The sequence below is a fragment of the Thermoanaerobacter sp. RKWS2 genome, assembly GCF_026240795.1.
In the GTDB taxonomy this organism is placed as follows: Bacteria; Bacillota; Thermoanaerobacteria; order Thermoanaerobacterales; family Thermoanaerobacteraceae; genus Thermoanaerobacter; species Thermoanaerobacter ethanolicus.
Genome location: NZ_CP110888.1, coordinates 1,805,515 through 1,863,185 on the forward strand (window position 1 = coordinate 1,805,515; position 57,671 = coordinate 1,863,185).

49 protein-coding genes, 10 tRNA genes, 1 other RNA gene, 4 pseudogenes and 1 other annotated feature (1 of these 65 running past the window's edge) are annotated in these 57,671 nt (G+C 33.7%); of the genes and pseudogenes, 2 read left to right on the plus strand and 62 right to left on the minus strand.

The features are described 5' to 3' along the window. From OEI98_RS09570 to OEI98_RS09685, 23 genes and pseudogenes are all read right to left on the minus strand, one after another. Positions 1 to 751, minus strand: the 5' portion of a protein-coding gene (locus OEI98_RS09570; protein WP_266037491.1) for a chorismate synthase. Its footprint begins 302 nt before the window's first position; only the first 751 of its 1,053 coding nucleotides appear in the window; its start codon is at positions 749 to 751; the stop codon falls past the left edge of the window. Beyond that, complete coding sequence (locus tag OEI98_RS09575) at positions 748 to 2,004, minus strand: MFS transporter (protein WP_266037493.1); 1,257 nt, start codon at positions 2,002 to 2,004, stop codon at positions 748 to 750. The genes OEI98_RS09570 and OEI98_RS09575 overlap by 4 nt, the downstream gene beginning before the upstream one ends. 97 nt (positions 2,005 to 2,101) lie before the next feature. Next, positions 2,102 to 4,006: a threonine--tRNA ligase gene (gene thrS / locus OEI98_RS09580; protein ID WP_014063079.1), complete on the minus strand. Its 1,905-nt coding sequence runs from the start codon at positions 4,004 to 4,006 to the stop codon at positions 2,102 to 2,104. Between the two features lie 53 nt (positions 4,007 to 4,059). Then, positions 4,060 to 4,251, minus strand: a binding site (T-box leader). A 52-nt stretch (positions 4,252 to 4,303) separates the two neighbouring features. Beyond that, entirely contained in the window at positions 4,304 to 4,903 is a 600-nt protein-coding gene (locus OEI98_RS09585) for a DUF445 domain-containing protein (protein ID WP_003871462.1), read from the minus strand. 82 nt (positions 4,904 to 4,985) lie between these two features. Continuing rightward, a complete protein-coding gene (ytxC, locus tag OEI98_RS09590; protein ID WP_003870174.1) occupies positions 4,986 to 5,864 on the minus strand; it encodes a putative sporulation protein YtxC in 879 nt (292 codons plus the stop codon). Positions 5,865 to 5,919: 55 nt separating this feature from the next. After that, complete coding sequence (locus OEI98_RS09595) at positions 5,920 to 6,654, minus strand: DUF6873 family GME fold protein (protein ID WP_003867232.1); 735 nt, start codon at positions 6,652 to 6,654, stop codon at positions 5,920 to 5,922. Positions 6,655 to 6,736: 82 nt separating this feature from the next. Then, positions 6,737 to 7,693 carry a response regulator gene (locus OEI98_RS09600; RefSeq protein WP_416237337.1) on the minus strand — a complete coding sequence of 319 codons (957 nt, stop codon included), beginning with the start codon at positions 7,691 to 7,693 and terminating at the stop codon, positions 6,737 to 6,739. Positions 7,694 to 7,791: 98 nt separating this feature from the next. Beyond that, the gene (locus OEI98_RS09605; RefSeq protein WP_003870175.1) at positions 7,792 to 8,127 is read right to left on the minus strand and encodes a thioredoxin family protein; all 336 of its coding nucleotides are present in this window, start codon (positions 8,125 to 8,127) and stop codon (positions 7,792 to 7,794) included. A 110-nt stretch (positions 8,128 to 8,237) separates the two neighbouring features. Continuing rightward, positions 8,238 to 8,312: transfer RNA gene (locus OEI98_RS09610), tRNA-Cys, on the minus strand. A 4-nt stretch (positions 8,313 to 8,316) separates the two neighbouring features. Next, a tRNA-Gly gene (locus tag OEI98_RS09615) sits at positions 8,317 to 8,392 on the minus strand. Positions 8,393 to 8,396: 4 nt separating this feature from the next. Beyond that, positions 8,397 to 8,472: transfer RNA gene (locus tag OEI98_RS09620), tRNA-Phe, on the minus strand. Positions 8,473 to 8,477: 5 nt separating this feature from the next. Beyond that, positions 8,478 to 8,554, minus strand: a tRNA-Asp gene (locus OEI98_RS09625). A 1-nt stretch (position 8,555) separates the two neighbouring features. Then, positions 8,556 to 8,631, minus strand: a tRNA-Val gene (locus OEI98_RS09630). 125 nt (positions 8,632 to 8,756) lie between these two features. After that, positions 8,757 to 9,641 carry an Hsp33 family molecular chaperone HslO gene (gene hslO, locus OEI98_RS09635; protein ID WP_266037509.1) on the minus strand — a complete coding sequence of 295 codons (885 nt, stop codon included), beginning with the start codon at positions 9,639 to 9,641 and terminating at the stop codon, positions 8,757 to 8,759. A gap of 60 nt (positions 9,642 to 9,701) precedes the next feature. Next, positions 9,702 to 9,905 carry a cold-shock protein gene (locus OEI98_RS09640; RefSeq protein ID WP_003867228.1) on the minus strand — a complete coding sequence of 68 codons (204 nt, stop codon included), beginning with the start codon at positions 9,903 to 9,905 and terminating at the stop codon, positions 9,702 to 9,704. Positions 9,906 to 9,979: 74 nt separating this feature from the next. Beyond that, on the minus strand, positions 9,980 to 10,726 hold the full coding sequence (locus tag OEI98_RS09645; RefSeq protein WP_003870177.1) for an NAD-dependent protein deacylase: 747 nt from the start codon (positions 10,724 to 10,726) through the stop codon (positions 9,980 to 9,982). Between the two features lie 6 nt (positions 10,727 to 10,732). Next, entirely contained in the window at positions 10,733 to 10,921 is a 189-nt protein-coding gene (locus tag OEI98_RS09650) for a small, acid-soluble spore protein, alpha/beta type (RefSeq protein ID WP_266037515.1), read from the minus strand. 3 nt (positions 10,922 to 10,924) lie between these two features. Then, positions 10,925 to 12,406, minus strand: coding sequence for a hypothetical protein (locus OEI98_RS09655; RefSeq protein WP_266037517.1), 1,482 nt, complete (start codon positions 12,404 to 12,406; stop codon positions 10,925 to 10,927). A gap of 96 nt (positions 12,407 to 12,502) precedes the next feature. Continuing rightward, the gene (locus tag OEI98_RS09660) at positions 12,503 to 12,724 is read right to left on the minus strand and encodes a NifU family protein (protein WP_003870180.1); all 222 of its coding nucleotides are present in this window, start codon (positions 12,722 to 12,724) and stop codon (positions 12,503 to 12,505) included. A gap of 52 nt (positions 12,725 to 12,776) precedes the next feature. Continuing rightward, the gene (locus OEI98_RS09665) at positions 12,777 to 13,241 is read right to left on the minus strand and encodes a GAF domain-containing protein (RefSeq protein ID WP_003870181.1); all 465 of its coding nucleotides are present in this window, start codon (positions 13,239 to 13,241) and stop codon (positions 12,777 to 12,779) included. 142 nt (positions 13,242 to 13,383) lie between these two features. Next, positions 13,384 to 14,157, minus strand: coding sequence for a prolipoprotein diacylglyceryl transferase (locus tag OEI98_RS09670; protein ID WP_003870182.1), 774 nt, complete (start codon positions 14,155 to 14,157; stop codon positions 13,384 to 13,386). 253 nt (positions 14,158 to 14,410) lie between these two features. Continuing rightward, a pseudogene (locus tag OEI98_RS15355) lies at positions 14,411 to 15,585 on the minus strand (M20 family metallopeptidase). Positions 15,586 to 15,995: 410 nt separating this feature from the next. Further along, positions 15,996 to 16,072, minus strand: a tRNA-Val gene (locus OEI98_RS09685). A 184-nt stretch (positions 16,073 to 16,256) separates the two neighbouring features. Here OEI98_RS09685 and OEI98_RS09690 point away from each other — a divergent pair. Then, positions 16,257 to 16,688 carry a hypothetical protein gene (locus OEI98_RS09690; RefSeq protein WP_003870186.1) on the plus strand — a complete coding sequence of 144 codons (432 nt, stop codon included), beginning with the start codon at positions 16,257 to 16,259 and terminating at the stop codon, positions 16,686 to 16,688. Between the two features lie 20 nt (positions 16,689 to 16,708). Here the strand turns inward: OEI98_RS09690 and pepV are convergent, their stop codons facing one another. From pepV to OEI98_RS09820, 24 genes and pseudogenes are all read right to left on the minus strand, one after another. Further along, the gene (pepV, locus tag OEI98_RS09695) at positions 16,709 to 18,103 is read right to left on the minus strand and encodes a dipeptidase PepV (RefSeq protein ID WP_003870187.1); all 1,395 of its coding nucleotides are present in this window, start codon (positions 18,101 to 18,103) and stop codon (positions 16,709 to 16,711) included. A gap of 71 nt (positions 18,104 to 18,174) precedes the next feature. Further along, a complete protein-coding gene (locus OEI98_RS09700; RefSeq protein WP_266037531.1) occupies positions 18,175 to 19,260 on the minus strand; it encodes a glycosyl hydrolase family 18 protein in 1,086 nt (361 codons plus the stop codon). Between the two features lie 89 nt (positions 19,261 to 19,349). Next, positions 19,350 to 19,425 (minus strand) — tRNA-Ala (locus OEI98_RS09705). 20 nt (positions 19,426 to 19,445) lie between these two features. Continuing rightward, positions 19,446 to 19,522: transfer RNA gene (locus OEI98_RS09710), tRNA-Val, on the minus strand. A gap of 56 nt (positions 19,523 to 19,578) precedes the next feature. Then, positions 19,579 to 20,535 carry a mannose-6-phosphate isomerase, class I gene (manA, locus tag OEI98_RS09715; RefSeq protein ID WP_006569979.1) on the minus strand — a complete coding sequence of 319 codons (957 nt, stop codon included), beginning with the start codon at positions 20,533 to 20,535 and terminating at the stop codon, positions 19,579 to 19,581. 65 nt (positions 20,536 to 20,600) lie between these two features. Next, positions 20,601 to 21,302, minus strand: a complete 702-nt coding sequence (gene deoD / locus OEI98_RS09720) for a purine-nucleoside phosphorylase (RefSeq protein WP_003870190.1) — start codon at positions 21,300 to 21,302, stop codon at positions 20,601 to 20,603. A gap of 150 nt (positions 21,303 to 21,452) precedes the next feature. Further along, an RNA gene (gene rnpB, locus OEI98_RS09725) (RNase P RNA component class A) lies at positions 21,453 to 21,801 on the minus strand. A 77-nt stretch (positions 21,802 to 21,878) separates the two neighbouring features. Then, the gene (locus OEI98_RS09730) at positions 21,879 to 22,994 is read right to left on the minus strand and encodes a Nif3-like dinuclear metal center hexameric protein (RefSeq protein ID WP_003870191.1); all 1,116 of its coding nucleotides are present in this window, start codon (positions 22,992 to 22,994) and stop codon (positions 21,879 to 21,881) included. Next, positions 22,954 to 23,658 (minus strand): tRNA (adenine(22)-N(1))-methyltransferase, encoded by a 705-nt coding sequence (locus tag OEI98_RS09735; protein WP_003870192.1) that lies wholly within the window; start codon positions 23,656 to 23,658, stop codon positions 22,954 to 22,956. The genes OEI98_RS09730 and OEI98_RS09735 overlap by 41 nt, the downstream gene beginning before the upstream one ends. 64 nt (positions 23,659 to 23,722) lie before the next feature. Beyond that, positions 23,723 to 23,798 (minus strand) — tRNA-Ile (locus OEI98_RS09740). 6 nt (positions 23,799 to 23,804) lie between these two features. Continuing rightward, positions 23,805 to 23,879: transfer RNA gene (locus tag OEI98_RS09745), tRNA-Asn, on the minus strand. A gap of 48 nt (positions 23,880 to 23,927) precedes the next feature. Next, positions 23,928 to 25,000 (minus strand): annotated as a pseudogene (rpoD, locus tag OEI98_RS09750) (RNA polymerase sigma factor RpoD). Positions 25,001 to 25,031: 31 nt separating this feature from the next. Next, positions 25,032 to 26,821: pseudogene (gene dnaG, locus OEI98_RS15110) on the minus strand (DNA primase). Between the two features lie 136 nt (positions 26,822 to 26,957). Beyond that, on the minus strand, positions 26,958 to 27,971 hold the full coding sequence (locus tag OEI98_RS09770) for a deoxyguanosinetriphosphate triphosphohydrolase (protein ID WP_266037548.1): 1,014 nt from the start codon (positions 27,969 to 27,971) through the stop codon (positions 26,958 to 26,960). 83 nt (positions 27,972 to 28,054) lie between these two features. Continuing rightward, positions 28,055 to 28,294 (minus strand): preprotein translocase subunit SecG, encoded by a 240-nt coding sequence (gene secG / locus OEI98_RS09775; RefSeq protein ID WP_003870195.1) that lies wholly within the window; start codon positions 28,292 to 28,294, stop codon positions 28,055 to 28,057. A 357-nt stretch (positions 28,295 to 28,651) separates the two neighbouring features. Next, positions 28,652 to 29,941, minus strand: a complete 1,290-nt coding sequence (gene eno / locus OEI98_RS09780) for a phosphopyruvate hydratase (RefSeq protein ID WP_003870196.1) — start codon at positions 29,939 to 29,941, stop codon at positions 28,652 to 28,654. A 38-nt stretch (positions 29,942 to 29,979) separates the two neighbouring features. After that, positions 29,980 to 31,524, minus strand: coding sequence for a 2,3-bisphosphoglycerate-independent phosphoglycerate mutase (gpmI, locus tag OEI98_RS09785; RefSeq protein WP_004402121.1), 1,545 nt, complete (start codon positions 31,522 to 31,524; stop codon positions 29,980 to 29,982). Between the two features lie 12 nt (positions 31,525 to 31,536). Continuing rightward, the gene (gene tpiA, locus OEI98_RS09790; RefSeq protein ID WP_028986121.1) at positions 31,537 to 32,283 is read right to left on the minus strand and encodes a triose-phosphate isomerase; all 747 of its coding nucleotides are present in this window, start codon (positions 32,281 to 32,283) and stop codon (positions 31,537 to 31,539) included. Between the two features lie 13 nt (positions 32,284 to 32,296). After that, positions 32,297 to 33,478: a phosphoglycerate kinase gene (locus OEI98_RS09795; protein ID WP_004402126.1), complete on the minus strand. Its 1,182-nt coding sequence runs from the start codon at positions 33,476 to 33,478 to the stop codon at positions 32,297 to 32,299. 65 nt (positions 33,479 to 33,543) lie between these two features. Then, positions 33,544 to 34,551: a type I glyceraldehyde-3-phosphate dehydrogenase gene (gene gap / locus OEI98_RS09800; protein ID WP_004402128.1), complete on the minus strand. Its 1,008-nt coding sequence runs from the start codon at positions 34,549 to 34,551 to the stop codon at positions 33,544 to 33,546. 48 nt (positions 34,552 to 34,599) lie between these two features. Then, positions 34,600 to 35,622 carry a sugar-binding transcriptional regulator gene (locus tag OEI98_RS09805; protein WP_004402130.1) on the minus strand — a complete coding sequence of 341 codons (1,023 nt, stop codon included), beginning with the start codon at positions 35,620 to 35,622 and terminating at the stop codon, positions 34,600 to 34,602. Between the two features lie 137 nt (positions 35,623 to 35,759). Then, positions 35,760 to 37,124, minus strand: coding sequence for an RNA polymerase factor sigma-54 (rpoN, locus tag OEI98_RS09810; RefSeq protein WP_003870202.1), 1,365 nt, complete (start codon positions 37,122 to 37,124; stop codon positions 35,760 to 35,762). A 108-nt stretch (positions 37,125 to 37,232) separates the two neighbouring features. Beyond that, positions 37,233 to 37,505: an acylphosphatase gene (locus OEI98_RS09815; protein ID WP_003870203.1), complete on the minus strand. Its 273-nt coding sequence runs from the start codon at positions 37,503 to 37,505 to the stop codon at positions 37,233 to 37,235. Positions 37,506 to 37,523: 18 nt separating this feature from the next. After that, positions 37,524 to 38,348, minus strand: coding sequence for a Cof-type HAD-IIB family hydrolase (locus tag OEI98_RS09820; RefSeq protein WP_003870204.1), 825 nt, complete (start codon positions 38,346 to 38,348; stop codon positions 37,524 to 37,526). A gap of 172 nt (positions 38,349 to 38,520) precedes the next feature. Between OEI98_RS09820 and OEI98_RS09825 the strand changes: the two genes are divergently transcribed. Then, positions 38,521 to 38,943 carry a Fur family transcriptional regulator gene (locus tag OEI98_RS09825; protein WP_003870205.1) on the plus strand — a complete coding sequence of 141 codons (423 nt, stop codon included), beginning with the start codon at positions 38,521 to 38,523 and terminating at the stop codon, positions 38,941 to 38,943. A 46-nt stretch (positions 38,944 to 38,989) separates the two neighbouring features. On the opposite strand, the gene OEI98_RS09830 is transcribed toward OEI98_RS09825, so the two are convergent. The 15 genes and pseudogenes from OEI98_RS09830 to OEI98_RS15360 all read right to left on the minus strand — a co-directional run bounded on the left by OEI98_RS09830 (position 38,990) and on the right by OEI98_RS15360 (position 57,575). Continuing rightward, positions 38,990 to 40,465, minus strand: a complete 1,476-nt coding sequence (locus tag OEI98_RS09830) for a VanW family protein (RefSeq protein ID WP_003870206.1) — start codon at positions 40,463 to 40,465, stop codon at positions 38,990 to 38,992. A 98-nt stretch (positions 40,466 to 40,563) separates the two neighbouring features. Continuing rightward, entirely contained in the window at positions 40,564 to 41,205 is a 642-nt protein-coding gene (nth, locus tag OEI98_RS09835; protein WP_019907822.1) for an endonuclease III, read from the minus strand. Positions 41,206 to 41,210: 5 nt separating this feature from the next. Continuing rightward, a complete protein-coding gene (gene queG / locus OEI98_RS09840) occupies positions 41,211 to 42,335 on the minus strand; it encodes a tRNA epoxyqueuosine(34) reductase QueG (RefSeq protein WP_004402132.1) in 1,125 nt (374 codons plus the stop codon). Beyond that, complete coding sequence (locus tag OEI98_RS09845; RefSeq protein ID WP_003870209.1) at positions 42,335 to 44,695, minus strand: Lon protease family protein; 2,361 nt, start codon at positions 44,693 to 44,695, stop codon at positions 42,335 to 42,337. The genes queG and OEI98_RS09845 overlap by 1 nt, the downstream gene beginning before the upstream one ends. A gap of 107 nt (positions 44,696 to 44,802) precedes the next feature. Then, the gene (locus tag OEI98_RS09850; RefSeq protein ID WP_003868666.1) at positions 44,803 to 45,030 is read right to left on the minus strand and encodes an alpha/beta-type small acid-soluble spore protein; all 228 of its coding nucleotides are present in this window, start codon (positions 45,028 to 45,030) and stop codon (positions 44,803 to 44,805) included. 83 nt (positions 45,031 to 45,113) lie between these two features. Continuing rightward, complete coding sequence (locus OEI98_RS09855; protein WP_003870210.1) at positions 45,114 to 45,302, minus strand: ferredoxin; 189 nt, start codon at positions 45,300 to 45,302, stop codon at positions 45,114 to 45,116. 122 nt (positions 45,303 to 45,424) lie between these two features. After that, positions 45,425 to 46,081 (minus strand): iron-dependent repressor, encoded by a 657-nt coding sequence (locus OEI98_RS09860; RefSeq protein WP_003870211.1) that lies wholly within the window; start codon positions 46,079 to 46,081, stop codon positions 45,425 to 45,427. A 56-nt stretch (positions 46,082 to 46,137) separates the two neighbouring features. Continuing rightward, positions 46,138 to 47,478 (minus strand): radical SAM protein, encoded by a 1,341-nt coding sequence (locus OEI98_RS09865; protein ID WP_266040651.1) that lies wholly within the window; start codon positions 47,476 to 47,478, stop codon positions 46,138 to 46,140. A 143-nt stretch (positions 47,479 to 47,621) separates the two neighbouring features. After that, positions 47,622 to 48,071: a PDC sensor domain-containing protein gene (locus OEI98_RS09870; RefSeq protein WP_266037586.1), complete on the minus strand. Its 450-nt coding sequence runs from the start codon at positions 48,069 to 48,071 to the stop codon at positions 47,622 to 47,624. After that, positions 48,068 to 49,261 carry a methyl-accepting chemotaxis protein gene (locus OEI98_RS09875; protein ID WP_266037588.1) on the minus strand — a complete coding sequence of 398 codons (1,194 nt, stop codon included), beginning with the start codon at positions 49,259 to 49,261 and terminating at the stop codon, positions 48,068 to 48,070. Before OEI98_RS09875 ends, OEI98_RS09870 begins: the two co-directional genes overlap by 4 nt. 143 nt (positions 49,262 to 49,404) lie before the next feature. Beyond that, positions 49,405 to 51,048 (minus strand): nucleoside kinase, encoded by a 1,644-nt coding sequence (locus tag OEI98_RS09880; protein WP_004402138.1) that lies wholly within the window; start codon positions 51,046 to 51,048, stop codon positions 49,405 to 49,407. Positions 51,049 to 52,356: 1,308 nt separating this feature from the next. After that, positions 52,357 to 53,760, minus strand: coding sequence for an ISLre2 family transposase (locus OEI98_RS09890; RefSeq protein ID WP_266037591.1), 1,404 nt, complete (start codon positions 53,758 to 53,760; stop codon positions 52,357 to 52,359). A 152-nt stretch (positions 53,761 to 53,912) separates the two neighbouring features. Beyond that, the gene (locus tag OEI98_RS09895) at positions 53,913 to 56,147 is read right to left on the minus strand and encodes an ABC transporter permease (RefSeq protein WP_004400115.1); all 2,235 of its coding nucleotides are present in this window, start codon (positions 56,145 to 56,147) and stop codon (positions 53,913 to 53,915) included. Beyond that, positions 56,147 to 56,845: an ABC transporter ATP-binding protein gene (locus OEI98_RS09900; RefSeq protein ID WP_004400114.1), complete on the minus strand. Its 699-nt coding sequence runs from the start codon at positions 56,843 to 56,845 to the stop codon at positions 56,147 to 56,149. Before OEI98_RS09900 ends, OEI98_RS09895 begins: the two co-directional genes overlap by 1 nt. A gap of 92 nt (positions 56,846 to 56,937) precedes the next feature. Beyond that, positions 56,938 to 57,575: pseudogene (locus OEI98_RS15360) on the minus strand (TetR/AcrR family transcriptional regulator). Positions 57,576 to 57,671 lie beyond the last annotated feature (96 nt).

Below are 57,671 nucleotides of genomic sequence, written 5' to 3' on the forward strand. Positions count from 1 at the left end.
TTGTCTTTCTGTAAAAACCTTTATCTCCCTCATAATAAATTTCATCATGGACTAAGGAACCGGGTCTTTTGGCTGCCTCAAAGCCTAAACCAAATTCTACTCCCTTAATTGCTTGAACACTCATTATATGATAAGAAAGCAGAGCATCTAATTTCCTGTCCCATTGAGTATGGCTGCCTAATCCTATAGGCACCCCTTCAATTACTATTTCTATTATACCTCCTAAAGTATCGCCTTTAGCCTTTGCCTCTTCAATTACTTTAATCCACTCTTCCTCTGTTTTTGCACCACCTATTTCTAATACTTTGCTTTTTACTGAAACATTTAGTTCTTTTAAAAGCAATTTTGCCACACTTCCTATAGCCACTCTTGCCGCGGTCTCACGGGCACTAGAACGCTCTAAAATATTTCTAATATCTCTTTGATTGTATTTAATAGCACCAGCAAGGTCTGCATGACCAGGGCGTGGTCTTGTTATAGGCGGAATTTCTTTATCTTTCCAATTTGTATAATCTCTATTTATAATCTCCAATGTAAGAGGTGCTCCGATAGTCTTGCCATGTCTTACTCCACTCAAGATGTGTACTTCATCTTTTTCAATAGCCATTCTTCCCCCTCTTCCATAACCCCCTTGCCTTCTTTTAAGCTCATTATTTATAAATTCTACGTCAATAAAGAGATTTGATGGAAGGCCTTCAATAATAGCAATTAAAGCTTTCCCATGGGATTCCCCTGCAGTAATATATCTCATACTTTTCCTCCTTGCTTTGCTTCAATTTCTTTAATCTCATCTTCATAATTAGCTACTAAAAAGTACAAAATACTCACTACTATTCTTGCAATACCTGTTAAAATCATAAAAGCTACATAACCCATTTGTGTATAAAGCCACATTCCAAACATAGGAGCAATAAAAGCGGAAATTTGAGTAATTAATGTAAACACGGCGATGTAACTCATTTTTTCTGAAGTAGGAGGTAAAAGCTCTAACAGCCAATTTAAGAGCAACATGTTATAACCTCCTACAGCTATACCCCCTAAAAAATCAAAAATAGCGCCAACATAAAGGTTTTTAGCTGTAGCCCACATGAGGGGAATAAATCCTAGAAGCAATGCACTTAATGCAACAGCAAATCCGTTTCCCCTTTTGTTGGACAGGTCAGCCCATTTATAAAAAGCTAAAATAGACCCAATAGAGGAAACAATAGTAAATATACTCATCCATGCATTGTTAGCATGCAAAAAATTTACCTTATATATGGTAAAAATGGGCCAAGCCATCATCCATGCAAAATAATATATAAAAGAAGTTACATTAAAATATATAAATTTCTTAGACTCAAACATGTTTCTAAAAGCTTCATAAAAACTTCCGGACTTGGCTTCATCCAAATCCCTTTTTACCACATGAAACCTTGAAAAATAATAAGATTCTATTAATCCGAAAATAAATGCAACAGTAAATATTACTTGATAATTAATAGGGAAAACTATTTTATCAAGCAACCATCCTGTTACCAAAACTGTAATTGTTGCCACAATTGTCGTCCAAAAATTTCTGTCAGCGAAAACTTTACTTCTATATTCTGGAGGAATTAATTCACTCATAAATGATTGCCAACACATGCCAACTGTCATAGAAGGTAAATTCATTACTCCCACCAACACGACTACCACCCACGGTTGGAGCTCTTTATTAAAAAACGGAGCAAGAGCAAGTAAAAAATAAAAAGTTCTTGCGATATAAAGTACAATATAAGAAAATTTGTGAACCTCTTTTAATTTATTAATCAAATATGTTACAGGAATAACTCCAATTACCACCATAAGGGCAGGTAAAGAATTTAAAAGAGACACTTGAAAGTCATTTGCTCCTAATTTTATAGCATATATGCCAATAAAAGGGTTGACCATATTAAAGCCTATAGCCCATGCAAGACCATTTATCATATTCATTTTTATGTTATGTCTTAAATATTTGTAAACTTCTGCGTCCTTTTTCATACCTCTTCCCTCAAAATTAATATTTTAATTTTAGATTACCACGTTTTTTAAATTCTTTCAATAAATCAAAATGCCCCTTTAAAGGAGCATTTTGATTTTATAAAGCTTTTGTGGCGATTTCTTTAAGAATTTTTTCTATAAACTCATTTAAGGAAATAGCGCCTAAGTCCCCTTCTTTTCTTGACCTTAAAGATACTGTTCCTTGTTCCACTTCTTTATCCCCTACAATCAGCATGTAAGGAATCTTTTGAAGTTGTGCCTCTCGTATTTTGTATCCTATTTTTTCATTCCTGTCGTCTAATTCAGCTCTTATGTCATTTTCCAACAGACGCCCGTATACATGTTGGGCATAAGCATAGTGTTTATCAGATATAGGCAAAACTCTAACTTGTACTGGCGCCAGCCAAGTTGGGAAAGCCCCTGCAAAATGTTCAGTAAGAATTCCAATAAATCTTTCTATACTTCCGTAAATTACCCTGTGCAACATTATAGGTCTGTGTTTTTCTCCATCTGGGCCTATATACTCCAGTTCAAACCTTTCAGGCATCTGGAAATCCAATTGGATAGTTCCACATTGCCATGTACGACCTATGCTGTCTTTTAAATGAAAATCTATTTTGGGTCCGTAAAATGCACCATCCCCCTCATTAACTTTATATGGTAAATTCACGCGATTTAAAGCAGAAATCAAAGCATTTGTAGCCAATTCCCAGTCTTCATCAGACCCCATAGAATTTTCAGGACGTGTAGACAATTCAACAAAATACTCAAAGCCAAAAATTTTATAGAAATAATCCACTAAATTTATAACCCCTAAAATTTCATCTTCAACCTGCTCAGGAGTCATAAACAAGTGAGCATCATCCTGAGTAAAACTTCTTACTCTCATAAGCCCATGCAAAACTCCTGAGAGTTCATGTCTATGCACTAAACCCAATTCACAAAGTCTCAAAGGCAAATCCCTGTAACTGTGCATTGTAGACTTGTAAACAAGCATTGCTCCAGGGCAATTCATAGGCTTTATTGCATAAGTCTCTCCGTCTATTTCAGTGAAATACATATTCTCTTTATAGTGGTCCCAGTGTCCTGACCTACGCCATAATTCTTCATTCAAAATTATGGGAGTTTTTATTTCCTGATAACCATGCTTTATATGTTCTTTTCGCCAAAAATCTTCTAAAATGTTTCTTATAATCATTCCCTTAGGATGGAAAAAAGGAAAACCAGGTCCTTCAGGGTGGATACTAAACAAATCTAACTCTTTCCCTAATTTTCTATGGTCTCTCTTTTTAGCTTCCTCTAACATATGTAAATATTGATCTAACATGCTTTTTTTGGGAAAGCTTATTCCATATATTCTTTGAAGCATTTTATTTTTTTCGTCGCCTTTCCAGTAGGCTCCAGCAACTGACAACAATTTAATAGTTTTTACCATGCCTGTTGACATAAGATGGGGCCCAGCACAAAGGTCAGTAAATTCTCCTTGCTTGTAAAAAGAAATTTCCTCTCCTTCTGGTATTTCTTCAATTAGCTCCACTTTATAAGGTTCATCTTTTTCTTTCATCAATTTTATCGCTTCATCTTTTGGAAGGACAAACCTTTCCAACTTATAATCTTCTTTTATAATTCTATTCATTTCCTGTTCTATAGCTTCAAAGTCTTCTGTGGTAAAAGGCCTTTCTGTATCAAAGTCATAATAAAAACCATTGTCTATAGCCGGACCAATTGCCAATTTCACATCTTTAAAAAGCCTTTTTACAGCCTGTGCTAAAATATGGGAAGAAGTGTGCCAATAAATCTTTTTCCCTTCTTCATCATCAAAAGTCAAAATTTCTAATTTTCCGTCCTCCTCAATTTTTGTATTAAGTTCCACCACTTTGCCATTAAATTTTCCACCGACGGCTTCTTTTGCTAACCTTTCACTTATACTTTTAGCTATTTCATAAACTGTCATACCCTTTTCAAATTCTCTTTGTGTGCCATCCTTTAATGTTATAATCATTCAATTACCTCCTTTGTAAAATTTTTCTCTTAAATAAAAAACCTCTTACCCCGTAAAGAGGCAGAGGTTATCTGCGGTTCCACTCTTTTTTATACTCTGGTATTATATCGGAATAACCGTTCGGATTCATCATCCGCAGCTCCGGGGTGGTCTTCGATATTCAGAACATTTGAATGATCTCAGCCTATGTCATTCAATCTCTGTGATGTTCTTTAAATATCTACTTTCCCCCTCATTGCTTTAATATTTAATTTTTTAATCATTATATCTTCCTCTCGGACATTTGTCAATAATAATTTATAAAAATTGTATCACAATTGCTTGCAATACTCCTATTAGAAACCCTAAAACTCCCCCCATAATCTCTATCATATAAAGTTCACTGTGAGCAATTTTTATCACCACCTCCTCCAATTTTTCTAATTTGAAGCTTTTTATTTTTTCCTCTACAATTTCTGATATTTTAAGTTTTTTTGAAATAATCTCTACCACTTCATTAGAAGGAGAATTTAAAAATACTTCTACTTCTCTATTTATAATATCACCAATGTAGTTTGATATCATCTCTTTTATAGCCTTGGGAAGAAAAGAAGGAAGTTTATTTTCTGTAACTTCTTTAACTTTTAAGTCCAAATTCGATAATAGAAACTTGCGATTTTCTTCTGTTAAAAGCCTGTCCCATAAATCATTAAAAGATAACAATTCCCTTTCCACAATTTCACCTATTGATTTAGCAATTTCATATTTTCTTTTAGGGATAAGTCCTTGTAACGTAATACCGAAAATTTTTACAGGTTTCAAAGGCTTAAATAGCATTTTAACGGCGACAAAATTCGTAAGCCATCCAATAGCTGCTCCTACAAAAGCTAAAAATAGCATCCTTGTTAAAAATTGCATTCCACCACCTCTAAATTTTAAAAAATCACAAATATAATAATATCAGATTTTGACGAATTTTAAAACCCAGCCTTAAGCTGGGCTATTTTTCACATTTAATCTTTGAACACAATTCACAACCATAGCAAATTTCTACTTTGTCATTAAAAACTTTTTTAACCGTCTCTAGAATTTCATTATCTCTCATATTGTTAATAGAATGAAAAAATATTTTTTTAGGAGCAATGGTTATAAGCGTGCTTATCAAAGCATCTTCATCACTTATAACACCATCTTTTAATTCAGCAACTATTTCATTAATAAAATCATTAGATATTGGTTTGTCATTTTCATCATAAAGTTTAAATTTGCCATTTTTATCGACAATGATATTCAATATTTCAACTTTTGAATCCTGTAATTCGACGAAGTATTTAAGTAAACCTATAAACTCATTGTACTCTTTTTTCATTAAAAATTCATCAACAGCCTTATCTGTTACTTCGCTAAGTTCACCAATAAAATCCCTCAGTCTAAAGTTCACAAACCCTTCTAAGTCTATATAATCACTCTCTTTTAAAAAATCTCTTACCAATACAAAAATTTGCTCTTTTTTTGCTAATTTAAATGTCTCTTTATTCACATCATCTTCTAAAATATTGTAAGCGATTTTTTCTATTTCCTCCTTTTCATCTTCTGAAAAATAATGGTAATATTTATTGATTAATTTTTTTATTATCCGTTTGTCAATTTGGTTAACAATTATATCTGAAATAGCTTCCGCTATATAATTTCTTATTCTCGCAACATTGCTAAAGCCTTGTTTATCCTCCACTTTTAAGCTATAATAGGTAACTGAGCCACACACATTAGAATTTATCGCAATCTTTATACCATTTTCAGCTAAATTTTTTAAGCCATGTTTTAAATTTTCTACATCTAGTTTTAAATCCTTTGAAACACCTATGGAAAATAGTTGCAATTTTCTCACTCCCTTCGTTAATAGTATATGTGTCTTTTTATCATTTTTATCTGTTTTAAATCAGTGGAATGATGGAACCAATGTCTTTTATTTGTTTAAAAGTAAGATAAACAATTTCAATTCCTTTTTTATTTAAAAATTCAATAATTTTTTCATAATTTTTATGTGAATTAAATACACCAGTTACTGCTAATTTTTTCTCTCCTATAAGCCCCATTGCACCGCCAATAAACCCGTATTCAAAACCCTTTAAAAAAACACCTCCGGGTTCTATCAAAAGCGCTTCAAAACCATTGCTAACTGCTACCTCAAATATTCCTTTGTCTGAAGTTATAAAGCTATTATCATCTATGATTGCCATATTACATTTTGTATAACCTTGCTTTACATTTAAAAACTTGACACCTTTTTTTTCTAAGGACTCTCTCAAAACAGGATCTGTGTACTTGAAATTGTGAAAAGCTGTGTTTCCCAATCTTGCTACATTATATGCGATATCATAAGGATAGTTACGTTTCAAAAAAGTTTGTCCTATTTTTACTTTTAAACCTATTAATTTCAATTTGCGTATAAACTCTGGTGTCACATTGGGAGCTACAATGATTTCTCTGTCTCCTAAGGGATGCAAAAGTATATCGGGATGAAAAGAAATAGCATCGTATAAATCTGCACATTTTTCAGTATATAAGACTTTTATCCCTAACTTAGACAAACTATCTCCAATTTCCCTCTCTCTTCCATCAATTACAACCCATTTAAAATTGCCATGGGGAACAAAGGGATTAGACATTTTTTCACCTCTTTTATACAAAGATAGGGCATACTGTTGTATGCCCTTAACCTTTTCTTTAACCTTTTCTTTAACCTTTTCTTTAACCTTTTCTTCTATCTTTTAAATAACAACTTCCATCCATTGTCTTTAATTTCTTTTTCAATTCAGCAGCTACTGCACTTATTTCCAAATCATTTTTAAAATCTCTAAATTCATTTGTGACAATAGCAATAGAAATTGATACCAGTGGAAACATCATCTTTTCGCCAGTCCTACCAATTGTCTCTATGTAACCCCGTTTTCTATCTTCATCGTCATATAAATACTTTATTTCCTCATCAAAGCGAGAAATTATATACTTACACATCTCTTCAGCTTTATCAGGAATAGTAATTATCACAAAATCATCTCCACCTATGTGTCCCAAAAAATCTCTTTCATTTCCAATCAGATTTACAGCATCTGATAAAATTTTGGCTGTAAGTTTTATTACATTATCTCCTCTTAGAAAACCATAGTAATCATTATAAGACTTAAAATTGTCCAAATCAATATACAAAATGGCATAAGGCTTGTTTTCTTTAATTCGCCTTTTTATTTCTTCTTTAATGTCAATATTTCCTCTAAGACCAGTAAGAGGGTTGGCCATTCTGTTGTGTTCTATCCGCTGAAACAAATTATTGACTTTAAACAGAAGTTCTTTGTCATTAAAAGGTTTCACTAAATAATCATCTGCACCCAATTCCAACCCTTTAATTTTTTCTTCAAAATTGTCCTGTGAAGTCAAAAGTATTATAGGAAGCATCAAATTTTCTTCTTCTTTCCTCAAAATTCTTAAAAGGTCAAAGCCATTCATGCCTGGCATAACTATATCTAATATTACCATATCAGGTAGTTTATTCCTGTATATTTGTAAAGCCTCTTCTCCATCTTTAGCCTCTAGCACCCCATACCCAGCATTTTCTAAAATATCTTTCAAAATTTTCCTTGTAAGTTTGTTATCATCGACAATAAGAATGTTTCTCCCCTTCACAATGCTTCCTCCACAAAAAAACATTTAACAACCCCATAATATTATATAAAAATTTTGGCAAAAAAACTACTACTTTAGCAAATTAAATTTAAATTAAAAATGAAAAAATTTTACATAAAATTTTATGCAGTTTCTTCAAAGAAAAGAGAGTAATATTTTGAAATTTTTTCTTCCAATGTGTCCATACTTATAAAACGAGCCTCTCTTATTGCCTCTTTTCCATCCACATAAACTATTACAGTAGGAACAGTAAAAACAGAAAACTTACCAGAAGCCAGCGGAATCTCATCAATAGGAATGTGAAAACTTTTTATTTTTGGATAGTTTACTAGCATTTCTTCAAGTTTAGGAAGTAATGATGTACATATTCCGCAATCTTGTGTAGAAAAATAAAGAAATACCATATCATTTTCCTTTATAATTTGTTCTATATTTTCTATGTCGTTAATTTTATCCATAATTTCCCTCCTATCCAAAAGACTACAAACGATTAGATTTTAAAATTAAAAAATATAAGCCCCTTCTAGGGCTTTTTCATAACCTGATTCACTAAAGTTTCATATTTTTATGGAGGCGACACCCGGATTCGAACCGGGGAATAAAGGTTTTGCAGACCTCTGCCTTACCACTTGGCTATGTCGCCATATTGGAGCGGACAACGAGACTCGAACTCGCGACCCTCACCTTGGCAAGGTGATGCTCTACCAACTGAGCTATGTCCGCATAATGGTGCCTCGAAGTGGAATCGAACCACTGACACAGGGATTTTCAGTCCCTTGCTCTACCAACTGAGCTATCGAGGCATAACTGGCGACCCAAAAGGGACTTGAACCCTCGACCTCCAGCGTGACAGGCTGGCGCTCTAACCAACTGAGCTATTGGGCCGTGGTGGTCGCAATAGGACTCGAACCTATGACCCCCTGCTTGTAAGGCAGGTGCTCTCCCAGCTGAGCTATACGACCATTCTACTGCCGTGCAAGTAATAGTATACATAAAAAACTGCTATTAGTCAACACTATTTTGAGGATTTTTTCGCCTTTATGTCTAATTAAAAATAAAAAATATCGATGATTCTCTTAAATTTGCTTTATTCCTCTGCAATTCTCAGCAATTCTTTAAGCCTACTTTCCTCTATCAAATACTTTTTACCACAAAAATGGCATACAGCTTCAACAAATTGTCCTTCTGAAATAAGTTTTTCTATCTCCTCTTTTCCAAGAGCAATTATAGCAGTTTCAAATCTTTCTTGTGAACAATCACATTCATATTTTAAATCTACTCTTTCTAAAATATTAAGTCCCATCTCCCCTAATATATGGTTCAATATATCTTCTGGCAGATATCCATTCCTTAACAATTCTGTAACTGAAGAAATATTCCTGAGTGCTTCCTCTAGCTTTGCTACAACTTCTTCTTCAACATTAGGCAATAACTGTATAATAAAGCCTCCAGAAGCTAAAACATTTCCTTCTTTTCCCACTAACACTCCTACCCCAACAGCAGAAGGTACCTGCTCAGAGGCATAAAAATAATAGGCTATATCTTCCCCGATTTCCCCAGTTTGAAGCTCTACAGTTCCAATGTAAGGTTCCTTTAAACCTATATCTTTTATAACAGTCACATATCCATTTTTACCAACAGCTTTGCCTACATCTAATTTTCCTTTTTCAGACAGTGGTAAATCCACTGTAGGATTTCCTACATACCCTTTGACAATTCCCGGGTAATTTGACACTGCAACAATATTCCCTATAGGCCCATCACCTTTTATAACTAAAGTGACCTTGTCTTTTTCACCCTTCATCATAACTCGCATCATAGCGACAGCTGTCAAAGCTCTTCCTAAAGCTGCACAAGTGGTAGGTGTGAGATTGTGAATTTCTTTAGCCTTCTGGGTAGTTTGTGTTGAAAAAGCTGCAATAGCTAATATTTTATTATTATAAGCTGTAGCTCTTACAATGTAATCACTCATAGTAAATACCTCCTATATCAAAAAACCCTAACATATTTAATGTTAGGGTTTAATTTCACGTCAGTTTACCTTTCTTACCTTAGAAGCTTGTGGTCCTTTTGCAGCTTCAACTACCTCGAACTCAACTTTTTGTCCTTCCTCTAATGTCTTAAAGCCATCACCTTCAATTGCTGAGTAATGGACAAATACGTCTGTGCCATCCTCCCTTTCAATAAAGCCATAGCCTTTCTCGGCATTAAACCATTTTACTTTACCTCTTACCATTTATATCTTCCTCCAAACTTGATAAATAATTTACTTCTCTATCATAGCACTTATATATCAAATTGTCAAATTTTTTATTGAAATTTTATAATATCCCATATATTTCTAAGCGCATAGCTTGCTTTTTCCCTTATAACTACATCAGCTTTATAGTCATAAGGAGTCTCTGTCGCATTTATAATTATTAAATGTCTTACTATATCTGGCAAAAAGTTCACTGGCGAAACTGCCAAAGAAGAACCTATGACTATTAACAAATCGCTGGACTTTACTTCTTTTACTGCCAAATCAAAAACATAAGGCATAGGATCTCCAAATAGTACTACATCAGGCCGCAGTAACCCACCACACTCATCGCAGCGAGGAGGAATTTGTTTTTTATTTACTTTTTCCTCTAAAACTTCAAAAGAGACTTTTTTTCCACAATGTAAACAACTTCCTTCTCTCGTATTGCCGTGAACTTCGAATACATTTTTAGAACCAGCTTTTTGATGAAGATTGTCTATATTTTGTGTAATTACTCCAAAAATTATACCTTCTTTCTCCATTTCGCTTAATATGTAATGAGCTTCATTAGGCTCAGCATTTCTCATTGAAGACAAAATCTTGAAACCAACTTTATAAAATTCCTCCGGGAAATTGTACAATACTCCCGTTGACAAAACCTCCATTGGATCTAACTTCTCCCACAGACCCCTTCCTGGGCTTCTAAAATCAGGTATACCACTTTCCGTTGATATACCTGCTCCTGTCAATACAATATTTTTTCTTGACTGCTTAATGAGGCGAGCAGCCTCTTCAAACAAATTTTTATCCCCCATGGCAATTCACCTCAAATAGAGTATATCACAACTTTTCTTTTTTCCTACCTCCTGTTGCATTTTCATCTTTTTCTTAACTATTGAACCTATCTTCCCAGTTTCTTGGGCAGATAACTTAGACCATCCAACTTTTTTTACCTTTTCAAGAAGTCCTAATTCTTCAGCCGCTTCAAGTTTCAAAATTTCATTGTCCATTCTCTAATGCTCCTCCCAATTTAAAGAACTGTAATATATCTTTTTCCCTGTGCTGGCATCTATCATAAACTCCAAAGAGTTAGGTATATACACTAATTTACCTTTTTTATTCTCTGTTATAAAATAGTACAGTTTAAAACCACTATCTATAAAAATATTTTGAGCAACTTGTGTATTGATAGTATTGTCTATCTTTGGAAAATCAATATAATCCCAATTAAAAATTATTTTTTTAACTATTCCTTCCTCATTTGTTTCAATGGTTATATAATTATTAGAAATTATCGTATTGTTTGTTTGTCTATAAAAAGTATAAATTTTATTATCTCGATAATTCATAGGATATGCTACCAAAAAATCACAAGACAAATAATTATAAAGATGTTCTTTCACATATGTCTTTGCCTCTTCCATATCAAGTATTCTAAAATTTTTCTCATTATAATTCCAATAACCAAAACCTAAGTGAAGAATATTTTGGTCGTGAGAATCAATTGCTACATTTATATTTAAAATTTTGTCTTTTAAACTTGTAAAATTCCAATCATAGGTCACAGCCGGTTTACCCGTCAAATAAAAATTATTCACATAACCGGATTTGAGTAAAGAAATTTTATCTATTTTTAAATTTTTTGCTATATCTTGAGCAATTGTCTCTGGATTTTTTAAATTAAAACAATCGTCTTTTAACTTTGCAAAATCCAGTGTAATCATTTCTTCTTTAATATCATTTCCCTTATAATCAATAAAAATACCACTTTTGGCATCAATCCCATAAAACAAAGGATTCAAAGAGGAAATATACACTAACTGATACTTTTTGCCCTCTTTATAAGCCATAAGCTGAGGAACAATATATCTTTGGTATAGGCTTTTTATTTCGCCAATACTTTTAATATCCTTTGTCCCCTCATATTCCACTTTTTCCGAAAGATTTTCACCAAAAAATTTAACAACTTCTCCTGAATGAGAATCTATGTACACAACTATTTCTCTATTATCCACTATCAGGTGATTTATCACTTTTTTAAAAATTAACTTATAAATATATGGTTTTTCTAAACTTTCATCAATATACTCATCATCTGAAAGGCTTTTTACAAATTGATATTCTTCTCCTGTAATTGAAGATATCAAATTGTGGGCTAAAATTATCGACTCACTTTTTGAATATTTTGCTGATAAATTTTTGTCAAAAGGTGTAAAAGTATTTTCATAGTAATCTATATACTCCAATTTATCATTGTCACTATTGTATACAATTTTTAAATTCTTAAAGGGATTACTTCCTTCAAATTTAAAGCTATATAACCCATTTTGCAACTTATGTTCTACCAATTTTAATCCCCTTGTAAAAGGTACCTTCATTATTATTTCTTGTAATATTTTTTCTTCTGAATAAGGATTAGCTTCTGAATAGGCACTTGATAAATTTAAAAATAATATCAAGGCAATCAATCCTGCTAAACAAAATTTTTTAACCATACATAGACCTCCTTGAAAATATTCCCATATATACTATTCTATGTATGGTTAAAAATTCCTGCTTATATAACAAAAAAATCCGGATAACCCGGATTTTTAAACTGCTATTACTTCCCTCACTTCAGGAATTTCTTCTTTGATAGCCCTTTCAATGCCTTCTTTCAGCGTCAACGTAGCAAAAGGGCATCCTCCACAAGCACCTGTCAGCCTTACCTTTACAATTCCATCCTCTGTAACGTCAATAAGTTCCACATTTCCTCCGTCTGCTTGAAGAGATGGTCTTAGAAGCTCTAATACTTCTTCTACTCTTTCTCTCATAGCCTATCCTCCTTCCTGACACAATTATTATACCACAAAAATCAATGGAAATCTATTTTTTGAGTTTTCGACTTATAATTTCTGCAACTTTTTCTAAAAATCTTTTGTCTTCTTCATCAAAAGCAGCTAAATCATCGCTGTCAATATCTATTTCTCCTATTATGTCGCCATTAACCCATATTGGCACTACAATTTCCGATTTCGTCTCAAGACTACAAGCCAAATAATTATCTTCTTTTGTTACATCATCTACAATTATAGTATTTTTTTCTGCAACAGCTCTTCCACAAACCCCCTGTCCTACTTTAATTTTCACATGTTCTGTAGGTCTACCAATATAAGGTCCTATTACTAACTCTCCATCCTTCATGAAATAAAAACCTGTCCAATTATAGTAAGGAACATTGTCTGCTAATATCTTAACAACTTCACCATAAAATTCATCCATATCATCAATTTCTCTTGCCTTTTGGTCAATCCTAACTAATAAGTCATCAAAAACTTTTCTTTTTTCCATCTTTTCAGCTCCTCTGTAAAAAATTTATCAATATAATTTTACCATTAAAATGTTATAAAATAAAGTAGTTCCCTTTTAGATTTATCAATAGTTAAAGATTAATTCAATTTGCCTTAAATAAGAAAACTGCCTCAAAGGCAGTTTAATTGTAAAATTGTTTATTGGGGTCATTTAAAACCCTTCTAATCATCCAGTATGCCAATATCAAAATAAAAGGTGTTACTAACTGAGTTAAAGTAAAAAATCCTATTCCCCATTTTTCATTTAAATATACAGGCCATATTAAAGGATTGTCCCTTACGGTTTCTTCAATTAAACCTCTCATTAATTGATAATAAAATATAAAAGACCAAAATTGATATCCATCAGGCATGTGCTTTTTTTGTATATAAAAATATCTTATGAGAAGTATTACTCCCATAGCAACTCCTACTAATTGCGCAGGCCATCTCCCAAAGGCAAACTCAGTCGGCCTTCCTAATACTTCTTGGTTAAATATATTTCCTATTCTGACTAATATATTACCAATTGAAAGTCCTAAAACTGCGAAATCCTCTAGAGGATTTATCCTCACACCTTTTTTACGACAATAATAAAGCCCTGCTAAAAAACCACCTAAAACTGCACCATGCCATGAAAGTCCACCTTCATAAATCTTTAACACTTGAATAGGATTTTTAATAAACCACTCAGGATAATTTGCCAATACAAACATCAATCGAGCACCTATAACACCAGAAATTACTACAATCATTAATAGATTTAATAAAAAGTCTTCATCGTAATTTAATTTCATTGCCTCTTTGTACAAATAATATCCACCAATAGCAATAGAAATAGCCATAAAAATTCCATACCAATGAACAGCAATTGGACCAATTTTAAAAGCATAAGGGCTAATTGTCGGAATGTACATCATACAACCTCCATACAATAGTTTTTAAACAGAAAACTCTGATAAGATTTTCATTATAATATCATTCTACAGCATTTCGATAATATGTCAAGAGGTGACTTTTATTTCCTTATAATGCTTTTATATGACTCTGAAATAAAAAAATCTATCCTCAACATAAAAAGTTTTGGCACCAAACCTAAATTACATAAAAATAAAGGCAGCAAGCTTCCTTCTACTCTGATTGGTATAAGAAATTGCTCGCGAGGAATATTTAAGAAATTTCAACCGTTTTTTTAAACTCCTCTTTTATCTTCTTTAGCAATTCCTCTTTTGTCATTATATCTACCGCAGTCATAGCCAGAGCTTTGGCTGCAAGTACGGCTGCCTCCTTTCCCCTCTCTGAACCTGCAGCTTTCAAAAATTCCAAGCTATGAGGTGCTATGTCCTCTTCAGCTATGGCAATGTGGGGATGGATAGAAGGCACAACCTGGCTTACATTTCCCATGTCCGTTGAGCCAACGCCCTCTTCCTTATCGCTTATATCATGATAACCCAGTTCCTTTAAATTAGCTTTAAATGTCTCAGCCATAGTTTTATTGGTTATTAGGTTGTCAAAGCCAAGCTCAAAATTTCTATATGAAAGCTTTGCTCCAGTTGCCACCTCAGCACCCTTGGCACAGGCTATTACTTTTTCCTTTACCTCCAGCATGTATTTTTTTCTTTTGCCCTCACGTAAAAGCGGGCGACAGCTCTTTCGGGAATAATATTGGGAGTGTATCCTCCTTCGGTAATTATCCCATGGATTCTCGCATCAGGTCTCAACTGCTGCCTTAAGGCATTGATACCGTTGAAAAGAAGGATGACCGCGTCCAGAGCATTTATGCCTAGGTGAGGTGCAACGGCGGCATGCGCTGCTTTACCCGTATATGTAAACTCCAGAGGTTCTATGGCAAGGGAAGTAGTATATACAGTAGTTCTATTGCCAGGATGTACCATCATAGCTGCATCCACATCATTAAAAATACCTCTTTCTACTAGTATTACCTTGGCACCGTCAGTTTCTTCTGCAGGGGAACCTACTAACATCACTTCGCCGAAAAGCTCTTCATCTAATGCCCCTAAGGCTGCTGCAGCTCCAAAACTTGCAGCTGCAATTAAGTTATGACCACAAGCGTGACCTATTTCTGGAAGAGCATCATACTCAGCCAAAAGCGCCACCTTGGGACCAGGTTTTTTACCTTTTTTCTGTGCCAAAAAAGCAGTTGGCAGGCCTTCGACTTCATTTACTAAAAAACCATAACCGTTTATTTTTTCCTTTAATAGTTTTGAAGCTTTAAATTCTTGATTTCCAAGCTCAGGATTTTTGTATATCTCATCAGCAATTTCAAAAATCTCCCCCTTAATACTATCGATAAAAGAAATGACCTTCTTTTTCAATTCTTCCACACCTATAACTCCTTCCTAACCTATATGAATTTTACAAAAATGTTTATCAATATCACTAAGCAGTCTATAAGCATTTCTTCATTTAGAATAAGGGGATTTACGGTTCTGTTGATTTAACCATAATCCCAGCCAAGGATAACGAAAGTAATGATTACTATTGTGTATAACATGTTGTAATTTATGTTATCAATTTAAAACTGTAAAGTCAAGAACCTTTTTGTATCTCCCTCAAATAGGTATAGACATATTTACCACTTAGAGAATAATTACAAAAACATTGAAGAAGAAAACACATAAAAAGAATAGAGCTGCCTCCTTGGGCAACAGGGGCAAAATATTACCATTCCTGCATAAACATCAAAAAATAAAAATCCCGGCATCTATACAATGCCGGAAAATCTTCATATTATTGGTGGGGTTAACAGGGATCGAACCTGTGACCTCTACGATGTGAGCGTAGCGCTCTGACCAGCTGAGCTATAACCCCACTTTCTATATTTTTATTATATACATCTCTCTAAAATATGTCAATCACAAATTTTTTAATACAAAGAAGGACTTTAAACGTTTTAATAGAATTTATAATATAAAACCACTTACTTGCATAATAACATATACTATATAGTAAAAATCACCAAATAAGAATATCATTTTATAAAAAGAGGGATATCATGAATGACTTATTATCATTGAGATGCATAAACATTACTTTGAGCGAAATTCTTAGCGACGAATACCTTTCCCTCATGAAGTGGGAAATAGAAAAAATTTTACAAATTAACTTGATACAACATATTCTAAAATATGAAGACGATACTGAATGGTTTATTCTTCTAAATGGAATAGAAAAAAACTTTCGACTTTGGCTGACAATTTTCCAAGACTCTTATGAACCAGTTAATAGAATTATAATTAATGAACTTTCTGTGTCTTTTGAAAAAGAAATTGACAAAAAAGAACTAGAAAAACAAATTATAAAAACTGTTTCTGAGTTTTTACGCGATATTGGTGTCATTTCAGTATATTCTAATAATACATCTTTGCCTTGGGAAGAATTAGGATTTATGCTAGAAGAAAATAAATTATATTTTAGTTTAAAATAAAACCCCTCAAAAGAGGGATTTTATTTTGCTAATTCATATATAGCGTGAGCATAAATTTTTGCATTTAATATCAAATCTTCAATTTCTATATATTCATCCGCTTGATGTGCTAACTCTGGCTTGCCTGGAAAAACAGGCCCAAATGCTACTGTGTTAGGCATCTCTTTCGCATAAGTTCCTCCACCTATTGCTAAAAGCTCTGCTTTCTGTCCCGTCTGTTCTTCATAAACTTTGCTCAAAGTTTTTATCAAAGGATGGTCTGGTGGGAAATACAAAGGTGGTTGATGGAGCATGTCTTCTATTCTCATCCCATTAGTTTTGATTTTTTCTTCAAAAATATTCATCCAATCCTCATATTTATATTTTACAGGATATCGAATATTTAATCCTAATACTCCTTTGTTTTCATCTAATTGAATAGTACCAACGTTAAAAGTCAATTCTCCTGTTTCATCTTTTAAGTATATCCCAAAAGTTTTTCCATCTGTTTCCATTCCCACATTTGTAGCAAAGAAATGTATAAAATCTTTGACATCGCTATCCTCTAAATCTATTCTGTCAAGGAAGAGAAATAGCTGCATTATAGCATTTTTCCCTAAGTGTGGAAGGCTGCCATGAGCCGAAACCCCTACTGATTTGATTACAAGCATTTCGTCTTTTTCTTCAGCCTTCAAATTGTAACCAGTCTCTTTTATGAAGGCTTCTAACTTATCTTGAATTTCTTTCTTCTTATTTGCCTCTTTTACCTCTAATCCAGCTTCACAATAGCCTGGTACTACATTAGGCCTTTCTCCACCTTTGATGTATTTTATAACAATGTTGCTGGACTTTTTATTAAAGTCTTTTACCACATTAAACATTGTTATTCCTTTTTCTGCATATATAATTGGATATTGAGCATCAGGAGTAAAGCCCATTGTAGGAGCTTCATCGTGTTTTAAATAATAAGCAATCTCGTGAGAACCTGTCTCTTCATTTGTTCCAAATAAAATTCTCACTCTTTTAGAAAGCTTTAACCCAGCGTCTTTTATAGCCTTTAGCCCGTATAAAGCAGCAATTATAGGGCCCTTATCATCTACAGTACCTCTCCCATATATCTTTCCATCATGTATTTCAGCACCATAAGGTGGATAAGTCCACCCATCACCTTCTGGAACTACATCTAAATGTCCCAAAACTCCTATCATTTCTTCTCCTTCGCCGTATTCTGCATACCCTACATAGCCATCCACGTTTTTAGTCCTAAAGCCTAAACTTTGTGCAATCTCTAAAGCTTTGTCCAATGCCTTAGCAACACCTTCTCCATAAGGCATTCCTGGTTTCGGTTCATCTTGTACGCTTTTTATCTTGACTAACTCTTGAACAGATTTTATAATGTCATCTCTCATATTGTCTATGTAGGAATTTAAATCCATAAAAATCCCCCCAATAATTTGGTAATCACATCTCTATTATATACCTTTACTTAAATGTTTTCAATATTTTTCTATCTGCTTCCTATTTTCTTACCTATAACATTCCAAAAGGAAGGGGTTTCAAAGCCAATCCTCCACACACATATGCCATGTAAATTATACCTTTTAGCAACTTCTATCTTCTCAGCTAAAGTGGCAGAGTTTTCAAACCATACCTCTCTCGTTATTCCCGTGTTTTTGTCATAATAGACATAATAAGGCTCTTGGTATTGGTCGCTCCACTTTATTTGAATTCCTTGAATTTGTGCTTTTGTAAGTATTTCTTTTGTAGGGCGAGAGAAACCACCACTTTTACTTGCAGGCCAATCATATCCATAAGTAGCTACTCCTAAACATATTTGTTCAGGTTTAAAACCTTCATTTAGTGCATCTTTGACGTTGTACTCCACCCACTGCTCAGGAGAAACAGGTCCCGGCGGTGAAGAAGCATTATGCCTATCATAGGTCATCAAGGTGACATGGTCCACTAAAGGCGCTAATTCGTGATAGTCGTATATACCTGATATTTCTTTAGGTACCTGATAATGAGGTATAACGGAAATGTCAAGAATTTTACCTTCTTTTTTGATAAGCGGTCTTATTTTGCTTATAAAAGCCGTAAGATAATCTTTGTCCTGAACATAATTTTTAGTTCCATGAGGAATAAACTCAAAATCTATGTTGTAACCGTCAAAATCATGTTTTTTTAATAAAGCCATTAATTGAGAAATAGCCTTTTCTCGGATATTTGGATCCAAAAGAATTTCATCTTTGCTGTTAGCCACATTAACAAGAGGAACTACTTTTATCCCTTGTTTTTTCGCATAATCCAGCACTTGAGGGTTTGTAGAATCTTTTACTGTCCCGTCTCCTTCTACAGTAAGCCACAAGGGAGAAAGTGTATCAATATATCTTGAATATTTTACCAATGATTGATATGAATTATCTGGGCCAGCAGAATCAACATAAAATCCTACTACTTGAAGTTTTTTTACTCCTATCTTACTAAAAGGTTTGAAAAAGGGTTTTTGAGCTGTACTTTTACATCCGCTCAAAGATATTGATATGGTTAATAGCAAAATTATCAAGATTGATATCAATCTCAATTTTTTCCACATAAAAAGATATAACCTCCTCATTTTTATGATTCGGTTATATCTTTTGATAAAAAATAAATTTTATGTATAAAAATATTTTATTTTCAGTTTGGTGGAGATAAGGGGATTCGAACCCCTGACCTCATGCATGCGAGGCATGCGCTCTCCCTACTGAGCTATATCCCCATGTAACCCATATAAAAAAATGGTGGGGTTAACAGGGATCGAACCTGTGACCTCTACGATGTCAACGTAGCGCTCTGACCAGCTGAGCTATAACCCCACTTCTTGCTTTTTTATTATACAATTTTAATAAAAGGTTGTCAATATTTACGCTTTCTATATATAAGCTTTGAGCACCTTGCAATTGCCCTCTATTGTATAACTTGGAATAGAAGCAGGTATTAATACAGTTTCTCCTGCCTTTAATTCAACAGTACCTTCATAATAGTCAATTTTACAATTTCCTTCTACAGCTGTTAAAGTGTTAAATTTTCCTTCTGTATCTATTTTTACTTCTTCATTTATTTCAATTATACTTACCTGAAAATATGGAGATTTAACAACATGAGATATGCGTCCGCCTTGTATTCCTTTAAATTCAGGTATTATTTTATCTGTTTTTAAATTAAAATCTATAACATCTAATGCTTTTTCTATATGTAACTTCCTTTTCCTCCCGAATTCATCTACTCTATTGTAATCATATACTCTATAGGTGAGGTCTGAATTTTGTTGAATTTCACAAATAAGTATGCCTTCACCTATAGCATGCACCATCCCTGAAGGTATGTAAACCACATCTCCTGGCTTTACTTCTATTTCTTTTAAACATTCTTCTAATCTTTCTTCCTCCAATAGCCTTTTAAATTCTTCTTTTGTAGTTCCTTCCTTTAAACCACATACAAGTTTAGCCCCTGGTTTTGCATCTATTATATACCACATCTCTGTTTTTCCAGAATCGCCATTTTCGTATTTAAAAGCATATTCATCATCTGGATGAACTTGGACAGAAAGTTTGTCTTGTGCATCAATTATTTTGATAAGTAAAGGAAATCTCTCATAATTTACCCCTTTACCGTATATATCCTCAAAAAATTTGTAGGCTATATCACTTAGTTTTTGGCCATTAAATTCTCCACCTTCAATTACACTAACAGCTGTTCTATTGTCAGATATTGTCCACAATTCTCCAATTTTTTTACCCTCGGGAATATCAAATCCAAATTTATCTCTTAATGCAGTACCTCCCCATATTCTCTCCATAAAAATAGGCTTAAATTTTAAAGGTTTCATCAACTATCAGCTCCTTTTTCAATTATTTTAAAAGAGGATAAACAAGGTTATCCTCTTTTAAAAAATTATTCAGCTATTTCTAGTGCAATTTTCACCATGTCCATAAAAGTCTTTTGCCTTTCTTCAGCTGTCGTTGCTTCTCCGGTAACCAAGCTATCGCTCACTGTCAATATTGTAAGAGCATCTACATTGTACTTAGCAGCCAAAGTATATAGTCCTGCAGTTTCCATTTCTACTGCCAAAACACCAAACTTCGCCCATAGTTTCCAACTGTCTGGGTCATCATTATAAAAAGTATCCGTTGTAAGAATATTTCCTACTTTAGGTTGTATTCCTAACTCCATTGCTTTATCATAGGCTTTTTTCAATAATTTAAAACTTGCTGTAGGAGCATAATCCATGCCATTAAATCTAATCTTATTTATTGCAGAGTCTGTTGAAGAGCTCATGGCAATTACTATATCTCTGAGTTTGATATCTGGCTGCAAAGAACCACAAGTACCTATTCTTATAAGATTTTTCACGTTGTAACTGGTTATAAGCTCATTTACATAAATAGATAAAGAAGGTACTCCCATGCCTGTCCCTTGAACTGACACTCTTTTCCCTTTATAATATCCTGTAAAACCATACATTCCTCTAACTTCATTGTAACATTTTACATCTTCAAGAAAATTTTCTGCTATGTATTTAGCCCTTAAAGGATCTCCTGGCAATAACACTGTTTGAGCGATTTCGTTTTCTTTAGCACCAATATGTATGCTCATCTGAATCTCTCCTTCTATAATAGTTTTGCCCATATATAATATTAGCAAAAAACAGCTTTTAAATCAAACAAAAATTTATGGACCAAACAATTTTTTAATTTTGTATAAATAAAAAATAAAAAATACCACAAAATCATGGTATTTTAAATGCATGTGAGCAAGTCTATAAGCCGAGTTCTGTCGAGGATGGCCATCTATCTAGGGGGTCAGTTGCCTGACACCTCTAGCGGCATAACCCGAGGGAAACGGCGGGCCACCTACTCCCTCCTATTCGCCTTGCTCCAGGTGGGGTTTGCAGAGCAGACCAGTCGCCTGGTCCCTGGTGAGCTCTTACCTCACCTTTCCACCCTTACCTGGCACTAAACAAGTTGAGTGCCAGGCGGTATATCTCTGTTGCACTTTCCTTGGAGTCGCCTCCACCGGGTGTTACCCGGCACCCTGCCCTGTGGAGCTCGGACTTTCCTCGTGCGAAATCGCACGCGGCCATCCGACTTACTCACATGCGTTATTTCATATATATTTTTCTAATATCAGTCGAGTATATATTATCATATATATCTGTTTTTGTCAACCTAATTATAGATACATAAAAGGATCTTTTTGACTTTCACTAATTAATACTTCTATTTCGTGTCCCTGTTTCTGAGTTTCATCGATTATATATTCTGCAATAAACCTGACTGCAATATTCTCCGTAGCAAAATGTCCAGCATCAATTAAAGCCAATCCGAGGTGTTGGGCTTCTACTGCATCGTGATAGCCAATATCTGCTGTTATTAAAACATCCGCTCCTTTAGAAACAGCTTTGTGAATAAGACTTGCACCGCTTCCACCACATACAGCCACTTTTCTGATCTTTTTATTTAGGTCTCCTACCACTCTTAAATTATTAATTTTAAGTTTTGCTTTTACTTGTAAAGCTAATTCTTGCAAAGTAGTTTCTGAAATAATTCCAATTCTTCCAAGCCCATATTCTTCTTTAACATTTTCCAAAGAATAAATATCATAAGCAACCTCTTCATAGGGATGAACATTCAGCATTGCAGTTACCACTTTTTCTAAATATCTCTGAGGTACTATAGTTTCTATCTTTACTTCTTCTGTTTTTTCTAGTTTCCCTGTTTCACCAATGAATGGGTTTGTTCCTTCTAAAGGTCTATAAGTTCCAATGCCTCGCGCCTGAAAAGTAGCATCACTATAATTCCCAACAAAACCAGCGCCTGCACTGCACATAGCATTTCTTACCACTTCTTCATATCCTTGTGGCACATAAACTGCAATTTTTTTATATCCTTCGGAATAAGTGACATCCAAAACTTCCCTATCGTATATTCCTAAGACATTACACAAAATATCATTCACCCCATTTGGAGCTATATCAAAAGAGGTATGGGCTGCATAAAGCGAGATATCATTTTTAATAAGTTGTATTAACAATGAGCCCACTGGATTATCAGCTCTGACATTTTTTATTGGCTTAAAAATTAACGGATGATGAGTTACAATCATATCTACTTTTTTGTCAACCGCTTCTTTAATTACTTCAGAAGTAGCATCCAAAGCTACTAAAACTTTTGAGATATCTTTAGAACCATCTCCTATTAATAATCCCACGTTATCCCACTCTTCAGCAAATTTACGCGGTGCAAGTTTATCCATTATGGAAGCTATTACTTGGCATTTCAAGCCCATTTATCAACACCTCGAATTTCTTTACTTTTTCCTCTAATTGCTTACGCTTTTCATTGGTTTCAGGAAGTTTATTTATGATTTTCTTCATTTTGTCGATTTTATACTGCAAAAATTCTTTTAACAGTGGATGTTTTTTTTGTATGAGTTTTTCCCCTACTTGATAATATATGTCATTTTTGACTTTTTGTCTACCATGTTCTGCTACTATTATTTCATAATATTTTTGATTTTCCTTCACTAATTCCTCATCACAAATTTTATATCCATTTTCTATTAAGTATTTCCTCAAATATGTTGAATCTCTCATAGGTTGAAGTATAAATTTCTTAATAGTTTTTGCAGTATCTTTTCCTTCCTCTAATATTTTTGTAATCAAAATTCCTCCCATACCTGCAATGACAACTACGTCTACTTCCCCTGGAGATAAAACATTAAGACCATTCCCTAACCTTGTGTCTATCAAAGATTGCAAATTTCGCTTCTGAACTTCTTTTACAGCTTTATTTAAGGAACCTTTATTTAAATCTGAAGCAACGACATAGGTAGCTATTTTGTTTTCAATAAGGTAAACAGGAATAAAACCATGGTCAGTACCTATGTCTGCAACTTTTGACCCATGAGGAATATATTCAGCAATTTTCCCTAATCGCTCTGTAAGTTTCATGTAATCCTCCTAAAAGTATAAAAAAATAAAAAAGCATTTAAAGCTAAATGCTTTTTTATCAAAATGGTGGGCCTTCAGGGATTTGAACCCCGGACCAATCGGTTATGAGCCGACCGCTCTGCCAGCTGAGCTAAAGGCCCAAAAAGTGGCTCCTCAGGTAGGATTCGAACCTACAACCTACCGGTTAACAGCCGGTTGCTCTACCCTTGAGCTACTGAGGAATACAATAATAATTATACAGATTTTTGCCCCATTGTCAAGAAGCTTATTTAATCAAGGAAATCTTTTAATTTTTTGCTTCTGCTGGGATGCCTCAATTTTCTTAATGCTTTTGCCTCAATTTGTCTTATGCGTTCTCTTGTAACATTAAACTCTTTTCCTACTTCCTCTAAAGTTCTTGCTCGGCCGTCATCAAGGCCAAATCTAAGTCTTAGTACTTTCTCTTCCCTTGGCGTTAGAGTATCAAGAACATCCATCAATTGTTCTTTTAGCATTGTAAAAGCAGCAGCTTCTGCTGGAGCTGGTGCATCTTCATCGGGTATAAAATCTCCTAAGTGGCTGTCTTCCTCTTCCCCAATAGGAGTTTCTAAAGATACAGGTTCTTGCGCTATTTTCATTATCTCTCTTACTTTTTCTTCTGGCATACCCATCTCTTTTGCCAACTCTTCAGGGGTAGGTTCGCGACCTAATTCCTGCAGCAATTGCCTTTGAACTCTTATCAATTTGTTGATAGTTTCTACCATGTGTACAGGGATTCTTATGGTTCTTGCTTGGTCTGCAATAGCTCTTGTGATAGCCTGTCTTATCCACCATGTGGCATAAGTACTGAATTTGTAGCCTTTTCTATAGTCAAATTTTTCAACTGCTTTGAGTAACCCTAAATTTCCCTCTTGTATCAAATCTAAGAAAAGCATTCCTCTTCCTACGTATCTTTTTGCTATGCTTACAACCAATCTTAAATTGGCTTCTATAAGTCTTTTTTTAGCTTCTTCGTCTCCTTGTTCGATTCTTTTTGCCAATTCAATCTCTTCTTCAGGAGTGAGAAGAGGAATCTTGCCTATCTCCTTCAAATACATTCTCACAGGGTCATCTATACTGATTCCTTCAGGAAGAGAAAGGTCTAAGTCTAAATCTTCTTCAGTTATTTCTTCCTGACGAGGTTCTTCCCCAACAATTTCAATTCCCATGTCTTCAAAAGCATCATATACCTTCTCAATTTGGTCAGGATTTAAATCAATATCTTCTAAAGAATCCATTATCTCATTGTAGGTGAGCATCCCAGTTTTTTTCCTTTATTGATAAGTTCTGTAATGGCTTCTTTAGACAATTCTTCGTTGTTCATAGGTTTCCCCTCCCTATGGGTTTCTTTCTTTTTAGCCATTTTTTATCTTTAGCATCTCCTTTTCACAATTTTGTAATTCTATTAAAAGTTGCCTTTCTTTATCTATATCCCCCAACATATGAGCTTCATTGATGGCTCTTTTAATCTTTTCTCTTTTAACTGCCAAACTGTTAATGAGAATCTTGTTTATAATATCATCAATAGCTTGTTCAGTAATATTTTCACTCTCGTAAAAAGCTTTAATAATATCGTTAAAATCAGATATGAGATTTTCGTCTTGTAATAAATAAACAATATCATTTATTTGAGTTTTTTTCCCATCCTCCAACCTTGACATTATTTCTTCAAAAATTGGCTTTAATTTAACATTCTCCAGCATATCGGCAGTAATTGTTTCTTTCACCCTTTTGTAAAGATTATTATCATACAGTAGCAATGCAATTAAGTACTTTTCTGGTGATATTTTACTACTGCTACTGTATATATTATGCCTTATCTTGCCAGCCATATACATATTTTTTTGATTTTTTTCAATTTCCCTATTGACAAAACGAGCAACCTCTGTTCTCACTGCATTCTCAGATATTTGAGCAACTTTAGCCACTGAAGAAATATAGACTTCCCTTTTCACTTCATCAGAAAGTTTTGCAATATCTTTTGCAATTTTTTTAACATATATTATTCTATCTTGAGGGTTATCAAGGTCGAGATTTTTTCTATATACCTTTGCTTTAAACTCAATTAAACTATCGGCATTTTCTATTAATTGATTAAATGCTTCTACTCCTTCTTTTTTTATAAACTCATCAGGGTCTTTCCCATAAGGAATAGTCAGTACTTTTATATTTAAATTCAATTCATCAAGAATGTCAAGTCCTCTTAATGCGGCACTAATACCAGCTTCATCCGCATCATAAGCAATTACAACATTTCCTTTATACCTTTTTATGAGTCTTGCTTGGTCCCCTGTCAAAGCGGTTCCTAAAGATGCTACAGCACAATCTATTCCAGCTTGGTGTAAGGAAATAGCGTCCATGTATCCTTCTACAATAATAAATTTGTCTTGTTGAGTTTTTTAGCAAAATTTATTGCAAATAGCGTTTTGCCTTTTTTAAAGACCTCTGTCTCCGGAGTGTTTAAGTATTTAGGCAAACTATCATCAATAGAGCGGCCTCCAAAACCTATAACATTACCCTTTACATCTATAATAGGAAACATTACTCTATTTCTAAACCTGTCGTAATAGCGGTTATTTTTTTGAGACAAAAGTCCCGCCTTTACCAGAAAACTTTCTGTATAGCCTTTTTCCTTTAAAAAATTTAAAAGTCCATTTCCTTGAGGTGGTGAATAACCTATTCCAAATTTTTTTATCGTTGCTTCTGTCAAACCTCTTTTTCTTATATAAGCTAAAGCCTGTCTACCTTCTTCAGAAAAAAGCTTATTATAAAAATACATAGCTGCTAATTTATTTATTTTATATATTTCGTCAATAAGCTTCTTTCTTCGGTACTCCTGATCACTTAGTTGGCTTTCTTCAAGAGTTATTCCCACTCTATCTGCTAAAAATTCAATTGCTTCTTTAAAAGTCAAATTTTCAATATCCATTATAAAAGTAACAACATTTCCACTGGCATTACAGCCAAAACAGTGATAAACCTGTTTTTCTTGACTGACCATAAAAGATGGGGTTTTTTCTCTATGAAAAGGACACAGACCTTTAAATTCTTTTCCCGCTTTTTTTAGTTCTACATACTCTGATATAACATCTACTATGTCATTTGCTTCTATGACTTTTTCAATCATTTCTCTTGAGTAAGCCATCAATATCACCTAATTATTCTATTCGACAAAAATTGTTAAATTCCTCTTTACCAAATTAATTTATTAGTAGCGACCAATATATATTCGACAAAAGATTTAAAAATCCTTCTTTGGTTTTATTAAATTTTTATTAAAATCAAAAAATATTTTGCTCAAACCAAGGACTGGGCAAAAAAATCTCTTTGTATTTTAAAAGAGCATATTTGTCTGTCATACCAGCAATATAATCAGCAACAGCTCTTTCTCTTCCATAAATCTCAGCAAGTTTTATAAATTCTTGAGGCATCTTGTCAATATTGTCATAAAAGTAATAAAACAATTGCTCTACTACTCTTTTGGCTTTTTCCTCATCTTTTTTAGCTTTTGACCCAATATAAACTTTTTTGAATAAAAAATCCCTCAAGCTATAAGTAGCCTCATAAATCTCTTTACTCATTGAAACTCTTGGCTTCCCTAAGCTATTATTTATAACATCTTTTACCATTGTATCTATTCTCTTACTATGCTTAGCTCCCAAAATTCCTATTAAATCTTTTGGCAAATCCTCCGGCTTTAAAACTTTTCCCCTTATTGCATCATCTATATCATGATTAATGTATGCTATTTTATCAGAAATTTGTACTACTTGTCCCTCTAAAGTCTGAGGATTTCCTGCGGTAGAGTGGTTACATATGCCATCCTTAACTTCCCAAGTCAAATTAAGACCCTTTCCATCATTTTCTAAAACCTCAACCACTCTAATGCTTTGTTCATTATGTCTAAAGCCATCTTTTAAAAGTCTATTTAAAACTTCCTCACCAGAATGGCCAAAAGGAGTATGTCCTAAATCATGACCTAAAGCAATAGCTTCTGTCAAATCTTCGTTTAACCTCAAAGCTCTTGCAATTGTTCTTGCGATCTGAGCTACTTCTAAAGTATGAGTTAGCCTTGTTCTATAATGGTCACCTTCTGGAGAAATAAAGACTTGTGTTTTATGGCTCAATCTTCTAAAAGCTTTGCTATGAATAATCCTGTCTCTATCTCTTTGAAATTCTGTCCTTATATCGCATTTTTCCTCTTCTTTATCCCTGCCGCGAGTTTCACGGCTTTTTGTCGCATAAGGAGAAAGCAGCTGATATTCTAATTCCTCTGTAATTTCTCTAATTTTCATTTGACCACCCAGCCTTTTTTATTTGTGGTGGTAAAAATAAAAACCCATAAAGGGTTTTTTCATTTCTAAATGCACTGTCTTTTTTATTTAGCCATCATTATAGTCAATACCATAGACAAAATTATAAACAACGCCGCCGCTATAGTTGTAAGCCTTTCTAATGTCCCCTCCATAGTTCGAGCTTTATTTTTCCCAAAAAATGTTTCTGCTCCTCCTGCAATTACACCAGAAATACCTGCACTTTTGCCCTTTTGTAAAAGTATAACTACTATCAAGAAAATGCTAACCAAAATTTGTATAACCATAAGTACAGTTTTTAGCATATTTACACCGCCTTATCTCTAATTTTTGCTCTGTCAAAAACACAATACCACATACTATATTATATCATAATGTATCTCTTAATCAAGAGGTTTAATTAAAAAGTGTGTGTCAAAAGTTAATAGTTGCCCGCCTCCGCCATCCTTGGCTTCGGCCCCGCTTCCGTCTTTCGGTCTCGCTAAGTTTCCCGGCACTCAACTGAACGGGCTGGTCCTTTCTCTTATTCTCCTTTTTTAACATTTTCGGTTGAGTGCCGGGCTGTCAAGTCGCTTCTCTTGTGCAAAATGTCAGCAATATTACCTAACTTATAATTTTACACGGACTATTAAAAAAGGGAACCCATTTGGATCCCCTTTTAATTACTTTTTTACATTGTAAAAAGCATTTTTGCCAAGATATTGAGCTGTGCTTCCTAAAGCTTCTTCAATTCTTAAAAGCTGATTATATTTTACGACTCTGTCAGTTCTTGCAGGTGCTCCAGTTTTAATTTGCCCTGCATTTACTCCAACTACAAGGTCTGCAATTGTTGAATCTTCTGTCTCTCCTGAGCGGTGAGACACAACAGCTGTATATCCTGCTCTTTTTGCCATTTCAATAGCATCAAGAGTTTCTGTTAAAGTTCCTATTTGATTGAGTTTTATAAGGATTGAATTTGCTACTCCCATGCTTATACCTTTTGAAAGTCTTTGAGTATTCGTTACAAATAAGTCGTCTCCTACAAGCTGTATCTTCTTGCCTAATCTTTCAGTCAATAGTTTCCATCCATTCCAGTCTTCTTCTGCAAGACCGTCTTCAATAGAGACAATAGGATATTTGTTAACAAGTTGTTCCCAAAAATCTACCATTTCTTCGGGGGTTCTTACAATTCCTTCTCCTTCAAAATGATATTTCCCATCCTCTTTATAAAGCTCTGTTGAAGCAGGATCTAATGCTAATACTATATCTTCTCCTGGCACATATCCCGCTTTTTCTATAGCTTCCAATATGACTTGTATAGCTTCTTCATTTGAGGTAAGGTTGGGAGCAAAACCTCCTTCATCACCAACTGTTGTACTTAACCCTTTAGAATGTAACACGTTTTTCAAATTGTGATAAACTTCTGAACACATTCTTAATGCTTCACGGAAGTTTGGAGCACCAACAGGCATTATCATAAACTCTTGTATATCTACATTGTTATCAGCGTGTTTTCCACCGTTTAATATGTTCATCATTGGCACAGGAAGAGTTTTTGCATTTACTCCACCAATGTATTGATACAAAGGTAAACCACATTCCTCAGCTGCTGCCTTTGCCACTGCCAAAGATACCCCTAAGATAGCATTTGCTCCTAATTTGCTCTTATTGGGAGTTCCATCTAGTTCAATCATCGCTTTGTCAATTGCTACTTGGTCTTGTGCTTCCATGCCAATTAGCTCAGGAGCAATAATGTCATTGACATTTTGAACAGCTTTTAGCACTCCTTTTCCCAAATATCTTGATTTATCTCCATCTCGTAACTCAACTGCTTCAAAAGCTCCTGTAGAAGCCCCTGAAGGCACAGCAGCTCTTCCTACGGCACCGCTATCTAACTCTACCTCTACTTCAACTGTGGGATTTCCACGGGAGTCAAGTATTTCTCTTGCAAAAATATCAATTATTGATGACATGACAATTTCTCCTTTCTTTTTAAATTTTATTTTAAATTTTATCTTCTTCCAATGATTAAAGATTTTCCCGTCATCTCTTTAGGAACTGGTAGTTTCATTATGTCCAAAATTGTAGGAGCAATGTCAGCCAGTATCCCATCTTTTCTTAAATCAATATCTCCCTCACCTATAACAATAAATGGAACTGGGTTTATAGTATGAGCTGTCTGTGGCTCTTTTGTCACAGGGTCAATCATCTCTTCCGCATTGCCATGGTCAGCTGTTATAATTATTGTCCCTCCTACACTTTGAACAGCATTTACTATTCTTCCAAGGCACTCATCTATTGCTTCAATCGCTTTTATTGCAGCATTTAAAACTCCTGTATGCCCTACCATATCAGGATTTGCAAAGTTTAAAAGAATAAAGCCATATTGATCTGACATAATCTTAGGTATTACAGTATCTGTAACCTCATAAGCGCTCATTTCTGGCTTTAGGTCGTAAGTAGCTACTTTAGGCGAAGGAACTAAAATTCTTTCTTCTCCTTCATTTGGCTCTTCTACGCCACCGTTGAAGAAGAAAGTCACATGGGCGTATTTTTCTGTTTCTGCAATTCTAAGCTGTTTAATCCCTTTTTTACTTAAGTATTCACCAAGAGTATTCTCCAGTCTTTCTGGCTTATACGCCACATGTATGTTTTCAAAGGTTTCATCATATTGCGTCATAGACACAAAGAATACAGGCAAATACCCTTTTTCTCTTTCAAAATGGTTAAATACCTCGTCAATAAAAGCTCTGGTAAGTTGCCTTGCTCTGTCAGGTCTAAAATTGAAGAATATTATAGAATCCCCCGTTTCTACCGTAGCAACTGGCTTTCCATTTTCTAAAATTACCGTTGGTTCTACAAACTCGTCAGTTTGGTCTTTTGAATAAGCTATATCTATTGCTTCCATTGGTGAATTAGCATAAACACCTTTTCCCAACACTATTGCATCATAAGCCTTTTTAGTTCTATCCCATCTTTTGTCTCTATCCATTGCATAATATCTTCCAGAAATCGTTGCAATTTTTCCTATGCCAATCCTGTTTGACTCTTCTTCAAACTGCTTTATATATTCCTTTGCACAAGCGGGTGGAACATCTCTTCCATCTAAGAAAGCATGAATATATATTTCTTTTAACCCATGTTCTTTTGCCAATTTCATTAAAGCAAATAAATGAGTTATGTGGCTGTGAACCCCTCCATCTGACAAAAGGCCAAAAAGATGTAGTTTTGAGTTGTTTTTCTTTACATTTTCTATCGCATCTAAAAATTCTTTTTTCTTAAAAAAGGTACCTTCTTTTATATCTTTACTAATTCTCGTAAGTTCTTGATATACTATTCTTCCCGCTCCAATATTTAAGTGCCCTACTTCTGAGTTTCCCATTTGTCCCTCAGGAAGTCCTACTGCAAGGCCACTGGCGGAAAGAATCGTATGGGGATAGTTTTTAAAGTAAAAATCTAAATTTGGAGTATTAGCTTGATATACTGCATTTCCTTCTTTTTTGTCTGATAGTCCAAACCCATCCAGTATAACTAGCATGGTTAATTTTTCAGGCATATAATCCTCTCCTTAATAATTGACAATCTTTGCAAAATCTGATGCTACAAGACTTGCTCCCCCTACTAAAGCCCCGTCTATATCGCTCTCTGCCATGAGTTCAGAAATGTTCTCGGGCTTTACACTCCCCCCATACTGTATCCTAACTAAACTTGCTTTTTCTTTTCCATAAAGGGAAGCTATAGTATTCCTTATAGCTTTTATCACTTCATTGGCATCTTTAGCTGTAGCAGTTTTGCCAGTACCTATAGCCCAAATTGGCTCATAAGCTATTACTACATTTACAATATCATCGTGTGAAACACCTTTTAAAGCCTCTTTAGTTTGATTTAAAACTACTTCAAAAGTTTTTCCTTCTTCTCTTTGAGAAAGAGATTCTCCTACACACACAATAGGACTTAAGCCGTGAGATAGAGCGGATAAAACTTTTTTATTCACCATTTCATCAGTCTCACCAAAATACTGCCTTCTTTCAGAGTGGCCTATTACAACATATTTCACCCCAATCTCTTTAAGCATTAAAGGTGAAATTTCCCCCGTATATGCGCCCTTTTCTTCCCAAAACATATCTTGTGCTCCGAGAAGAATATTAGTACCTTGAATTACTTTATTTACCTCTGTCAAGTCCACAAAAGGAGGTATTACTACAACTTCTGCTTTTGCGTCTTTCACTTGAGGTATCAATTCCTCAACTAACTTCACCGCTTCAGAAGGGGTCATGTGCATTTTCCAGTTACCTGCAATTATTGGTCTTCTCAAAACAAACACCCCTTTACTTATCATTTAAAACATCAATTCCTGGCAATACTTTGCCTTCCAAAAACTCTAGAGAAGCTCCTCCTCCAGTAGAAATATGAGTGACTTTATCCGCATATCCTAATTGCTCTATAGCAGCTGCAGAATCACCACCGCCTACTATAGTAGTACCTTTGCATTCACTCAAAGCTTTCGCAATAGCCTCTGTACCTTTTGCAAACTCAGGAATTTCAAAAACTCCCATAGGCCCATTCCACACTACTGTCATGGCGCGTTTTATCACTTTTGAGTATTCTTCAATAGTCTTAGGTCCAATGTCTACTCCTATTTGGTCTTGAGGCATTTTGTCTATATCGACTACTTCATAAGGTACGCCTGATTTCAATTCTTTAGCAATAACTGTATCAACAGGAAGCATCAAATTAACACCTTTTTGCTTAGCCTTCTCCATTAATTCTTTAGCTAACTCTATTTTATCCTCTTCTAAAAGCGACTTACCAATTTCATATCCTTTTGCTTTTATAAAGGTGTAAGCCATACCACCGCCAATTAAAAGGCTATCTACTTTTTCTAATAGGTTTGTTATAACCCCTATTTTGTCAGAAACTTTAGCTCCTCCTAATATAGCGACAAATGGTCTCTTTGGATTTTCTAAAGCTTCTCCCATAATAGTAAGTTCTTTTTCAATTAAAAAGCCTGATACTGCCGGCAAATAAGCTGCAACGCCTGCTGTAGAAGCATGGGCCCTGTGAGCTGTGCCAAAAGCATCATTTACATATATATCTGCTAAAGAAGCTAACTCTTTTGCAAATTGAGTGTCATTTTTCTCTTCTTCTGCGTGGAATCTCACATTTTCTAAAAGCAATACTTCTCCTTCTTTTAATGCAGCTGCTTTTGTTTTAGCATCATCTCCAATTACATCCTCTGCCATAATGACTTGTTTGCCTAAAAGCTCTGACAACCTTTTTGCAACAGGTTTTAAAGAATATTCTGGATTTACTTTGCCCTTTGGTCTTCCTAAATGGGATACCAGTATTACTTTAGCATTGTGATTTATTAAATACTCAATAGTAGGAAGTGCTGCTTTTATACGAGTGTCATCTGTTATATTTTTGTTTTCATCCATAGGCACATTAAAATCTACTCTCACTAAAACTCTTTTTCCCGCCACATCTATATCACGCACTGTCTTTTTCATCACAAAAACCTCCTTATATTAGGATTTAAAGGTCCGGTCCACAAAGGACACGGACCCTTTACTACTTAGAGTCTGTCAGCAATATATTTTGCAAGGTCAACAACTCTGTTGGAATAACCCCATTCATTGTCATACCAAGAAACAACTTTCACTAATGTTCCTTCAATTACCATTGTAAGAGGTGCATCAACTATAGAAGATCTGTCGTCTCCTTTATAGTCCATTGAAACTAATGGCTCTTCAGAATAACCTAAAATGCCTTTCATATATGTTTCAGAAGCTTCTTTTAATGCTGCATTAACCTCTTCAACTGTAACAGGTACTTCAACTTCTGCAACAAGATCAACAACAGATACGTCTGGAGTTGGAACCCTCATCGCAAAACCATTCATTTTTCCTTTTAATTCAGGAATTACTAAGTGAATAGCCTTTGCTGCACCTGTTGTAGTAGGTATTATTGACATAGCCGCAGACCTTGCTCTTCTCAAATCGCTGTGAGGTAAGTCAAGTATTCTTTGGTCATTTGTGTAAGAGTGAACTGTTGTCATCATACCTTTTTTAATGCGGAATTTGTCGTTAATAACCTTAGCTATTGGTGCTAAGCAGTTGGTTGTACAAGAAGCATTTGAAATTACATGATGGTTAGCTGGGTCATACATGTTTTCATTAACACCCATAACAATTGTTATGTCCTCATTCTTAGCAGGTGCAGAAATTATAACTTTTTTAGCTCCAGCATGGATGTGCTTTATAGCATCATCTTTGTTTGTAAATCTTCCTGTGGATTCAATTACAATGTCTACTCCCAATTCTCTCCATGGAAGCTTTGCAGGGTCAGTTTCTTTGAAAATTTTAATTTCCTTGCCATTTACAATTAACGCATCATCCGTATAAGATACTTCTCCTTCAAATTTACCAAAAGTAGAATCGTATTTTAATAGATGAGCCAATGTTTTTGCATCTGTTAAATCGTTGATAGCTACAAATTCAAGGTCAACATTTTTCTTAAATGCAGCTCTGAATACATTTCTTCCAATTCTTCCAAAACCATTGATAGCAACTTTAACACCCATTATGTATTCCTCCTTGATTTTTATTTTATAAACACCTGAAAAGGTGTTTTAAACAATTTTTAAAATCTCAAATGCAGCTCCTTCATCAGTGACAAGCACTTGTACATTGCCACTTCTGCAAGTAGAAACAATAGCTTCTGCTTTACCTTTTCCGCCAGATACTGCTATTAAATTTTTAACAAACTTCAGGTCTTCTAAAGTCAAGAAAATGCTTGGCGTTGCATAGACCACTTTTCCTTCTCTATCAAAATAATATCCTAAAGCTTCAGCTGTAGCATTGTTCCCTTCTAAAAAATCTCTAATATCTTGTGGTAAATTCCTTCTCTCTGCCATTATATCTGCGCGACCTATTCCAAATATCAAAATATCTGCTTTTTTCAAGGTTTCTACTACATCTTTTATATCCGGCTCTTTGATGAGACTCTTTACCGCCTCTTTGCCCAAATTATCCGGCACGTGCAACATCTTGTATGTACCGCCAAGTTTTTTAGCTAAAATTGAAGCGATTGTATTTGCCTGCTTTTCTACTTCCCGGCCTAATCCACCACGGGCTGGCACAGCTACTATGTTTGATTGGGAATAAAGTTGAGGCATACCATTTGCAACTTCTAAGACAGTTGAACCACCAGTTAAAGCAATAATACTGTCATAATTTATTATAGTTTTTAGGTAATTCGCCGCTGATTTTCCTAATTCTTTTTTTATCATAGGATCTTGTTCTATATCTCCTGGTACAACTATGACCTTCTCAATACCCAGCTTGTCCTTTAACAAACTTTCAATATTGTTAAGCCCTTTAAGCTCATGTATAAAATCTTTCAAGTTCTCAATTAATTCTTCTCCCTCTTTGGTGATAGTCATTCCCATCGGATTTATATCCACCAAACCTTGAGCCTTCAAAAAGGATACCTCACTTCTAATTATTCGTTCCCCCATATTCAACTGGTGTGAAAGTGCCCTTCGCCCTATGGGTTGATTAAAATATATGTTTCGCATTATAGTATATCTCTTTTGAAGTAAATCTATTAACTCTGGTACTATCTTTTGTTGTAAAGCTATAATATCTTTCATGCCATTTCCCTCTTCAGGACGGTTAAAGTCCCGTTATTCTATAAATGTCCCACATTTCATAAAAAGTATTTACATTAACTATTTTATACTATTAATAAAGCTTTTTCAATAGCCTAAATGGGCATTTACATGCCCATTTAATATCTTCTTCTTTTGATAGTAGAAGGAATGTTGCATTCCTCTCTATATTTTGCCACTGTTCTTCTTGAAATATTAATATTTTTTTCTTTTAAAATATCCGCTATTTTCTGGTCACTTAAAGGATTTGTTGGATCTTCTTCTTCGATCAATTTTTTTATGAGATTTTTAATAGTTTCAGCAGAAAATTCATTCCCATTTTTATTAGAAATTCCAGATTGAAAGAAAAATTTTAGTTCAAAAAGCCCTCTTGGAGTCGCAACATATTTCCCATTTATAGCTCTGCTGACAGTAGATTCATGGATACCTACAATATCAGCAATTTGTTTTTGTGTCATAGGCTTTAAGTAATTGATACCTTTGTCAAGAAAATCCCTTTGTAACTCCACTATTGCTTTAACTACTTTATACAAAGTTTCTTTTCTACTTTCTAAACTCTTTATAAGCCACATGGCTGATTGCAGTTTTGAATTTATATATTTTTTAGCTTCTTCATCATGGCTATTTAAAATAGAATGATAGTAATTATTAATCTTGAGCTTAGGAGTGACTGAATCGTTTACTATAACAAAATACTCTCCCTCTCTTTTTATTACCTCCACATCTGGTACAATATATCTAACATCTGCTGTAGAAGAAAAGCTGCTTCCCGGTTTAGGATTGAGTTTTTTTATAAAATCTACAGCTTGTTGTACTTCTTTTAGGGAAATATTATACAACTTTGCTAAGTATGAATACTTCCCCTCAGCAATTTCCTCAAGATGATAGTCTACCAATTCTTTTACAATGCCTTTGTAACTATCTTGGGCTAAAAGCTGAAGTTTTAAACATTCTTGCAAATTACGTGCTGCAATTCCTGGGGGGTCAAAAGATTGAACTATAGATAATCCTTCTAATACCTCTTCTTCAGTACATTCCAGAATTTCCGCAATATCTTTTATATCCTCTCTCAAATAACCACTCGGACTTAGACTAAATATTATATATTCACATATTTTCTGGATTTTAGGAGAAACAGGGGTTATGTGAAGTTGGAACAAAAGGTGGTCAGTCAAAGAAGGCTTTGTGGACACAAAGTTTTCATAATTGACTTCTTCTATTTCTTCATCATCGGAATCATCATAATACATTCTCTCTTCTGTTTCTCGTATATATTTAGCCAACTCAGTAAAATCATTAGATTCATATATATCTTCTTCGATAACTTCTTCTTTTTCAAGAAGAGGATTAGTCTCTAATTCCTGTTCTATAAGAGCATTAAGTTCTAAGGAATTTAATTGTAAAATCTCAATAGCCTGTTTTAGTTCAGGAGTCATTATAAGTTTTTGAGTTTGTTGAAGTTTTAAATCGAATTCCATCCTCATATTCATGCACCCTCAATCGCTATTAATAAATTAACTCATTAAAATAGTAAAACTATTTTTTAATTATTATATCACATTTAAACGTTTTATTGAATAAAAAAAGAGCAACTAATAAATCCGGAAATCCCGATACTCCCCTTTGTAATCCGACCATCTTTCTTCTACATTATCTACTTTTGCCCATCTCAAACCTGTTTTAATAAAATTTATCAATTCTTTAATACTTTCCTCTTCCCCTTCTGCAACAACTTCTACACTGCCATCATAAAGATTTTCCGCATAACCTGCAATTCCCAAAGAAACTGCCTTTTGATACACAGAATACCTCAGCCCCACCCCTTGCACATGTCCGGTTATGCGCAAGTATACAGTTTTTTTCATAAAAATACTCCTTTCTTTTTATTGTTTTAATATAAATTTATCAATAACGTACTTTACACCATCTTCCATATTAGACTTTGTTATAAAATCTGCTACCTTTTTCACTTCTTCAATCGCATTTTCCATTGCTACTCCTAACCCTGCGAACTTGATCATTTCAATATCATTTTCACTATCTCCTATTGCTATCATTTCTTCTTTTTTTATACTTAAATATTCTCCCAAAATTTCAAGAGCCCTTCCTTTGCTAACTCCTTTGTTGACAATTTCAATATTGTCCATGTAGGAACTGGTGATTTGGATTGAATCATTTTTTGACAATTCTTCTCTTATGCTTTTTAATACCTCAATATCATCATTAAAAACTATGATTTTTAAAACACTGTCTTTTAGTTTATCTATGTCTTCTAATGGCTCTTTTATCTCTTTAACATTTACTTTTAATTCTGTTTTAAAAAGCTCATTCCACTCAGCGTATCTTTGAAATTTATTTGTAATCTCTGGCGAAAAAACTGTCGTGTCACTTATAAGCTGAAAATATGTATTATATTTTTGACAAACCTTTATAATTTCTACCATACTGTCATAGTTTAAAATACTTTCATAAATAGTATTATTGTTAGGGTCCCTTATCAAAGCACCATTACTTGCAATTATGTAAGTTCTAAAACCAATCATATCTGCATATGCATAAGCGGAAGCAAAAACCCTTCCTGTAGATATTACCACATATACTCCTTTTTCCCGAGCTTTATGTAATGCCTCTATATTCTCTTTAGATATAGTTTTATCGTGTCTTAAAAGAGTATCATCCATATCGATGGCAATTAATTTGTATTGCATTCCTTTCAACTCCTTAATTTATTGTGTTCAATTATATTATACATTATATCACTGTAAATTGCCATATCGCCGACTTGTTCAAAAACAATTGACATTATTAATGAATAGAGATATAATTAAGACACAAAATATCAAAAGAAAAATATTATCTTTTGTGAAATGGAGTGATATAATGGAGGAAGCTGCTGCCCTCTTAAAGCAAAAAGGGCTTAAAGTAACACCTCAAAGATTAGCAATACTTAATCTGCTTAGAAATACAAAAGAACATCCTACAGCAGAAACTATATACAAAAAGCTTGCCTCTGATTTTCCTACAATGAGTTTAGCTACTGTATATAAAACTTTAGAAGTCTTAAAAAATATAGGGCTCATTCAAGAATTAAACGTAGGAGAAGGCAGTTTCCGATATGATGCTAATACAAACTCACATCCTCATTTGGTATGCCTGGGCTGTGGCAAAGTAGAAGATTTAGATGAATCTGTTCTTCAAAATCTCATAGAAGAAGTGAAAAAGCACACAGATTACAGACTGGTAGAACAAAAATTATATTTTTATGGTTATTGCCCTGCTTGTCAAAAGAAGCTTAGCAATTAAAAAAATTCCCACTTTTTAAATAGAAAGTGGGAATTTTTTTAAGAAATTAAGGGTTGGTAGGCTGGAGCGCACTATCCTGAGGTGGACTTTCTTGTTCTGGAGTGAAATCACCACTTCCATCCTTTTTTTCCTCGTCTATAGGTTTAGATTTTTCTACTTTTTTAGTTCCTCTTTTAATTACTCCATCTACTGGCTTATACACATCTGTATATAAAAATTCTCTTTTAACTAATTTGTTATTTTCATAAATCAAACGATATGTATTGACTTTATAGCCAGTATGGGGCTGTATATCCACAACCTCTTCTCCTTGAGGCAAGGTCGGGTCATCTATATATTTTATTTTAGGCTCATATTTTTCAACAATCTCTGACTGAATATCTATCCATCTTGAAGGATTTTTCACATAACCATATATGTTCATTACTAATTTGTTGCCTTCTATGTAGGATTCAATATATATGGGATATTGAGTAGAATTTTTAAATTTTAAATCTAAAACATCTCCCGAAATAGTAGCATCTTGTCCTGGTGGTACATAAGCTACCGGAAAACTGTGATGGTATCTTTCAGTAATTGCTATATCCGCTCGTAAAATTGCATTATACAAGGTTGTAGCAATTTGGCACACACCTCCACCGAGATCTGGTACAAGCTTGTTTCCTACTATCACTGGTGCCTCTTTATAACCATTTTCTATAATTCTTGGACCTAAAGTTTTGTTTAAAGAAAAAGTCTCTCCTGGCAAAAGCAATGTTCCATTTACGGCTCTTGCCGCCACTGCTAAATTCCCCGAACGGTTTACATCTTGAAGATTAAATACTGTAGAAAAAGTGGAAATTCGTCCATTTATCATTTCTAACATTGATTTTGAAATTTTTGCTTCAACTTTCTCCGCTACAATCTCTACTTCTGTCTTTTCTGTCTTTCCTTTTACTAATTCATCTATAAGCTGTTTTAGATTTTTTAAAGTTTTCTCTTTATCAACTTTTACACCCTCTACATCTGGTGTAATTTGTTTTACTCCTCCTGTAATTTTTATTTTCGCATTAACTGGCTCTTTATCAATCTCTTGAGAAATTTTATCAACAAACTCTTTTAATTTATTTTCATCGTACTTGGGATAAAAGCTAAAATACTTTCCCTCTTTTTCTGTCACATAAATTTCTCTCACTCTTTCAATAGGATTTCCTTCTCTACCTATTTTGTAAGCTTCATCTACCATTTCTTGATAGCTATAAGATAAATTGATATCTTCTGATGTGATAACAAAATCTTTGTCTTGATACTTAGCTGTAATGGAAAAAGAAGGAAGTTTTATCTTATTTTTAAGAAAGTTTACCGCTTCCTCTTTTGTCATCCCTCCTATGCTTATGCCATTTACAAAAATCCCCTTTGCAATAACTTTAGAATTAAGCATTAAATAAAAATACGCAAAAGAAGATGATAAGAAAACCAAAAGCAATAAAATAATTGCAATATAAAAATAATTATTTTTTTTAGTACCACCCTTTGCTTGCATTTGCTTCTCTCCTATTCCTTTCTTCCATTTACAATAGTATAATATTACAATTAGCTTTATAATACAATTAATAATTTCTTAAAAAGGTTACGAAAATATTAATTTTTCCTTCCTTTAAAATACAAACACAGATGATTTACAGGGCACTCATCACATTTAGGTTTTCGCGCTGTGCACAAATTTCTTCCGTGATGAATTAAAAGGTGGTGAGATAAAGACCATAAGTTTTCTGGTATTAATTCCATAAGCTGCTTCTCTGTTGTAAAAACATCTTTACTGTCCGCCAGACCTATGCGATTGGACACTCTGAAAACGTGAGTATCCACTGCTATAGCCTGTTTGGAAAAAGCATTGCTTAAAACTACATTGGCAGTCTTTCTCCCCACACCCGGTAATGTCAACAATTCCTCTAAAGTTTCAGGCACTTTGCTATCGTATTTCTCCTTTAAAATTTTACATGTCTCTAATATACTTTTTGATTTATTCCTATACAAACCACATTCCCTTATTTCCTCTTGAAGCTCTTCAGGAGTAAGCTTTAAAAAATCCTCCGGCGTTTTATACTTTTTAAAAAGCCTGTCAGTAATTATATTCACTCTTTTGTCTGTACACTGCGCTGACAAAATTGTGGCAATTAAAAGCTCAAACGGATTAGTAAATTTAAGCCCTGACTTAGCATTAGGATAAGTATTTTTTAGTATTTCTATGACTTTTAAGGCTTCTTCCTTTGTTATTTGCAATTTCCTCACCCTTTTAACCTATTTATCGCTTTTGCCATCATTTCTTTAGCAAATTCATCTTTTTCTTCAATTAACGCTTCCTTTATTTCAACCACGACTTCTTTATCTTTGTCGCACAAATGAGAAAGAGCCCATGCACTATATCCTCTCAAAAGAGGACTTTGTGACTTTAACAAGTTTTTTATAGGCTCTATACAACTTTTTTCCTTTGTATTGACACAAGCAATTATAGCATTTCTTATTATAATACTTTTTCCCCTCCAAGAGGAAGAAGTTGGTCCAAAAATTTCTGCAAATTCCTTTTTTGACATATTTAAAATTTCTATTAAGTCATGTCTTGGCAGTAACTTATCCGGTACAAATTCTGGCCTTACTACCTTTTTTGCTCTTTTATTAAAAGGACACACTTGCTGGCAAGTATCACAGCCATATATTCTTCTGCCCATTTTTTTAGCTATTTTTTCTTCTATTTTGCCTTTTTTGACTGTAATATAAGACAAACATTTATTGGCATCTATTATATAAGGTTCAGCTATAGCATTTGTAGGACAAGCTTTTATACACAAATTACAATCCTCACATTTAGTTTTTTGCGGTGCATCCGACTCAAAATATTTGTTTATGAGTATTTCTCCTAAAAAAATATATGAACCATATTCATCGTTTATTATAAGTCCATTTTTCCCAAACCACCCTATCCCTGCATGGTAGGCAATTTCTCTTTCTAAAAGCGGGTTATTGTCCACTAAACATACTGTTTTTACTTCTTGGCATTTTGATTTTATAAATTCAGAAAGTTTTTCCATCTTCTCTTTTAAAACTTTATGATAATCTACTCCCCAGCTGCTTCTTGAAATTATACCATAGCTTCTACTATAATATTTAATCTCATGTTCCACATTATATGATAAAGCTATGGCTATAATAGATTTCACTTCAGGCAAAATAAATTCAGGAGAGATTCTTTTTTGAATATCTCTCTCCTCAATAGAACAACTATAGCCTAAATTTTCTCTTTCTTTTAGAAAATTGTTATATTCTTTCAAACAATCAGGACTTGCAAAACCTACTAAGTCAATGCCAATTTGTTGTGCAAATTTTTTTATCTCTTCCTTAGTTACACAATCCACTATTTATCCCCTTTATCTTCTTTTTTATTAGACAATAATCCATAATAATATTTAAGCTTTCTATAAACTTTATCGTAAATTTCTTCAAAGCTTTTTCCTGTCAAAATTTCTATCCCTTCTTCAATTGTTTTTACACTGTAGATGTGGAAAAGCCCTCCTTTAACTGCTTCTATAACTTCTTCTGTTAAAACCAAATTATTGACATTTTGATGAGGAATTATTACTCCTTGCTCCCCTGTCAAACCTTTTTCTTTACAAACCTTGTAAAATCCCTCTATTTTATGGGTCACTCCTCCCACCGGTTGTACCTCCCCAAATTGATTGACTGACCCTGTTACGGCAATTCCCTGTTTTATAGAAACTTCTGCAAGGCTGGAAAGGAGTGCATAAAGTTCTGTACTGGAAGCACTATCTCCTTCTACTCCTTCATAGGACTGTTCAAAAACGATTCTAGCAGAGAGGGTCAAAGGGAAATCTTTTGCAAACTTACTCCCTAAATAACCTGTCAATATCATAACTCCTTTGTCGTGTATTCTACCACTCATTTTTGATTCTCTTTCAATATTTACAACCCCTTCTTCCCCTGGGTATGTGGTGACAGTTATCCTTGAAGGCTTACCAAATTCATAATCCCCTAAATTTATAACAGCTAATCCATTGACAACTCCTACTCTCTCTCCCTCAACATCAACAAGATATATGTCCCTTTTGAAATATTCTAAAACTTTTTCTTCTAGCTTATTTACCCTCTTTATTTTTTCTTCTATAGCCTTTTTAACATGGACTCCTGTAACTACTTGACTTCCTTCCAAACCTGCCCAGGCATCTGCCTCATACAATACTTCCACAATTTCGTTAAAGCGGGTAGTTAATTTGTCCTGGTCCTCAGAAAGTCTAGTACTATACTCTATAACTTTTGCAACACCTTCCCTGTCAAAGGGCTTTAAATTGTTTTCTACACAGTGGGTCTTTATAAAAGAAGCCATATTTTTCATATTTTCTTCATTTAGCTCCATCTCTTCGTTAAAATCTACTTTTATTTTAAAAAGTTTGCTAAAGTCCTCATCATAATTGTAAAGCAAATAGTAAAGATAAGGGGTACCTATTAAAATCACCTTTACATCCAACTTTATAGGCTCTGGTTTTAAAGAAGAAATTGACAAAAATCCATATTGAGAAGATATATTTTCAATTATAATTTTTTCCGTCTTTAAAGACCTTTTTAAAGCATCCCAAGCATAAGCATAAGATAACAGATCTTTTGCTTGCAAAATTAAATAACCGCCATTTGCTCTATGTAATGCTCCAGCTTTTATTTTAGTAAAGTCCGTTGTAGCAACTCCAAAGTCACTTTCGTATTCTATACTTCCTATTATGTTATTATAGTTAGGATTATACTCAAACACAACTGGAGCACCGTCAGTATTGCTATTGTCTACAAGCAAATTAACCATGTACTTTTTTAAAAAGGCTTTTTCTTTCCTCATCAAAAGAGGAAATGGCATATCTTCTCCATCAGTACTCTTAAAACTTCCAATATTTTCTAAGATGTCCTTTTTGACGCTTTCTAAATATTTTAGCACACTTTCATTTACTTTATATCTCCCCTTTAAATCCTCAATCAAATGACCTACAGCAAAGAGACCTATATTATTGTCCAAATTTTTAATTTCATCTCTCGCTTGTTTGTCAATAGATTGTATTTCCTTCCATATTTGAAGAGCTTTTACTTCAAATTCTGCAGCTCTTTTTTCAATTTCCTTTCTTACTTCTTCATCTAACTGTTGAAACTCTTCTTGACTTATTTGCCTTCCTTCTATAACAGGAATGCTTATAATACCTGTGCGAGTATCTTTTAAGACAAATCCAAAACTTTTTGCAAGCGTATTTAATTCTTCCATTAGCTCACTCTTTTTTTCTTGGTATTTCTTTATTATCTCACTCTTTTGCATATCATAAGAATCCGATTCAAAAGCTTTAGGTATATCCCTTTGGAGTTGTTCCACAAAATCCTCCATGTCTTTTTTGAATTGCTTGCCCATTCCAGCTGGTAATTCTATCGCTATTGGTTGAGCAGGTTTTTCAAAATTATATACATAAACCCAATCATTTGGCCTTTCTTCCGTTCTTGCAATCTTCTTTATGTAACTGGAGGCAAAACTAGTTTTACCAGTTCCAGTTATTCCTGTTATAAATATGTTGTAACCTTTCTGTTTTATTTTAATTCCAAATTCCATTGCCTTTTTCGCTCTGTCTTGTCCTATTATTCCTTCTAATGGAGGGATTTCTTCAGTTGTGTCAAAATCAAAAACTTCTGGATTTACATATCTTTTTAATCTGTTAAAACTCAACTTTCCCATAACAACACCCACCCAATCTTTTTAATAATAATTATTCGCCAACAAATCAATTTTTCCTCTTTTTACACAAAGAATAAATTTTGGCTGAAGGATAGTCCTCCAGCCAATTAATCTTCTTCATCAATTTTTCCGTCTCTTTCATCCATTTCTTTTTCTGCAAATTTTATCATTTTCTTTACCATGTTTCCTCCTATTTTACCCACTTCTCTTGTAGTCATGTTTTCCCATCCGCGTTTTTCAATATCATCATCTAAATTAAGCTCTTCAGCAGCTTCTTGCTTCAAAGAATCTAACTCATCCTCAGCTTTAGGGTATAACTTTTTTCTTTTCCCCATAAAAACCCTCCATATTTCGTTTTATCAATATTTTCCCCTAAAGCTTCTTTAAAAATGTATGAAAAAACCCGGAAAAATCCGGGTTATTCTTCTTTTATTGCCTCTGTAGGACAAGAGCTCATTGCATCTCTTACGCAATCTTCTAAATCTGCTGGAACTTCATCTACAATTGCATGGGATTTCCCTTCATCATTCCAGTCAAAAACATCTGGGCACATGTCTATACAAACCCCACAAGCTATGCATTCGTCTTGGTCGACATAAACTTTCATACCATTACCTCCTAATCTTTTTATGTAAAATTTTACACATACATTATATCATTAACCTTCCATTGCTTCAATAGTTTTTAACTTTCTCTTTGAAAATATGCAAAAAAATAAGGCATATAGCCTTATACAATTGCAAGGAGTTCTCTCAAAAAGTTATTGAGTAAATTGACATCTTGCGAATTCAGTTTATTTAAATTGATATAAAACTTTTGAATGTTTTCAGCCAATTTTTTGTCTATATCGCTCTTTACTTTAGTGTACAACAAAACACCTAATACTGCTCCTACAAATAAAACTAAAGAAGAAGTAGGATTAACAGAGGCCAGTAAATTTTCTATACTCTCCATGGAAAGACCTCCCGCCATCCTAAGTTTTAGTAAAAATGCAGTAATAGCATATGCACAAAATTCTATAGGCTTAGTAGCCTGAAACATCTCATTTAATATTTCCTCAAGAGAATTAGGCTTACTATTTTTTACTTTTTTAATCAAAGTATCTCTTAGGGAATTCCATTCATCTTTATTCGCTTTTTTAAATATTTCATAAGCTTTTTCTGTTGGTAGAAATCTTAAAGTAGATCTTCCTTGGCTTTTTTCCTCCCCAAGGTAATACTCGGTCTTAACAAAATCACCTTTCTCTAATTCCTTTAAAATATCATAAGCTGTCCATTTGCTAATTTTCATTGCCTGCGCCACATCTGTATAGTGAACGGGCTCACCTTTTGAATCATAAAGTTCAGTCAGTGTTTTTAAAAATTCCACCCTCCTATTTGTCAGCATTTCAACACCCCATTAAGTAATACTATCTAAATTTATAGGGGATTTTAGTATTTATGTCAAGCCTCTTTTTTCATTTCCATTTTTTTCTCCCAAATTTCATCAGCTACTTTACCCCAATTATCAGCAACTACCCTTAAATCATCATAGAGGTTCTCTATATGAGCAGCTGGACTTGCTTCTGTGTGTTTAGCACCTGATTCTCTTACTATTTCTAAAAGTTTTTCTGGATTATCAATAAGAGGACATGGTCTTAGATGATCTAGATTAAATGGCTGCCTTTTTCTATAGCTTTTCATAATAGGTGACTGTAATGCTTCTAATAAACTTACTTCATTTATATTTACATTAGAATAATGAATAAAAGCACAAGGCTCAACTTCTCCTGCTGCATTTATGTGCAAATACCTCTTTCCTCCTGCAATACATCCTCCACTGTATTCGCCATCATTCCAGAAATCAATTGCAAAAAGTTCCTTTCTAGCCCTTATATAATTTATCCTCTCGTACATGTATTTTCTTTGCTCAGGTGTTACCATAAAACTTATATCAGGGTCTCTACCTATAGGAATATAAGTAAAATACCAAGCAAAAGCTGCTCCTTTATCTATCATCATATCTACAAATTCATCACTAGAAATTTCCTCCACATTTGTTCTCGTATATGTAGCTGAATAGCCAAACAATACTCCATTTTCTCTCATCAAATCCATTGCTCTCATAATTTTATCAAAAGTACCTTCTCCTCGTATTGCATCGTTACTTTCTTTGAAACCATTAATACTTACTGCAAAAGTAATATTGCCTACTCTTTTAACTTCTTTTATCATATCTTCGTCGATTAAAGTACCATTGGTAAACAAGTGGAATACTTGATTTTTATGTCTTTCAGCAAGCTTTATAATATCTTTCATTCTGACAGTAGGCTCTCCGCCAGACAAAACTATAAAATATATGCCCAGCTCTTCTGCTTCTGTACATACTCTATCCATCACTTCAAAAGAAAGATTGTGAGGTTTGTACTGTCCTGCCCAGCATCCTACACATCTTAAATTGCAAGCCTCAGTTGGATCCATCAAAATTGCCCACGGAATGTTAATATCTAATTTGTTTTCTAATTCTTTTTGTTTTGGAATTCCTTTCAAGCTAGCATTTATAAAGAAATTAACACCTAAAGTTTTTATAATGTTTTTGTCAATATTTTTAAGAATTTTCATTGCAAATCTGTACCAATTGCTGTCTTTGTCATCTAAAAATCTCTTCACACTTTCTATTTGCTGTTTATGATTGGGCATTATTGCAATTTTTGACAGAAGATTAGCTATTTTGTCTAAATTTTTCTCTGGGTCTTTTTCTACATAGTTAATAACAGCACTGATAAGCGGGTCAATCACATTCATCATAACTCCTCCTCTACTTTATTTTTTATCCCAAAATATCAAACTTACCCAAAAAACCAAAATTCCATTTCAAGAACATTATACCACTTTAAAAATAACATTTCAAGTAATATTTATTATATTTTATGCTTACAAGTACTATTTTATTTACCTAATTGTACATCCCCTCCAAAAACTCCCATTATTTTCTTCTCTGAATTGTAAACAGGAATTGCAATTGTGGTACAAATTTCGTTTGTCGCTAAAGAAATGTAAGGCTCTGTCACTGTTATTTCCCCTTCAATAGCCCGTTGAAACCAAGACCTGTGATATACATTAGAAATTCCTACTTCCATTGAAATAGCCTTTATATCTCCATTATTTAGAATAGAAAATACCAACTCAAAACTTGGATATTTCTTTATTATTTCCATGACTATCTCTTTTGCTCTATTCCCAAACAGCTGTTCCTTGTTTTCTTCTATTATTCTCTGAAGTATCTTTTTAGCCTCTTCAATTTTTCTTTTTTGCTCTTGTGTAAGTTTTACTGTGCTAGAAAATTTTTTAACTAATGTCTGCAATTTTTCTGCAAAGTTATTTAATTTTCCCATCATTTTTTTAATTCTTCCATTGAAGAAACTTGTTCTTGAGTAGAAGCTAATGTCTCCTGGGTATTTGCTGCAGTTTGTTGTGTAACCGCTGCAATCTTGTGATTGAGTTCTTTAATTTCTTTAATTTTATCGTATTGAGAGTTTACTAAGTTGTCTACAGACATAATCGCCTCTATAACTCTGCTACTAGATTTTACTACATTTTCTATCTTTTCTTTTGCAGTATTTGTATAAGACAAATTTTCTAACGCGTTTTGAATTTCTTGTTCCAATTTCCCCGAAACTTCTTTAATTTTTTCTTGAATGTTTTTAGTCAGTAAAACTATTTCTCCCGCAGCAGAAGCAGACTGCTCTGCAAGATTTCTCACTTCCTGTGCTACCACAGCAAAGCCTTTTCCTTGTTCTCCTGCTCTTGCTGCCTCTATTGCAGCATTTAAAGCTAATAAGTTTGTTTGATCTGCAATTTTATTCACCATTCCAATTATATCTGTTATCTTATTTGCTCTTTCTCTTAAATCCAATACTTCTTTAATTAATTCCTTATTCTTGTTAGCACTTTCTTCTATCCTTTTCATCAATTCAGTCATAATCGCTTCATTTTCTTTTATTACTTTTCCCATCTCAAAGCTTAAATCTTTAGTTTCATTAAATTTACTTTTAATCTCTTTATTAAACTCAAAAGCTTGATTAGCATCCTTGGCAGTTTGCTGAGCAGCTTCTGCTTGCTCTTCTGCCCCCTTTGCAATTTCTTCTAAAGCAGCAGCAATCTCTTTTGCAGCATTGGTAACGTTATCAATCTCATGTGTTAATTTTTTTGACCCAACAACTGTTTGTTCCGCAGTTTGTTGAGATTCTGTAACTAATCTTTTAAAGTTATTCAAAAAGCTATTTAGAGATTTAGCTAACGTTTCAAATTCATCATCACCTTTTATGTCAATTTTTTTCGTCAAATCCCCTTTTGCTATTCCCTCAATGGCTTCCTTCATTTTTTCAACTGCTAAAATCATACTTTTTTCGAACATTATCCAATGAAGTAAAACAGCTATAACAACTGTTACAATAAAAGCCTCTACATAAGGCACAACTGTATTTCTACTTGCAAAATAGGTCACAAAAAAAGCAACTAAAATACTGTTTACACCCGCCAAAATAACACCGTACATCAACAGCCTAAACTTGATACTTTTAAGCATAAAAATCCCTCCTGTTTTAGGTTGCATTAATTACAACATAGGTATTAGCCTTTTCTTATTATTTCTACAAAACCTTAAATATTCCTTCTTTTTTTGCAAAAATTCTACAAAATAAAGCAAGAGTCCATTGAAGATTCCTAAACTTAAACATCAAGGCAACTGCCGCCTATAAATTCTCTTATGATAGAATTGGGAGGTATTGCTAATTCATCTTCTAATGGAAGGAAATAACTCAAAAACTCTAATATTTCTTTAGCGATAGAATAAGCAGGATTGTCTTGGGAAACTTTCTTAAGCAAAGGCTCTGCATATTTTTTTAATACAGGTAGCTCATAAGGTAAAAAAGAGTTAAACATGACATCCGCTTGTTCTTGATAAGGGAAAATCCATTTTTCTTCTCCTTTTCTGACCATAGGCCACATGTTTATAGTCTCTGCCGCATCACTAGAACGGAATTGGCTATCTCTCACCATTCGCCTTATTAATCTTGTCTGAGTAGTAGATATTCTATTATGTTCATCAAGATTTAGCTGCGTAATAGCACTCACGTATATTTTATATTTATTATCTTTAGGTATTTGCAAAGTCAATTTTTCATTTAGACCGTGAATCCCTTCCATCAAAATAATTTGATTTTTGTCAAGTTTTACTTTTCTTCCTTCTGGCTCTCTTTCCCCTGTTTTAAAGTTAAAAATAGGGATTTCTACTTCTTCCCCTTGAATAAGCTTTATTAAATGCTCATTGAAAAGTGGCAAATCTAATGCATCTATGGACTCAAAGTCGTAATTTCCAAACTCATCTTTCGGAGTAAGTTCTCTTGGCACAAAATAATTGTCTAATGATATCGGAAAAGGCTTTAGTCCGTTTACCCTCAACTGCACACTAAGTCTATGAATAAAAGAGGTTTTCCCTGAAGAAGAGGGTCCAGCAATAAGCACTACTTTTATCATTTTGTTTGAAGCTATATAATCTGCAATTTTGGATATTTTCTTCTCATGAAATGCTTCAGAAACCAATATTAAATCTCTACCTCTTCCTTGTTTTATCATGTCGTTCAAAGAAGAAACATAACTTATGTTTAAAATACTTGCCCAGTCCTCTGCCTCTTTAAAAATCGAAGCAAGTTTTGGAACATCCACAAATGCAGGCAAAGAGCGGGGATTATATACATCTGGAGCAATTAAAATAATGCCTGGAAAATAAAAACGTATATCAAATACTTTTAGATACCCTGTAGAAGGTACACAAGGGCTATAGAAAAAGTCCACTGTACCATCACAATAATAAACAGGAACCTTGTCTTTGTCAGTATCTTTAAACAATTTTACTTTCTCAGTCAATCCTTCTTTTTCAAATAGCTTTATTGCCTCTTCTTTAGGCAACATTTTTCTTTCGATTTTTAAATCCTTCTCTATTATTTCTTCCATCCTCTTTTTAATCATAGAAACAATTTTATTGTTGAGAGAATAACCATGTATCTCGCAATACAATCCTTTCCCTAAAGAATGTTCAATAGTAACTGTAGCTCCAGGAAGTAGCTCTTTTACAGCTTTAATAAAAACAAAAGTCAAACTTCTTCTATATATCCTCGTACCTTCCTCAATCGTTGTATCTACAAATTCCACTGTGCTATCCTTTAAAACTGTGTAGTTTAAATCTCTTAGCTCATTATCCACTTTTGCAGCAACTATTATCCCATTGTATCGATGCTCAAAATCTTTAGCAATATTCTCTAATTTTGTGCCTTCTGGGTATTCATAAACATTTCCTAAAATAGTAATTTTCATAAAAATCACCTCAATAAGATTATACATTATTGTAACACAAAATTAAAAGCCCTTTACAAAAATGAGGACTTTTAATTTTTGTCCCACGAAGCCGTAAGGCTATGTTTTTATATTCTTTTGTCTTTAAACAAATTTAACAAATAATTACTTTTTAAATACGAATTTTTTGTTACTGTGCTCATCAATGAGTTTATAATTATCAAGCCTTGTTATCTCTGAACATAGAAATGTTTTATGGGATGCGTAGATATTCTTGTGAAAGCATTCCCGCATAGCTCTCTTCTTTAAATCCAAATGTTTTTATTAATCTGTTAAGCTCTATATGGTGTTAGTATATATTATTGTAGACACTTTAACTCGAACTGGATAAAATAAAAATATAAAGAAGGTTTGCAGTATACAAGCACCAAATTTCAAGAATATATATTATCCAAAGGTAACATAAAACACTCATTTAGTCACAAAGGATGCCTTTTGCATGTATAGAATCTTTTCATGCTTCTTTAAAAAAGGAAGAAGTAATTTTAGCTACTTACTATGATTTTGATACTGCCAGCTTTGCTATATTAGAGTACATTGAAGTCTAGTATAATAGGAAAAGACTACACAGTAGTATAGGGTATATGACTCCACAACAATTTGAAGATTTCATTAAAAAGTCAACATAAAAATTTCGAGTTTTTGTGTCTACTATATTGACATAAATTCAATGCGGATTTTAACGGCAGTATAAATCTGCACAGAAAGTTCCGGAAGACCTTTCCGACGTTAAAAGACAGAAAAATCAAAGAAGAAAAAAGAAATCAAAAAGGGGATAGAAAAGTTTATCATCAAAACCCTGCAACGATGCAGGGTAGCACATATACAAGACACAGTCGCATAAATGGTGTCGGTAATTGTGTGTTATGCAGTATGTGACCTGCTATGAACTGGTGAATTGGGCCGTGGTACTTCTGTACCGCACCTGTAGATTAGGAGAGTGCTCAATTCTCATACCCGGATGGAATTAGGGATCCTGATTCTACCGGGATGCAATGCAGGGAATGTGCTGTCCTGTAACCAACGGGGCAATCTAAGCCGCAACTGGGCGCAAGTCGAAAAGCTACGTAATTCCCGTGGACGACCACCAATGAGATCGTGGGAAGACAAAGCCCTCGACTTCAGTCGTAGGAGGAATTGTATAGTATATTATAAATATATTACTATGTCAAAAGAGCAAAATTAAAGGATAGTGTCAAGATACTGTAGGATATTTTTTAAAGACAACCCCTAAAAATTATTAATTCAAGGTTTCTAACTATCATTTTTTTATATAACTTGCGCATATTTTATTGCTCTTAAAATCCTATATATTGGTGTAACTTTCCCTATATTTAAAACTGTAATATTATTTATCTTTTCATTTGTAGACGTTTTAATTCTCCTTACCGCCTCTTTTATTTGCTTCTTTGTTAATTTGTAGCTCCCTGCATTTATATTCTCTTTCTTACCCCATTCTATTTCTCTTAAATCTCCTCCGTTCTTGCTAAATACTCTTAATTTCGCCATTAACTTTAATCCTTCTCTACTCCACCCTAGTGGATTCCTACTTAATCTAGAAGAAAATACATGACTTATATGCCCTTCTGCACTGCACCCTATTACATCTTTGTCTTTACTGTATATCTCTACTCCTTCCCAATTATTTAGTATGTACCTCTTGGCCTCTTTTACCTTCTCTTTTTCTCTCTCTTCCTCTGCTGCCTTTATTAACTCATCCAATACCTTCTTTACTCCTTCTTTATCCCCTTCATTTATTGCTCTCCATATCTTATCTCTATACTTTGGCTCTTTTGATGTTGCTTTTAATACGTATTTGTTTAAATGATATCTGTCTAACACAAACCTTGATTTTGCTATCCACTCTAATCCCTCTTTTATCCACGGTGCTCCATCTCCTGCTATGTATATCTTCTCTATCTTCTCTTCCTTGTAATTTTCTTCTATGTAATTTGCTACATCTATCCATATGTCTTCAGCTTTCTCTCCTACGTATGCCTTGTAATGCACATTTCTCAGTACATTTCTACCATTTTTCTCTTCTTTACCTTCATGTATGTATATCAATCGCGGTGTTTCATTGCTGCCATCTTGCAAAGGCACATGGTCTTCATCTGCTTCTATGTATAATACCCTTACTTCTTTCTTCTCTTTTATTTCTCTCTTTACCTCTACTTCTCCTATTTCCCTTATTGCGTTTAATACCGTCTGTTTACTTAACTCCTCTGGACATGCTTTTTTACTGCTTATTTCATATGATTCTTCTATTGCGTTTTCTACTAACTTTATTTTTACTCCCTTTTCTATCCTATCGTGCCGTCCTATCTCTAATGCATCATCCACCAAATATGTATATCTTCCATCCTCTTTAGATTTGTAATATGTCCTCTCATATTCAATATCCCCAAGGACTGTCGTTAATCTCTTTTTATCTTTCCTCTCTACTACCCATTTTTCTTTCCTTCTCTTATCTTCTTTTATTATCCTATCTAACTCTTCAATAATTGCTTCTATTGCCTCTCTACCTAGTTTGTCCGTCAGTTCCTTTATCCTTGCTGCAAGCTCTGTAATATTCATTCCTTTATTTAATAAATCACCAAAAATTTCTACTACTTCCTTAGTGAAATTTAGAGCATTTTGTAGTATAATATCCTCAAAGATATGTTTTTTCACAAGAGACACCCCTTTCTGTATTGTTTTGTTTTCCATAATCTATTTTATCACAGGGGTTGTCTCTTGTTTTTTTTCACCCAAAAAATCCTACGATAATTTTACACTATGAATTAAAGAGGCTATCCACTTACCTTTTTGGACAGCCTCCATTTTTAATCAATTTGTTCTTTTAATATATCTACTGGCATAACCTTGGCAACTTTCCTTCTCACAAGATATCTTGAAAGTATATATGTTGCAGCAAGTACAACAAAACAACCAACTACACTCTGCCAGCTCAAATCAAGAGTTAGTGAAATATCTGTATTTTTTGTGGCTGAGCTCATAAGCTGGTTCATGGTAAATTTCGAAAGTGGAATACCAAGCAAAAATCCTATCGCGAAGGAATAGCTGTTAAAACCCAAGATCATCTTGAAAATCTGTTTTTCTTTGAATCCTAACATCTTCAAAATTCCAATATTCTTTTTGTTTTCAGTAATAGCTAAGCCCGACAAAACATAGATTATCAGCAGTGCCAAAATTGCTGAGATAAGACCAAGCACTTCTATGGATTTTTGTAACGTTACAGCTGAACCTTTGAGAGTTTCTATCATGTAATTTTTATCCTGCGCATCAAATAGCATCTGTTTTGGAATCTGGACTGGAGTATCAGAATAAAGTCCTATAAAACTTCCTTTTTCAAACCCGAATATCTTATTGAACTCATTTATATCCATAAAGCCTTGGTTGCCAACTGGAATATCAGCGATCTTTCCAACCTTTAATTTGTATTTCTTTCCATCAAACTTATTTTTAAGCTCAATCTCTTGCCCCTCTTTCGCATTTAATTTTTGCGCTAATGGTCGTGTTATGACAAAACCACTATTTACTTCTATTCTTGCTCCTCTTTCATCAAAAAGCTTAACCATATTTGAATTCTTCTCAATTCCATAAATCACAATATTAAAATTGCCATTTTTTGTTTCAAAAGCCTGAAAATTAAAAGGTTCTACTTTATACTTCTTAAAATTTAGCTCTGTATGAGTACTGATTGAATTTAAAATATACATATACTTGTATTCAAAGTTCTTTTCATAAACTTTATTTATTGCATCTATCACAGCATTTTTTGCACTCAATCCGTACATCAAAAGGATTGTTGAAAAAATCACGCCTACCACCAAAACAGCTTCTCGGGCGAAATGCCGAACCCCATACTTAAACATAATTCTATTTTGAAAACTAAATTTATCCAAAAAGCTTAACCTTGGCAGTTTGTTGAACTTTATCTCGTCAACCCCATGAAGCATCTCAACAATTGTAAGTTTGAAAAATCTCTTAATGGCAACATAGCCAGAACTTAGAATAAAAACTCCTGGAAGAAACATTGCAATAAAAAGCTCTGATATAGGATAGACATTCTTTACAACAGGTAAAGCAAAATAGGCCCTGAAAAAAGTTGAAAAAGGAATTGCTTCAATAAAGCCCAAGACAGAACCAAAAATACTCCCAATTAGCCAAATATAAATTGGCAGATGCATAAAGACTTTTATTACCTCTTTATCCGAATATCCTAAGGAATAAAGGGTTCCTATCTCTGCATGCATATTGTTGATAAGCCTTCGCATAACAATAAACAAAATTACTGATGACATGAATATCACAAACAAACTTATTGGCAATGTTGACCTTTTCACACTGTCAATTTTAATCTCAGCAAAAGTGATGCGAGGATTTTCTGATCTTGATACAAACTTTAAAAGGCCCCATTTTTGATTTACATCACTTTTAAAACTATCAATATCTTTGAGATTCCCTTTGAACATATAATAATGATAAGGAAAAACTTTTGCAATTGTTTTCAAGTCCTCTTCATTCATTGCAGCAATTCCAAAGTGTTCAGAATCAGGCAAAAAATCTTGATCGTTTTTGATAATATAAATGTAATCTGGCAAATAAAATATTCCACTTATAATAAAATTCTTATTTGCAATTTTAATTGTATCTCCTATTTTGTATTGATGCTTTTTGAAAAAGTTTGGATCAATTAAAATCTCACCTTTGTGGGGCATATTCCCTAAGCTTACAAATGGTTTATTTATTTGTTTTGAGATTGAAAATACTCTTATTGTTTTATTATCTTCTGAATAGTCAACCATAAGTCTTTCTTCAACCTTTAAATTATACTTTGATTCAAGGTATTTTATGTCAACAGGAAGTGATGTGATAAAGTTTCCATCTTCCTGATTTTGATTTTCAATAAATGCTTTATAATTCTCGTCAATATTTCTTACTGTTATACTAAAAAGAGCATATGCCATTGAAGCAATTGCAACAAGCAGTACAATTGACAAAAACTGAGCCTTTTCTCGTAACATAATCCTTTTTGGAATTCTTTTTATAACCATTACCAGGTCACCTCTTTTGCAGGTACTTTGTTATGATTTTCTATAAATTCTACCACCCTACCGCTTCGCAGACGTATTGTAGCATCTGACATATTGGATATTGCAAGGTTATGGGTGATGATTAAAATTGTTGCGTTGAATCTTTTATTTACATTCTCAAGAAGTTCTAAAACAAGTTTTGCGCTCTCATAATCCAAAGCACCTGTTGGCTCATCACAAAGAATTATGGATGGGTTCTTGACAACAGCTCGTGCAATGGCCACTCTTTGTTGCTGCCCCCCTGAGAGCTCAAAAGGAAATTTATCTTTTTCTGAATACACATCAACCATCTTCAAAACCTTATCAACATCAAGAGAGTTTTTGCTCAAAACTGCACTTGATAAAACATTTTCATATACAGTAAGGCCGTTTATAAGATTATAAAATTGAAAAACAAAACCAACATAATCGCGCCTGTAAAGTGCAAGCTCGTTTTTGGAAAACTTTGTTATTTCCTTGCTATCAACAAAAACCCTTCCTCTATCTGCCCTATCGAGTCCTCCAAGGATATTAAAAAGGGTAGTCTTACCTGAGCCAGATGGTCCAACAACTGTATAAATTTTCCCCTTTTCAAATTCAAAGCTAACATCATCCAATGCCCTGACATTGTTCGCTCCCACTTTGTAAATTCGTGTCAAGTTTTCAACCACTATAAACATCCAAGCTCATCTCCCAATCAAAAATCTTAAAATTGTTCATTTATATTATGACTAATTGGTCATATGACTGTCAAGTCATATTTGACAATATTTCATTCTTTTTCTAATCCTTCTTTTAAAAGCTTTAAAAACTGTTCAAAAAAACCACGAAAATACTCTATATCCAAAGAATATGTAGAGGTGCCTTCTTGGTTAATTGCTCTTTCTATTACAAATTTTTTTAAATAAAAACTTGCACCTTCTAAAAAAATTGCTATTATAAGAGGATTAATATCATCTCTAATAAATCCTTTTTCCTGGTTGTTTTTAACAATCTCAACTAAAAACTCACGCGATTTAGTCAAAAACTTCTCATTTATTTCATCTTTAAATGGTGAGTCGTTGAAAAAAATGCTCGCTCAAGCAGAATATATTCGTCTTTTAGAGATTTTAAAGCCAACCATACAGTTTTCAACGAATTTTCGTAATAATCAAATATACTCATCTGCTTTATATTTATTTTATTCAAAAGATCTAAGAATTTAGAATAAGCCATCTCAATTGAATAAAAATACATATCCTTTTTATTTTCAAAATACTGATACATACTCCCCTTTGCAACAGAGCACTCTTTTGCAACATCTGTAATGTCAACCTTGTGATAGGGCTTTTGGGAAAAATATCTTATGAGTGTATCTGTAATAAGTTTTCGCTTTTCTTCTGGAAGATTAAAAAATGTTTGCTTTGGCATCTCTTTAAATATCACCTCAAGATTATTATGACTCATAGGTTATAGTATTGTCAAAAGGTAATTCGCAAAAGTCTGTGTCAAGTTTTCGTAGGTAAA

Coding starts and splice junctions, on each gene's coding strand:
- OEI98_RS09575 (WP_266037493.1), bottom strand. CDS start 2,004: ATGAAAAAGGACGCAGAAGTTTACAAATATTTAAGACATAACATAAAA.
- thrS (WP_014063079.1), bottom strand. CDS start 4,006: ATGATTATAACATTAAAGGATGGCACACAAAGAGAATTTGAAAAGGGT.
- OEI98_RS09585 (WP_003871462.1), bottom strand. CDS start 4,903: ATGCAATTTTTAACAAGGATGCTATTTTTAGCTTTTGTAGGAGCAGCT.
- OEI98_RS09595 (WP_003867232.1), bottom strand. CDS start 6,654: ATGTCTAATCCCTTTGTTCCCCATGGCAATTTTAAATGGGTTGTAATT.
- OEI98_RS09600 (WP_416237337.1), bottom strand. CDS start 7,693: ATGTTTTTTTGTGGAGGAAGCATTGTGAAGGGGAGAAACATTCTTATT.
- OEI98_RS09605 (WP_003870175.1), bottom strand. CDS start 8,127: ATGGATAAAATTAACGACATAGAAAATATAGAACAAATTATAAAGGAA.
- hslO (WP_266037509.1), bottom strand. CDS start 9,641: ATGAGTGATTACATTGTAAGAGCTACAGCTTATAATAATAAAATATTA.
- OEI98_RS09640 (WP_003867228.1), bottom strand. CDS start 9,905: ATGGTAAGAGGTAAAGTAAAATGGTTTAATGCCGAGAAAGGCTATGGC.
- OEI98_RS09645 (WP_003870177.1), bottom strand. CDS start 10,726: ATGGGGGATAAAAATTTGTTTGAAGAGGCTGCTCGCCTCATTAAGCAG.
- OEI98_RS09650 (WP_266037515.1), bottom strand. CDS start 10,921: ATGGACAATGAAATTTTGAAACTTGAAGCGGCTGAAGAATTAGGACTT.
- OEI98_RS09655 (WP_266037517.1), bottom strand. CDS start 12,406: ATGGTTAAAAAATTTTGTTTAGCAGGATTGATTGCCTTGATATTATTT.
- OEI98_RS09660 (WP_003870180.1), bottom strand. CDS start 12,724: ATGAGAGAAAGAGTAGAAGAAGTATTAGAGCTTCTAAGACCATCTCTT.
- OEI98_RS09665 (WP_003870181.1), bottom strand. CDS start 13,241: ATGGAAAAAAGAAAAGTTTTTGATGACTTATTAGTTAGGATTGACCAA.
- OEI98_RS09670 (WP_003870182.1), bottom strand. CDS start 14,157: ATGTACATTCCGACAATTAGCCCTTATGCTTTTAAAATTGGTCCAATT.
- OEI98_RS09690 (WP_003870186.1), top strand. CDS start 16,257: ATGAATGACTTATTATCATTGAGATGCATAAACATTACTTTGAGCGAA.
- pepV (WP_003870187.1), bottom strand. CDS start 18,103: ATGGATTTAAATTCCTACATAGACAATATGAGAGATGACATTATAAAA.
- OEI98_RS09700 (WP_266037531.1), bottom strand. CDS start 19,260: ATGTGGAAAAAATTGAGATTGATATCAATCTTGATAATTTTGCTATTA.
- manA (WP_006569979.1), bottom strand. CDS start 20,535: ATGAAACCTTTAAAATTTAAGCCTATTTTTATGGAGAGAATATGGGGA.
- deoD (WP_003870190.1), bottom strand. CDS start 21,302: ATGAGCATACATATTGGTGCTAAAGAAAACGAAATCGCTCAAACAGTG.
- OEI98_RS09730 (WP_003870191.1), bottom strand. CDS start 22,994: ATGGGCTTGAAATGCCAAGTAATAGCTTCCATAATGGATAAACTTGCA.
- OEI98_RS09735 (WP_003870192.1), bottom strand. CDS start 23,658: ATGAAACTTACAGAGCGATTAGGGAAAATTGCTGAATATATTCCTCAT.
- OEI98_RS09770 (WP_266037548.1), bottom strand. CDS start 27,971: ATGAAAATTAGAGAAATTACAGAGGAATTAGAATATCAGCTGCTTTCT.
- secG (WP_003870195.1), bottom strand. CDS start 28,294: ATGCTAAAAACTGTACTTATGGTTATACAAATTTTGGTTAGCATTTTC.
- eno (WP_003870196.1), bottom strand. CDS start 29,941: ATGTCATCAATAATTGATATTTTTGCAAGAGAAATACTTGACTCCCGT.
- gpmI (WP_004402121.1), bottom strand. CDS start 31,524: ATGCCTGAAAAATTAACCATGCTAGTTATACTGGATGGGTTTGGACTA.
- OEI98_RS09795 (WP_004402126.1), bottom strand. CDS start 33,478: ATGAAAAAGACAGTGCGTGATATAGATGTGGCGGGAAAAAGAGTTTTA.
- gap (WP_004402128.1), bottom strand. CDS start 34,551: ATGGGTGTTAAAGTTGCTATCAATGGTTTTGGAAGAATTGGAAGAAAT.
- OEI98_RS09805 (WP_004402130.1), bottom strand. CDS start 35,622: ATGAAAGATATTATAGCTTTACAACAAAAGATAGTACCAGAGTTAATA.
- rpoN (WP_003870202.1), bottom strand. CDS start 37,124: ATGAGGATGGAATTCGATTTAAAACTTCAACAAACTCAAAAACTTATA.
- OEI98_RS09815 (WP_003870203.1), bottom strand. CDS start 37,505: ATGAAAAAAACTGTATACTTGCGCATAACCGGACATGTGCAAGGGGTG.
- OEI98_RS09820 (WP_003870204.1), bottom strand. CDS start 38,348: ATGCAATACAAATTAATTGCCATCGATATGGATGATACTCTTTTAAGA.
- OEI98_RS09825 (WP_003870205.1), top strand. CDS start 38,521: ATGGAGGAAGCTGCTGCCCTCTTAAAGCAAAAAGGGCTTAAAGTAACA.
- OEI98_RS09830 (WP_003870206.1), bottom strand. CDS start 40,465: ATGCAAGCAAAGGGTGGTACTAAAAAAAATAATTATTTTTATATTGCA.
- OEI98_RS09845 (WP_003870209.1), bottom strand. CDS start 44,695: ATGGGAAAGTTGAGTTTTAACAGATTAAAAAGATATGTAAATCCAGAA.
- OEI98_RS09850 (WP_003868666.1), bottom strand. CDS start 45,030: ATGGGGAAAAGAAAAAAGTTATACCCTAAAGCTGAGGATGAGTTAGAT.
- OEI98_RS09855 (WP_003870210.1), bottom strand. CDS start 45,302: ATGAAAGTTTATGTCGACCAAGACGAATGCATAGCTTGTGGGGTTTGT.
- OEI98_RS09860 (WP_003870211.1), bottom strand. CDS start 46,081: ATGCTGACAAATAGGAGGGTGGAATTTTTAAAAACACTGACTGAACTT.
- OEI98_RS09865 (WP_266040651.1), bottom strand. CDS start 47,478: ATGAATGTGATTGACCCGCTTATCAGTGCTGTTATTAACTATGTAGAA.
- OEI98_RS09870 (WP_266037586.1), bottom strand. CDS start 48,071: ATGATGGGAAAATTAAATAACTTTGCAGAAAAATTGCAGACATTAGTT.
- OEI98_RS09875 (WP_266037588.1), bottom strand. CDS start 49,261: ATGCTTAAAAGTATCAAGTTTAGGCTGTTGATGTACGGTGTTATTTTG.
- OEI98_RS09880 (WP_004402138.1), bottom strand. CDS start 51,048: ATGAAAATTACTATTTTAGGAAATGTTTATGAATACCCAGAAGGCACA.
- OEI98_RS09895 (WP_004400115.1), bottom strand. CDS start 56,147: ATGGTTATAAAAAGAATTCCAAAAAGGATTATGTTACGAGAAAAGGCT.
- OEI98_RS09900 (WP_004400114.1), bottom strand. CDS start 56,845: ATGTTTATAGTGGTTGAAAACTTGACACGAATTTACAAAGTGGGAGCG.